This is a genomic window from Stenotrophomonas sp. (assembly GCF_050737075.1).
In the GTDB taxonomy this organism is placed as follows: Bacteria; Pseudomonadota; Gammaproteobacteria; order Xanthomonadales; family Xanthomonadaceae; genus Stenotrophomonas.
The window spans coordinates 1-57,671 of the sequence record NZ_JBOHXV010000002.1 but is presented as its reverse complement, the minus strand read 5'-3'; the positions used below and the strand labels follow the sequence as shown (position 1 = coordinate 57,671).

Genomic DNA, 57,671 nt, shown 5'->3' with positions numbered 1-57,671 from the left:
GCAGCCGGTCTTCGGCCGTTGCGTCGGCGCGTGCCGCCGCCGCGAGAAGGCGTTCCGACAGTCCGGTGGTCTGGTCCAGCTGCCCGGTCGCCCGCAGGGCCACGCCCAGGCAGCCCACCGCGCCGATCTCGATGGACGTGGACAGCGACGGCGTCGCCAGCAGGGTGCGTGCCATCTGCAGCGCGGCCCGCGGCTCACTGGTCAGCAGCGCGTGGCACTGTTCAACCTGTTCCATCTTCGGCCCGCGGTCGAGCGGGCGTTGCGCCAGTGCGGGCAACGCGGTCAGCGAACACAGGCAGACAAGCGCTGACAGTCCGCGCCGGACGAGCGACAACGTAATCATGGAGGCAACGACTTCCCCGGTCGGGTGCAGACTGATGACGGCGTGGCCGGTCCGGCGCCGGAGAGCCACGGCGGCGGTGCCCGGGGCACGCGCTGCTAATATACCCGGGTTGCCGCCGCGCGCCGGCCTCACCCGCCGGATCCCGTCCCGCATGCCTGTCCTGCCCCCCTCCGCCCCCGACGCCGCCGATTGCCCGCTGGGTCTGGGCCGCCGCACCGACGCCATGCTGCGCGGCCTGCTGGTGATGGTGGGGCTCTACCATCCGCTGCTGGCCCTGTGGATCGCGCTGCGCCCCGGGCTGGGGCTGGACATGATGGTGCCGGCCATGGCGGCCGCGCACGCACTGCTCTGCCTGCTGTGCCTGATCGAGCACCGCGCCGGCCGCCCCCTGCATGCGGCCATGACCTTCCTGTTGGGTGAATTGCTGCTGCTGGTGCTGGCCTACGGCTACTGGGGGCTGGCCGCGCAGCTGCGGGTGCAGATGGTGCAGCTGGTGCCGGTGCTGCTGGTGGCGGCGGTGCTTGGCAGCCGCCCGCTACGCTGGAGCACGGCCTGGCTGTGCGGGTTGATGGCGCTGGGTGCCTGGGGCGATGCGTCCGGGGCGCTGTTCCGCCCCGAGCGCGTGCTGCATGCCACGACCGATCTGGCGATCTCCGCGGCGGGCGCCGTGATGACCGCCTGGCTGCTCCACCACAGCGTGACCGGCCTGCGCGAAAGCCTGTCGGTGGCGCAGCAGCGCAGCCAGGAACTGGCGCGCAAACGCGACGAACTGCAGGTGGAAATGCAGGAGCGCGAGCGCTCGCGCGACCAGCTGGTGCACGCCATGAAGATGGACAACGTGGGCCGGCTGGCCAGCGGCATCGCGCACGACTTCAACCACCTGCTGGCGCTGATCCAAGGCTACGTGGCCAAGGCGCGGCGCAGCGAGGCCGACGAACTGCAGAGCGCGCTGCAGGGCGCGGACTCGGCAACGCGACGGGCCAGTGCGGTCAGCCGCCGCCTGCTGGATTTCAGCCGGCTGGAGGCCAGCCGGCCGCAGCTGCTGGACGCGGCGGCCACCGTGGCCGGCATGGCGCCGATGCTGCAGCAGGTCTTCGACGACGGGGTGTCGTTCGAGGTGGATACCGGCGAAGTGCATTGCCTGATCCATTTCGACCCGGCGCAGCTGGAGTCGATCCTGCTCAGCCTGGCCGTCAATGCCAACCAGGCCATGCCGGATGGCGGCCGGTTCACGCTGCGGCTGCAGCAGCCGGAGCGCGACGGCGAGGTCATCCTGCAGGTGGAGGACACCGGCCACGGCATGAGCGAGGCGGTGCGCGCGCGCTGCCTGGAGCCGTTCTTCACCACCAAGCCGGTCGGGCAGGGCACCGGTCTGGGGCTGGCGGTGACGGCCAGCCTGGTCGCCGCCGCCGGCGGAACGGTGCAGGTGCACAGCCGCCCCGGCGATGGCACCCGCCTGCAGATCCACCTGCCGTCGCGCCCGATGGCGCGGGCACCGGCCTGAGCGCGGCCGGGCCGGTGCGGGCCGAGCGGCTACACTGCGGGCTGATCTTGGGGAAAACTGCCCGTGGTTCCTAGCTGGATCCTGCTGCTGGTGTCGGTGGCCTACGCCGCGCTGCTGTTCGGCGTGGCCTGGTGGGGCGACCGCCGGCCGATGTACCCGAACCGCCCGTGGCTGCGCCCGGTGGTCTACAGCCTCGCGCTGGCCGTGTACTGCTCGTCGTGGACCTTCTACGGCGCGGTCGGCACGGCGGTGCGCAACGGCATCGGCTACCTGCCCATCTACCTCGGCCCGCTGCTGCTGCTCCTGTTCGGCTGGCGCATCATCGAGCGGCTGGCGCTGATCGCGCGCAGCCAGAACGTGGTCTCCATCGCCGACTTCATCTCCTCGCGCTTCGGCCGCTCCCGGCGCCTGGCCGCGCTGGTGGCGGTGATCGCGCTGATCGGCATCATTCCCTACCTGGCGCTGCAGTACAAAGCGGTGGCGATGAGCCTGCAGGTGCTGACCGGCAACGTCGGCCCCACCGGCTATTTCAGCGACCCGGCGCTGTACGTCGCGCTGCTGATGGCGCTGTTCGCCACGTTGTTCGGTACCCGCCAGGTGGATGCCACCGAACACCACCACGGCATGATGCTGGCCATCGCGCTGGAATCGGTGATCAAGCTGATCGCGATGGTGGCGCTGGGCCTGTTCGCCTACCTGTGGCTGTCCGACCGTGGCGAGACCGTGGTGCGCAGTGCGCGCACGCTGTTCACCGGCCTGCCGCCGGTGGGCTTCATCTCGCAGACGCTGCTCAGCTTCCTGGCGATCGTGTGCCTGCCGCGCCAGTTCCATGTGGCGGTGGTCGAATGCGGCGACGTGCGCGACGTGCGCCGCGCGCGCTGGATGTTCGGCGGCTACCTGATCGTGATCTCGGCGATGGTGATTCCCATCGCCACCGCCGGCGTGACCCTGTTCGGCACCGGCGGCAGCATCGCCGACGACAGCATGGTGCTGGCGCTGCCATTGGCCGAAGGCCGCACGTTGCTGGCGCTGGTGGCCTACGTCGGCGGCTTCTCGGCGGCCACCGGCATGGTGATCGTGTCCTCCATCGCGCTGGCCACCATGGTCAGCAACGACCTGGTGATGCCGGTGCTGCTGCGCCGCAGTGGCGACCACCAGGAGGCCGCCGACGTCGCCTCGCGGGTGCTGTGGATCCGCCGCATGGCGATCCTGCTGCTGGCGCTGGCGGCCTACACCTACTACCGCGGCAGCAGCAACGACAGCACGCTGGCCTCGTACGGGTTGATGGCCTTCGCCGCCGTGGCGCAGTTCGCGCCCGGCCTGATCGGCGGCCTGTACTGGCGCGGGGCCAGCCGCAAGGGCGTGGAAGCCGGCATCCTGCTCGGCTTCGGCACCTGGATCTACACCCTGCTGCTGCCCGCGTTGACCCATGCCGGCTGGATGGACGCGGCGTGGTTGACCGAAGGCCCCTTCGGGATCGAGTGGCTGCAGCCGCAGCGCCTTTTCGGCATGCGTGGCTGGGACCCGCTCACGCATGGCACGTTCTGGTCGCTGCTGATCAATGCCGCCGCCATGCTGCTGGTGTCGGTGCGCTGGCGGCCCGGCGTGGACGAACGCCTGCGTGCCGCGCCGTTCCTGGACCCGTACGCCGCGCGCCCGTCGGTGGCCGGTGCGTGGCCTGGCCATGTGCATGTCGGCGACCTGCTGGCGCTGGCGTCGCGAGTGGTGGGCGACCGCCACGCGCGCCGTTCGTTCTTCGAACAGGCGCAGTCGATGGGGCACGAACTGCAGGCATCGGCCGCCGCCGACCGCGCCTGGGTGCAGTTCACCGAACGCCTGCTGGCCGCGTCGATCGGTGCGGCGTCCGCGCGCCTGCTGCTCACCAGCCTGCTGCGGGGCTCGGGCATGGACCTGGGCGAAGTGGTCGCGGTGCTGGACGAAGCGGGGCAGGAGCTGCGCTTCAACCGCGAGATCCTGTCCACCACGCTGGAGAACATCAGCGCCGGGGTCAGCGTGGTCGATCCGGAAATGCGCCTGACCGCCTGGAACCGCCGCTACCAGCAGATGTTCGGCTACCCCGACGGCATGCTGTATGTCGGCCGGCCGGTGGCGGACCTGATCCGCTACAACGCCGAGCGCGGCGAACTGGGCGAGGGCGATATCGACCTGCAGATCAACCGCCGCATCGGTTACATGCGCGCCGGCTCACCGCACATCTTCGAGCGCACCCGCAGCGATGGCCGGGTGATCGAGATGCGCGGGCAGGCGCTGCCGGGCGGTGGGTATGTGACCAGCTACAACGACATCACCGACTACAAGCATGCCGAGACCGCGCTGCTGGAGGCCAACGAGACGCTGGAACAACGCGTGGCCGAACGCTCGCACGCCGCCGAGGCGGCGCAGCAGTCCAAGACGCGCTTCCTCGCCGCCATCAGCCATGACGTGCTGCAGCCGCTGAACGCGGCGCGGCTGTTCGCCTCGGCACTGCGCGACAGCCACCACGACAACGACGAGCAGCGCCACCTGGCCGAACGCGTGGACGCCTCGCTGCGTGCGGCCGAAGAGCTGCTCGACGGCCTGCTGGACGTGTCGCGGTTGGACGCGGGTGGCCTGCACCCGGTGATCGGCGACTTCGACGTGAGCCTGCTGATGCGCGAGCTTGCCGCGCAGTACTCGCCCGTAGCGGCCGGCCGCGGCCTGCGCCTGGACCTGTTCGCCCGCCCGGCATGGGTACGCAGCGACCGCCGCCTGCTGCGCCGGGTGCTGCAGAACTTCCTGGCCAACGCGCTGCGCTATACCCGCCAGGGCCGCATCGTACTGGCGGTGCGCCACCGCCGCGACGAGATCGAGCTGCAGGTGTGGGACACCGGGCCCGGCATTCCCGAGCACCACATGCAGCAGATCTTCGACGAGTTCCATCGCTACCAGCAGCCGTTCGACTGGGGCGAACAGGGCCTCGGCCTGGGCCTGTCGATCTGCCAGCGCATCTCGCGCCTGCTCGACCATCGGCTCAACGCACGCAGCCGGGTAGGCAGTGGCAGCATGTTCTCGATCCTGCTGCCGCGCGCGGCGGTGCCCGAGTTGCCGGCGGCGACCGCGGCCAATGCCACGCCCGAGTGGGCCAACCGCTCCGATTCGCTGGCCGGCATGCGGGTGCTGTGCGTGGACAACGACCAGGAGATTCTCGACGGCATGCGCGCGCTGCTGGGCCGCTGGCAGGTGGAGGTCATCACGGCCAGCACCGTGGACCAGGCGCTGGAGGTGGTGGATGCGCAGCCGGACGTGATGCTGGTGGACTACCACCTGCATGACCGCATGGACGGACTGGACACGCTGGTGGCGCTGCGCGAGCGCGCAGGCCGTGAGATCCCCGGCGCGCTGCTGACCGCCGATGGACGCGACGAGCTCAAGCGCATGGCGCGCGAGCGGGGCTACCGGTTGCTGACCAAGCCGATCAAGCCGGCCTCGCTGCGCGCGTTCCTGGCGGCGTATTCCAGCCTGCCGGGCTGAAGCCGACAGGGGCACCGCACGGGACGGGCCTTGCGCGGGCGCGTGCGCGCTCCCGGGCGTGATGCGCATCCGAAACGGCGACCAGGCGCTGCGTATGCTGCCGGCCACGCGCGACGCGCTTTGAGCCGCATCGGTCATGCCCAACATTCCCGCCTTTGCCTCCGCTGCACCGGCTGCGCCCCCCTCGATGGCGTCGGCGCTGCCCGCTGCGGCGGCTGCCTCCCCCGCCGCACCCTGGCTGCGCTCGGTGCTGAATGTAACGCCGCATTCCGCGCTGGCCGTGCCGGTCGCCGCTGGGCTGGGTGCGGGCGTGGGCGCCGCGCTGGCGCTGGCGTTCCAGGGCATCGGCAACCTGCTGCCGGGCACCGGCGTGGGTGCACTGCTGGGCACCGGCTGGCTGTGTGCGCTGCGCGGGTTCGTGCAGTCCGAACAATCGCTGCAGATGCATCAGGCGCGCGTCGACGCCCTGAAGGATTACCCCGCCGCGCACGAGCTGCTGAAGATGGCAGATACCTGCCTGCATGACGTAGCGGCAGTAAAACGTTTGTCCGATCGCGTGGAGCGCGATGTGCGTGCCATGTGCGTTCGTTTCCAACAGCACTGCGACGAGCAGGGGCTCAAGGTCGCGCCACTGATGGAGCAGGTGCTGCGCCACTTCTTCCTGTTGCACTGTAGCGACCGCGGTATTCTGGTGGTCAGCCGTGGCAGTACGCAGGAGTGCTACCTGGTGGCCGCGCATGCGCAGGACCAGGAGCCCATCCGCGCGGCGCTGAATCGCAAGGGCGCGTCGCCCAGTGCCGTGCTGCGCAACCTGCGCTGTCCGTTCATCCGTGCGGACCTGGTGAACGAGCATGTGCACGGGGCCACCTCGTTTCAGATGGAGCGCGATGACGTGGAATACATCCCCGCCGTGGCTTCGCCTGCACGCCACGCGGCCCATTCGCCGGCCCCCGACGTGCCGGCAGCGGCGACGCAGCCGCGCCGACGCTTTCCCCGCCTGCACGGCGCCATCCCGGCGGCCACCCGCGCAGCTGCCGGGCCCGGTGCCGCACCGCCAACGCCGCCGGCGCCACGCAGCATCGTGTGGGGACAGATCCTCACCGACCAGATCGGCCAGCTGCCCGTGTCCGGGCGCACGCTGACCAAGCTTGCCGCGATCACCGAGGACCTGCAGGCCGGCCGCGTGTGCGGCAAGCCGGTGACGCTGCATGGCGTGCATTACAGCGCGAGCGATATCCAGCTCGAGGGTCTGAACGGCCGCAACCTCTGGCGTCTGCTGCACCGACGCACGCCGGCAGGACATGAGCTGGTCGGTATCGTGGACTACCACGAGCCCCGCCGCGGTGGCAGCAGGACGCGCTGGTGGGAGCCCTGAGCGGCGCTTACGCCGCGCCGTGCAGGTGCTCGAACAGGATGGTCGCACCGATGATGATCAGGATGACGCCACCCACGATCTCGGCACGCTTGCCGACCATGCCACCGATCACCCGGCCCAGCATGATGCCGGCGGTGACCATGACCAGGGTGCACAGGCCGATCACCAGCGCCATCACGCCGATATTCACGTCGAGGAAGGCCAGGCCGATGCCGACCGCCATCGCATCGATGCTGGTGGCAAAGCCGGTGACGGCCAACCGCCAGAAGCCGTGGTGCTTGTCGGCGTCTTCCGCCTCGCCGCCCTCATCGGGGCGCACGCCGTTGATGATCATGTGCACGCCAAGCGCGCCGAGCAGGCCGAACGCGATCCAGTGGTCGAAGGCCTCCACGTAGGAGGAGGCCGCGCGGCCGAGCAACCAGCCGATGACCGGTGTGAGCGCCTCGATGACGCCAAAGATAAGGCCTGCACGCAGGGCGTCGACGAAACGGGGTTTGCGCATGGCGGCGCCTTTGCCGATCGCCGCAGCGAAGGCATCGGTGGACATGGCAAAGCCGATGAGGAGCATCGAAATGGGGGACATGGATAGGCACGGCAGGTTGGGCGATGTCGGACAACGGACCGCGCTCGCGCCCAACCTGTCGTTGCGCACGCGGACCGCTGGTCTCGCCAACCATCATGGCTGCCCGCACCACGGCGCACTGGCCGAGTATGTTGATACGGGCGTTTCCCTTCAGCAGGAAACAGGCTACTCCCCAAGGGGACGCGAAGCTTAGCACCGGCGATGCGGTTTACCGCCAAAATCAGCGAATTGCGCAGGGAATGCTGGGATGTATAGCGCAGGCTATAACGCCAACGGCGTTATGCCCTGCGCGGGTAGCGCCGGGCTCTGCCCGGCAGCGTTTCAATGCAGCGGGGCAGAGCCCCGCTCTACGTCGGTACGCGCAGCGGGGCAGAGCCCCGCTCTACGCCGTAGCGCCGGGCTCTGCCCGGCAGCTAGTCTTCTTCCGGCGGCAACACCAGCGGCTCGTCATCCAGCGTCAGCTTGCCCGCCATCAGCACCGCCTGCGTCCGGTTGGTCACGCCCAGCTTGCGCAGGATCGCGGTCACGTGGGCCTTGATCGTCGCCTCGGACACATTGAGGTCATACGCGATCTGCTTGTTGAGCCGCCCGGCACCGAGCATCTGCAGCACGCGGAACTGCTGCGGGGTGAGCTCGCGCAGGCGCTGACCCACCTCGCGCTCCTCGCGGCCGGTGGGCGGCACGTTGTGCGCCTCCGGCGGGGCCCAGGTCTCGCCGTCCAGGATCGTCGCCAGCGCATGGCCGATGGTGTCCGAGTCGGCCGACTTGGGAATGAACCCGAACGCGCCGTGGTCCAGCGCACGCCGCATGACGGTGGGTTCTTCGCGCGCGGACACCACCACCACCGGCAGCTGAGGGTGTAGGGCACGCATGTGCACCAGCGCGTTGAAGCCCTGCGCGCCCGGCATGTTGAGGTCCATCAGGACCAGGTCGGCGTCAGCATGCTGGTCGGCCAGCTGGTACAGCGCTTCCACGCTGTCGGCCTCGAACAGCAGCACGCCAGGCATCACCCGCTGTACCGCGCCGCGTAGTGCTTCGCGGAACAGGGGATGGTCATCGGCAATCAGCAGGGTAGGCATCGGAGTCGTGGGGGTAGAAGGGATCATCGGGCACCGCAGTCATTGCGCAGGAATGGAATCCGATGGCCGCCAACGCCCTCCCACGCTGGCGGCCACGAGGCGCATTCCTGCGCCGTCCCGGCGAACTATTTGACTTTACGCTCTTCCACCAGCGACGCCACCACCGACGGATCGGCCAGGGTCGAGGTGTCGCCCAGCTGGTCGGCCGCGTTCTCGGCGATCTTGCGCAGGATGCGGCGCATGATCTTGCCCGAGCGCGTCTTCGGCAGGCCCGGCGCCCACTGCAGGTGGTCCGGCGAGGCGATGGGGCCGATTTCCTTGCGCACCCACGCCACCAGTTCCTTCTGCAGTTCGTCGCTCGGCGTCTCGTCTGCCACCAGGGTCACATAGGCGTAGATGCCCTGGCCCTTGATGTCGTGCGGGAAGCCGACGACGGCCGCTTCGGCCACCTTCGGGTGCGAGACCAGCGCGCTTTCCACTTCCGCCGTACCGATGCGGTGGCCGGACACATTGATCACGTCGTCGACGCGGCCGGTGATCCAGTAATAGCCATCCTCGTCGCGACGGCAGCCGTCACCGGTGAAGTAGCTGCCCGGGTAGGTGCGGAAGTAGGTGTCGATGAAGCGCTGGTGGTCGCCGTAGACGGTGCGCATCTGGCCCGGCCACGAATCGCGGATGATCAGGTTGCCTTCGGTGGCACCGTCCTTGATCTCGCCGTCGGCATTGACCAGCGCCGGCTGCACGCCGAAGAAGGGCAGGGTGGCCGAACCGGGCTTGAGATCGGTGGCACCGGGCAGCGGCGAAATGAGAATGCCGCCGGTCTCGGTCTGCCACCAGGTGTCCACGATGGGGCAGCGGCCGTCGCCGACCACGTCGTAATACCAGCGCCAGGCTTCCGGATTGATCGGCTCGCCGACGCTGCCGAGCAGGCGCAGCGACGCCCGCGAGGTGCGCTTGACCGGCGCTTCGCCCTCGCGCATCAGCGCGCGGATCGCGGTGGGTGCGGTGTAGAAGACGCTCACCTGGTGCTTGTCGATCACCTCCCAGAACCGCGAGGTGTTCGGGAAGCTCGGCACGCCCTCGAACATCAGCGAGGTGGCACCGTTGGCCAGCGGGCCGTACACGATGTAGCTGTGGCCGGTGACCCAGCCGACGTCGGCAGTGCACCAGTAGATGTCGTCCTCGCGCAGGTCGAACACTGCTTCATGGGTGTAGGCCGCATACAGCAGGTAGCCGCCGGTGGTATGCAGCACACCCTTCGGCTTGCCGGTGGAACCGGAGGTGTAGAGGATGAACAGCGGATCCTCGGCGTTCATCCGCTCCGGCTCGCACTGCGCCGGCTGCGGGTCCACCACGTCATGGAACCAGCGGTCGCGCGGGGCCTGCATGTCCACCGCGCCGCCGGTGTGGCGCACCACCAGCACGGTTTCCACCGTGGTGGTGCCGGGCAGCTTCAGCGCGGCGTCCACATTGGCCTTCAGCGGAATCTTGCGGCCACCGCGCAGGCCTTCGTCGGCGGTGATGATCAGCTTGCTGCCGCAGTCGATCACGCGGTCGGCAATCGAGTTCGGCGCGAAGCCACCGAACACCACCGAGTGGATCGCACCGATGCGCGCGCAGGCCAGCATGGCCACGGCGGCATCGACAATCATCGGCAGATAGATGGTGACCCGGTCGCCCTTCTTGACGCCCAGGTTGCGCAGCGCGTTGCCGAGCCGGCAGGTGCGCTCATACAGCTCGCGGTAGGTGACGCCCTGCGCGGGCGCGTCCGGGCTGTCCGGTTCGAACAGCAGGGCGACCTTGTCGCCGCGCTTCTCGAGCTGGCGGTCCAGGCAGTTCACGCTGGCGTTGAGTTCGCCGTCCTCGAACCACTTGATGCGGAAATCGTCGAGCTGGTAGCTGACGTTGCGGATCGTGGACGGCTTCTTGTACCAGTCCAGCCGCTCGGCGGCCTTGCCCCAGAACGCGTCGGGGTTGTCCACCGATTCGCGGTAGAGCTGCTGGTAAGTGTTCTTGTCAATGCGCGCCTTGGCGGCAACGTCCGCCTTGACGGGGTAAAGATCGGCCATGGCACCCTCACTTGCACTAGGACTGGGTTGTGCGATCGCAGCATAACCCGCGATTCATCCCCCTCAGTTTGCCGCATCCACCGGGTCGCGCGGTATCGGGATGGTTAGACCATGGTCGTACCGGCCGCAGTTTGCGTACGACTAACAGTCGGTACCCACTCAGTTGCCTTCGGCACCTGCTGCCCGCCTGCGGCGTTCAGGTACCCGCGCCGGCGGTGCGGCTACTACCAATGGCCAATAGCGGGGTGCGTCAGCCTGCCGCACGCTCGGCTCGACCGTGACCCCACACGCGGCGATCACTTTGCCACCCGGGAGAGAGGGCAACATGAGTACCCGTATGTTGAAGACCATGCGCAAGCCGTTGGCGACCTGCCTGTTGGTCGCGCTGGTGGCGCCAGGCATGGCGTTTGCAGACACCGCCAAAGAGAAGCAGCTGGAAGCCCGCGTCGCCGAACTGGAGCGCCAGGTCCAGCTGCTGTTGTCCACCACGCAACAGCAACAGAGCCAGATCAGCCAGGCGCAGACCGACGTGACCGCGGTGAAGACGGTGCAGGCGCAGCAGCCTGCCCTCGCCGCCGTGCCGGCCGGCAAGCAGCCGATCCAGGTCACCACCATCACCCCGGGCGCCGCGCCGGGCACGACGGTCAAGATCGGTGGCTTCATCAAGGCCGACTTCCTGCTTACCCAGACCGGCGATGGCCAGCTGGCCGACGACGCCACCGGCCGCGCGCTGTACCTGCCGGGCCAGACCCCAGTGGCCGGTGCCGGCGGCAGCGGCGAGCGTTCTGATGTGGACTTCAATGCCCACGCCAAGTTCTCGCGCTTCAACCTGGGCATCGACAACGTGTCGGACAAGGGCAACAAGTCCGGTGCGTTCTTCGAGATGGACTTCTTCGGCAACTCGCTGGGCAACCAGACCGCCACCAACACCTATGGCGTCACCCTGCGCCACGCGTACATGTACTGGAACAACTGGATGGCCGGCCAGACCTGGTCGAACTTCATGGACGCCGCGTCGCTGCCGGAGGCGGTCGACTTCGTCGGTCCCACCGACGGCGTGCTGTTCGTCCGCCAGGCGCAGGTCCGATACACCCAGGGCGGCTTCAGCGTCGCGCTGGAAAACCCGGAAACCACCGTGCTCACTGGCACCCGCAACCCGGTCACCGGGGCGTGGACCAACGTGGCCAGCAACAGCGACCGCGGCTCGCTGCCTGACCTGACCCTGCGTTACGGCTGGAAGGGCGACTGGGGCACCTTCGGCGTCGGCGGTATCGTGCGCCAGCTCAAGGTCGACAACCAGACCACCGGTGCCGATGCGGACAAGATCGGCGGCGGCCTCACCCTCGGCGGCAAGTGGGTGATGGGCAGCAGCGACCAGCTGCACTACCAGATCAGCGGTGGTGAAGGCATCGCGCGTTACGTGGGTCTGGGCGTCACCGCAGATACAGCCTACGACGTGGCCCGCGACGAACTCAACCCGACCGGCGTGCTGGCCGGCTATGTCGGCTGGCGCCACGCCTTCAGCCCGAAGCTGCGCACCAACCTGATCTACGCGCGCAGCGACTACGACAACGACAGCGTGCTCGGGCCGCTGGTGACCAAGAGCGTGCAGAGCATCCGCGGCAACATCTTCTACACGCCGATGCCCAAGGTCGATATCGGCGCGGAGTACATGTACGGCGTGCGCGAGATCGAGGACGGCCGCAAGGGCGACATCAACCGCGTGCAGTTCACCACGAAATACAGCTTCTAACCGGAGTGCCGACCAACGGTCGGCACCTACCAGATTGCGTCACCAATGATTGCTTCGGAGGGGAAGCGTCCCATGTCAACAACACCTGTACCTGCAAAAGCAGAACTCACCCAGGGGCACAAGAAGGTCATCTTCGCGTCCAGCCTGGGTACCGTCTTCGAGTGGTATGACTTCTTCCTGTATGGCTCGCTCGCGGCCATCATCGCCAAGCAGTTCTTCAGCGGGGTCAATGAAACCACGGGCATGATCTTCGCCCTGCTGGCGTTCGCAGCCGGCTTCTTCGTGCGCCCGTTCGGCGCGGCCTTCTTCGGCAGCCTCGGCGACCGTATTGGCCGCAAGTACACCTTCCTGGTCACGATCCTGATCATGGGCATCTCGACCTTCCTGGTCGGCGTGCTGCCCAACTACGCGTCGATCGGTTTCGCCGCCCCGGTGATCCTGATCGTCCTGCGCCTGGCCCAGGGCCTGGCCATGGGCGGTGAATACGGTGGCGCTGCGACGTACGTTGCCGAACATGCACCGGCCGACAAGCGCGGCCTGTACACCAGCTTCATCCAGTGCACGGCCACGCTGGGCCTGTTCATGTCGCTGCTGATCATCCTCGCCTGCCGCTACTTCTTGGGCAACGAGGCGTTCGAAGCCTGGGGCTGGCGCATTCCGTTCCTGGTGTCCATCGTCCTGCTCGGCATCTCGGTGTGGATCCGCCTGCAGCTGAGCGAGTCGCCGCTGTTCCAGCAGATGAAGGCCGAAGGCAAGGGCTCCAAGACCCCGTTCCGTGACAGCCTCAAGGACGGCAACCTGAAGCTGATGCTGCTGGTCCTGCTCGGCGCCGCGGCCGGCCAGGCCGTGGTGTGGTACGGCGGCCAGTTCTATGCGCTGTTCTTCCTGAGCAGCATGCTCAAGGTCGACGCCACCACCTCCTACCTGCTCATCGCCGGTGCACTGGCCCTGGGTACGCCGTTCTTCATCTTCTTCGGCTGGCTGTCCGACCGCATCGGTCGCAAGAAGATCATCCTGGCCGGCTGCCTGCTGGCGGCAGTGACCTACATCCCGGTGTTCAAGGGCCTGACCCACTTCGCCAACCCGGCCATCGAAGAGGCCCGCAGCAGCTCGCCGGCGTTGGTCAATGCCGATCCGAACACCTGCTCGTTCCAGTTCGATCCGGTGGGTCTGCGCAAGTTCACCAGCTCGTGCGACGTGGCCACCGCCGCGCTGACCAAGGCGGGCGTGCCGTATGACGTGAAGCCGGCACCGGCCGGTTCGCTGGCGGTCGTCAACGTGGGTTCGGCCAACGTTGCCTCGTACGAGGCCGCCGGCCTGACCAAGGAAGAAGGCAAGGCCAAGGCCGACGCGTTCGGTGCTGAGCTGAAGACCGCACTGACCAGCGCCGGGTACCCGGCCAAGGCCGACAACGCCCGCATCAACATCATCGGCACCATTGCGATGCTGTGGATCCTGGTGCTGTACGTGACCATGGTGTACGGCCCGATCGCCGCCTACCTGGTCGAGCTGTTCCCGACCCGCATCCGCTACACCTCGATGTCGTTGCCGTACCACATCGGCAACGGCTGGTTCGGTGGCTTCCTGCCGGCGATTTCGTTCGCGCTGGTGGCCGGCACCGGCAACCTGTACTACGGCCTGTGGTACCCGATCATCATCGCGCTGATGACGGTCGTGGTCGGCGGCCTGTTCCTGCATGAAACCAAGGGTGTGGACATCACCAAGTAACCGGTGATGGCGTGAACCCGAAGGGCCGTGGCATTGCCACGGCCCTTTTCATTCCAGCGCCAGGGAAGCTGTCCCGGGTAGGGTCGCATCCCAATCGACTGCCGATACCCTCGCAACGCGCGATGGCGGCATGACCCGCGAACGGAGGACGCGCCGTGCCCCCAGCGTCACGTGGCCTGCGGCTATAGTCGCGCCATGAGCGATCCCCACACCGATCCCGCCGCACTCCCCGCGATCCTGCACACCCTGCGCACTGCCTGGCAGGCCAACCGGCCGTCGCTGGAGCAGCGCCGCAGCGACCTGCAGCGCCTGCGTGCCGCACTCAAGCCGCGCCTGCCGCAGATGGCCGAGGCCATCGCCGCCGATTTCGGCCACCGCGCTATCTATGAGTCGCTGATCGCCGACGGCATGACCGTGCTCAACGAGATCGACCACCTGCTGGGCCAGTTGCGCGGCTGGATGCGCCCCCGCCGGGTGTCGGTGGGCTGGCGGTTCTGGCCGGCACGGGCGCAGACCCGGCCGGTGCCACTGGGCGTAGTCGGGGTGATCTCGCCGTGGAACTACCCGGTCAACCTGGCGCTGATTCCGCTTGCGACCGCGATCGCGGCCGGCAACCACGTCATCCTCAAGCCGTCCGAACACACCCCGCGCACCAGCGCCTTCCTGCACGACCTGCTGGGCGAGGTGTTCCCGGCCGACCGGGTGGCGGTGGTGCAGGGCGATGGCGAACTGGCCAGCGCGCTGTCCGGCTCGCCGCTGGACCACCTGGTGTTCACCGGCTCCACCGCGACCGGCCGCAAGGTGATGGCTGCCGCCGCCCAGCACCTGACCCCGCTCACGCTGGAACTGGGGGGCAAGTCGCCGGCCATCGTCTGCAGCGACTACCCGTTGGACAAGGCCGCCGCGCGGCTGGCCACCGGCAAGTGGTTCAACGCCGGGCAGACCTGCATCGCGCCCGACTACGTGCTCATCGACGGGCGCCGCCAGCGCGAGCTGGTACAGCAGCTGCAGACCCAGGTGCGCGAGCGCTACGGCGATTTCAGCACCGCCGACGATTACACCCGCATCATCCACGAGGGCCAGTACCAGCGCCTGATCGGCTACCTCACTCAGGCGCGCGAACGCGGCGTGCCGGTGATCGAACTGGCCAGCATCGATCCCGAGCGCGCGCGCCGCGAGCGGCTGATCGTGCCGACCATCGTGCTCGACCCCCCGGCCGACCTTGACCTGATGCAGGAAGAAATCTTCGGGCCAATCCTGCCGGTCTGCGCCTACCCCGATCTGGAGGGCGCACTGCAAGCGGTGCAGGGACGCGACCGCCCGCTGGCGCTGTACGTCTTCAGCCAGCAGCGCGACGTCGTGGAACGCGTCCTCGGCACCATCGTGGCCGGTGGCGTCACCGTCAACGACACCCTGCTGCACTTCGCCATCAACGGCCTGCCATTTGGCGGCGTCGGCCCCAGCGGCATGGGTGCGTACCACGGCCGCGCCGGGTTCGACGCCATGAGCAAACAGCTGCCGATCCTCTGGCAGTCACGCTGGGCGGCCAGCGACCTGCTCAAGCCGCCGTACTCAAAAATCGCCGGCCTGTTGAAGGCGATGATTCGGTGAAGCGATATCAGTGGCGGGTTACGGTAACGCCGGCAGCGGAATGTCCGAGGCCGGCATGTTGATTTCATAGCGGGTACTTCGGCCGCCACCAGGAAGGCGACGCAGGCAGCCTTTCTCCAGCAGGTCGGCCAGATGGCGGGTAGCCGTCGCTTTGGAAACCTTGGCGACAGCCTGGTACTGCGCTGCATTGATTCCGTCCCTGAAGCCGCGCTCGCCGCCATCCAACAGGCGATTGAGCACTTTGGTCTGCTCCGGCGACAGCGACTGATCGCGATGCAGCTGCCAGAAGCGTGCCTTGGCCAGCACGCGGTCGATGCGGTGCAGTGCCTGGAGCAGGCTGTCGTGCAGGGTACGCAGAAACCACAGCAGCCACGCCGTGATATCGAGCCCGTCCTTCTGGCTGGCTTCCAGGATCCGGTAGTAGCCGGCGCGGTCCGCCAGGATGCTGGCGGACATGGCGTGGAAACGGATCGCCTGCGGTTGTGCCTGGGCCAAGGCAAGGTCGGTCAGTGCGCGGGTCAGGCGGCCGTTGCCATCGTCGAACGGGTGCAGGGTAACGAACCAGAAATGCGCGATGCCGGCACGCAGCAGCGGGTCCAGTGTGACGTCCTGGCGTGAGCTGGCGAACCAGGCAAGGAACGCATCGAGTTGCGCTTCCAGTCGTTCGCGGGGAGGTGCCTCGAAGTGAACGTTCGGACGATCGAGGCGGCCGGAGACCACCTGCATCGGTTCTTCCCCGCGCAGCGCGCCGACGCGGATGCGGAGTGGAAGCACTGTGTCGTGGGCGGCAAACAGCCATCGGTGCCACTGCAGCAGCCGCGGCAGATCCAACGCGGCATCGGCCTGCCCTGTGGCGTCGACCATCAGATCGGCCAGTCCCTCGCTGCGTGGCGTCGGGCGCCGGGGCGCGTCATCGGCCATGCCGAGATGGCGTGCCAGGGAAGATCGCACGGAACCCACATCCAGCTGCTCGCCCTCGATCGCCGAAGACGTGACAATGTTGGACAGTAGCGTATCGAGCGCGTCCTCGGCCTGCAGGTCGCCGGCCACGGCACCGGCCATGCCCAGCAGCTGTCCGTACGCCTGCTGACAGTCGCGCAGCGGCTGGGCCACGGCGTCGCTCTGCCAGCGGAAGTGTGGCCAATCGGGGTGTTGCCAGATCCAGCGGGGGGCAGTCATGGGCTTGCCTCGAGCAGGGATGAGCCGAATAAGCCCGCTAATCGGCTCATTTGATGAGCCGATTATGACCCCTAATCGGCTCATGCGCCAGCGCGGCCCACTCCGGGCGGTCAGTCGCCCAGTACGCCGCTCACGCCCATGTACACGCCCGTGCCGTCGCCACTCTTGGAGAAGCCGCCTTCCAGGCTCCAACGGCCGGTTCCGGCGGTGTAGCGGGTGCTGATGCCCACCGCGCCCTGCGTCTTGTAGCCTGCCGCGCCAACCGCGTAGGTGGTTTTGCCCGGCACATACGGCGCCTGGCGCGCGGCCAGCGCGGTGGCAACACCGGCCTGCATGCTGCGCTCCATGCCGTCCATGCGATGCGAGAGGCTGGCGTTGCTGAACTTGTTTTCGCGGTTCATCGTCCAGTCGTACATCTGGCTGCCGTTGATCGCGTCGGTGCTGCCGGCGGCGACGCGGCCGCTGGCCACATTGCTCATGGTCACCGGCGTGCCCTGGCCCAACGTGACCTGGTTGTAGTTGGTGCTGCCATCGGCATTCTGGTCATAACGCACCGACTGCTTCAGCTGCGCCATGTTCACCGCGTCGGTGTCCTGCGTACCGGCGGCAACGTTGGCCACCTGGCGCTCGTTGCCCTGCGAGCCCACCGACACCGCGTTGTCCCGATCGGCCACCGATCCATTGCCCAGTGCCACCGCGTTGTTGCCGACCGCCTTGCTGTTGTTGCCCAGCGCGGTGCTGTTCTCGCCCGAAGCCGCCGAGGCGTTGCCCACCGCGAGCGCATCGCTACCCGCCGTTGAGGCCACCTTCCGGGCGCCATCGTCGACATTGGCGCTGACCAGGCCGCTGTCGCTGAAGCCGCCGCTGGTGATGGCGCTCTCCAGGTGCGTGACACGGTGATCCAGGTTGCCGACATCGTTGCTGACGTTGGTGATCTGGTTCGTGATGTTGGCCAGATTCCCGCCCATGCCATCCACGCCGTTCTTCAGGCTGGCGATGTCGCTGCTGTTCTGGCTGGTGCGGCCGTCCAGATTGCCGATGGCATCGCCGACAGTGTTCACCGTCGTACCGCCCACGGAATAGCTGGGCGCCGAGATCGTGCCATTGGTGTTCACCACCGAACCACCGCCCAAATTGTTTGCGATGGACTGGCTCACGCCATACAGCTGCGAACCGTTGATCGCCTGCAGGCTGGACGCGTTGACCGCGCCGACCGCCACGCCTTCCAGCACCCGCGCACCGGCGGAGCCGTTGAAGTTCACCGTCGCGCCGTCCTTGCCCTTGGCAACGGTAATCACGCGGCTGTCTTCATCCTGCTGCACCAGCCCGATCTCGCCGTTGGCCAGGCTCTCGCTGAGGTTGGTGATGGCCGTGGTGTTGGTGGTGGTGCGCGCATCGATGTTGGTGATGGCGTCCCCTACGTTGTGCACGGTGGTGCCGCCGGTACCATCAGCATCCTTGTCCACCCGATAGCTCGGGCCGGTGATGCTGCCATCGGCATTGACCGAGGCATCGCCGCCCAGGCCGGCCACGACGCCCTTGAGCTGCGCGACGTTCACCGCGTCTGCATCTGCACCGCCTGCCTTCACGCCGGTCAGGGTGCGCACGCCTTCGCTGCCGGTGAAGTCCACCGTGGTACCGGCCTTGGCCTGGGCCACCGTGATCAGCTTGCTGGTCGCATCCTGGCGCACCAGGCCGACGTCGCCGTTGTCGAGGCTGTTGGTGATCGCCGTTTCCACGGTAGTGACGCGGTTGTCGAGATTGGTGATGGCCGTGGTATGGCTGTTGATCGTCGTGGTATTGCCTTCCACGGTCGTCTGCAGAGCACCGATGTTGGTGGTGTTACCTGCCACGGTCGTCTGCAGGCTGCCGATGCTGGTGGAATTTCCTTCCACGGTGGTCTGCAGCGTGCTGAGGTTGGTGGTGTTGCCCGCCACGCGGGTATCCAGCTGGCTGATCGCATTGCCGACGCCGGATGCCGTCGTGGCGTTGCCATCGGCACCGGTCAGGGTGTAGACCGGCGTGCTGATCGTGCCGTCGGTGTTCACCACCGAACCGCCGCCCAGGCTGGTCGCCACCGACTGGCTCAAGCCATGCAGCTGGGCACCGTTGACTGCCTGCAGGCTGGACGCGTTGACCGCGCCGGCGGCCACGCCTTCCAGCACACGTGCGCCTTCGTTGCCGGTGAAGTCCACCACCGTGCCGTCCTTGTCGGAGGCCACCGTGATCCGCTTGCTGGTCGCGTCCTGTTTCACCAGGCCCACGTCGCCATCAGCAAGGCTCTGCGTCAGGTTGGTGATGCTGGTGGTATGGCCTTCCACGGTCGTCTGCAGGGTATTGATGCTGGTGGTGTTCCCTGCCACGGTCGTCTGCAAGGTGCTGATACTGTTTTCAGCCGTACCCAGGCGGGCATTGGTCGCGAACAGCTGCGAACCATTCACCGCGTCGGTGCTGAGCGCGGACAGCGAACCTGCGGTCACGCCGGTCACCGTGCGGCTACCCGCCGTGCCCGCCACGCTTACGGCGGCCCCATCGGTATCCTTGCCGACCGTCAGGCTCGCACCTGCCGCAGACTGCTGCACCAGGCCGGCCTTGCCGGTCTTCAGGTTGTTGATGTCGCCGGTGTTGGTGGTGATGTTGGTGGCGTTGGTCGTGGCGCGGCCATCCAGGCCGGTGATCGCCGAACCGACGTTGTTGTACGTCGTTCCGCCGACCGAATAGCTCGGTGCGCCGAGCGTGCCGTCCGCGCCGTAGCTCGCGCCACCGCCCAGTGCCGCCGCCGTGCTGGTGCCGATGTTCGCGGACTTCGCGGCTTCGGACTGCAACTGGCTCACATTCACCGCGTCCGTCGCCGCCGAACCCGCCGCAACGTTGGTCAAGCGCCGTTCCGCGCCCGCCGCGCCGACCGACACTTCGCCGTTCGCCACCGAAGCCATGCCAGCCAAGGCGCTCGAGCCCGGGTTGTAGCCCGCCGCCGCCAGATCGGCGGTGGTGGTGGAGCCGGCACCCAGCGCCACCGAATTCTCTGCCGAGGCCCAGCTGCTGCCGCCAACCGAAATCGCATTGGTCGCCGTGGCACGGCTGTCGGTGCCGATCGCGATCGAATCCGTGCCCGTGGCCTGGGTGTTGTCGGTGGTGTTCTGCTGGGCGTCGAGATTGAGCGTCGCGGTGCGGGCCGAACCCAGCGCGATCGCGCGGGTGCCGCTGGCCGTGGCCGAGGTACCGATGGCGTTGGCGTCGGTGCCGTTCGCGGTGGAGGCGGCACCGATTGCGTTGGCGCGCTCCACGGTAGCCGCCGAGAACGAGCCGATCGCCAGCGACTGCGTGCCGCCGGCATAGGCTGCGGTGCCCGCAGCAAGGGCATTGCGACCGGCCGCAGTGCTGTACACGCCCAGCGCCGCACCGCCGATGGCCGATGCGCTGGCATAGCCGCCCAACGCCGTGCCACCGGCACCGGTGACGCTGGAATTGGCACCCAGCGCCACATTCGATGCGGTCTGCGTAACACCGTCTACGATGTTCACACCCAGGCCATCGGTGCGGCGATTGCCGCGGCCGGCGATGTTCCACGTCGCCACACCCGCTGCTTCCGTACCCACCCGGCTCTGGAAGCCGATTGCGACGCTGTTGTTGCCCCAAGCGAGGCTTTCGGCGCCGTAGGCAGTCGCGCCGGTGTTCATTGCCGTGGCGCGTGCGCCCGAAGCGGTCGCATGAATGCCGTCGGCGACGCTGGACTGACCCAGCGACAAGGCGCCGGCGCTCGTGGCTGCGCTGGAGGCGCCGATGGCGATGGACGCGTTGCCGTCGGAATAGCTGCTCGTGCCCATGGCGATGGCGTTGCTGCTCACCGCCTGCGTGCTGGTGCCGATGGCGATGGTGTCCGTGCCGGACGCGTTGGTGTTGTCGGTGGTGTTCTGCTGCGTATCGGCATTGACCGTCGTGGTCTTGGCCGAACCCAGCGCGATCGCGCGGGTGCCGCTGGCGGTGGCCGAGGTGCCGATGGCGTTGGCGTCCACGCCAGATGCGGTGGAATTGGTACCGACCGCGATGGCACGGTCCACGGTCGCTGCAGAGAACGTGCCGATCGCCATCGACTGCAGGCCAGCGGCATACGCAGCCGAACCCTGCGCGATGGTGTTGCGGCCGGTCGCGTTGCTGAAGGCGCCCACGGCGAGCGATCCCACGCCAGCGGCGCTCGAATAGCTGCCCAGTGCGGTGCCGGCGTTGGCGCCGGAGTTGGCGCCAGCACCCACGGCGACGCTGGCAGCGCTGGCCATACCCGTGGTGATGTTCACGCCCAAGCCATCGGTGCGGCGGTTACCCAGGCTGCCGATACCCCACGCACTGCCCGTTGAGAGGGCGTTGAAGCCGATCGCCGTGTTGGCGGCGCCGTTGGCGGTGCTGCCGGCACCGTAGGCCGTTGCACCGGCAGTGGTTGCGCTCGAGCCCGCGCCAGCGGCCGTCGCGTCGGTCGCGGTCGCGCTGGCGTTGGCGGTCTGCGTGCCGTTCTGCGCCTGGATCGGCGTGGCAATCGTCGCAGCGCCTGCAGAGCTCAACAGCAGCAGGCTGCCGCCCAGAATCACCAGCAGCGACACCGCTTTCGCGCCGGCATTGCCCACCTTGCCGCCGCTCGAACGCGCGAGTTCGGAGGCAACCACCAGTTGGCCGAGTTTCCTGTTCCAAACCTTGCTGAATATCTTGTTCATGATGTGTGCGCCCTGCCGGCGATCAAACGATGGGGGTATCGAGCAGGGCGCATTCTGTTGAAATCCCCCCGGCCGGGGCATCAGACACATCTGATTTACGTACAAGGACTTGCATGGACTGGATTCATCCACGAACCGTTTGGAAATCTTCGTGGCGCAGCAGCCTGGCGCTTGCTTCGCGCACCAACCTTGTTAAGGTTGCCGGGCGAAGACGTGCACGCCGATGCAGTGCGCGGGCGCGGCCAAAATGCCGTCGCGCACGAATGAATATCAAATTAAATCAATAGTTTATAAAAATAATGAAAATCGCTTCCTGGAACGTCAACTCCCTCAACGTGCGCCTGCCGCATCTGGAACAGTGGCTCACGGCGTTCGCGCCGGACGTGGTCGGCATCCAGGAAACCAAGATGGAGGACCACAAGTTCCCTGACGCGGTGCTGGCCGGGCTGGGCTACCGCAGCGTGTTCGCCGGGCAGAAGACCTACAACGGCGTGGCGCTGCTGTCGCGTGAGCCGGCCCAGGATGTGCAGATCGGCATTCCCGGGTTCGAGGACGAACAGAAGCGGGTGATTGCCGGCACCGTCAACGGCGTGCGCATCATCAACCTGTATGTGGTCAACGGCCAGGACGTGGGCACCGACAAATACGCCTACAAGCTGCGCTGGCTCGACGCCGTGCACGAGTGGGTGGCGTCGGAACTGGCGAAGTATCCCGAGCTGGTGGTGATGGGCGACTTCAACATCGCCCCGGACGCGCGCGACGTGCACGATCCGCTGGTCTGGAATGAAAACCACATTCTGACCTCGACCGCCGAGCGCGGCGCGCTGAACAAGCTGCTGCAGTTGGGCCTGCACGACGCGTTCCGCCTGCACAGCGAGGAAGAGGGCATCTTCAGCTGGTGGGATTACCGCGCGGCCGGTTTCCGCCGCAACCTGGGCCTGCGCATCGACCTGACCCTGGTGTCCGACGCGCTCAAAGCGCGCCCGCTGGCGTCGGGCATCGACCGCGAACCGCGCACCTGGGACCGGCCCAGCGACCACGCCCCGGCGTGGGTACAGCTGGGGTGAGATCGCCGGACAACCACACCGAAGTGCGATGCCCCCTTAGTAAGGGGGCTGCCGCGGAGCGGCGGGGGTGTGGGTGATGGTGAGAAGGGACCCACGGTTTGCAGCGCAAACCGTGGGCGCGCCAGCGCGAATGCGTTGGTGCATTCCTCAGCGGATGCTTTTGCGGGTAAAGAGATTCACGATGGCCAGCAGGATCACCGCGCCGATCAACGAGAACAGGAACGTGCGGATGGTGATCGCTTCGTTGATGCCACCGCCGAACAGCCAGCCGGCCAGCAGTGCGCCGATGATGCCGACCACGATGTTCAGAATGATGCCCTGCTGCGCGTCACGCCGCATGATGATGCTGGCCAGCCAGCCCACGATGCCGCCGACGATCAACCAGATGATGATGCCCATGGTAGTGATTCCCTGTGGTGTGCGGATACGACCGCGCCAGTTGACGGCAGCCCCCGTGAAGTCGTCGTGCAGTGGTCTTGTCAGGGTGTTCGCATGAGCCTGCCGGCAATCCCGGACGGTCCGTGGCGGTTCGGCCCGGTCAGCGTGTGGCGGCTGCCGCACGTCCACGGCACCCGCGGCGAGCCGCAGGCACGGGTGCTGCTGGCCGAGCAGCTGGGCGGCCACCCCGACACCCTGCCGCTGCGGCGCGACCCGCGCGGCCGCCCGGAGCTGCATGGCCCGCTGGCCCATGTCGGCACCGGCTGGAGCCACAGCCACGGCCTGTTGCTGGTGGGCCTGGGCGAAGGGGTCCGGCTGGGCGTGGACCTGGAGCCGCTGCGCCCGCGGCCGCGCATGGTCGAAATCATCGAGCGCTTCTTCCACCCCGACGAAGTTCGCTGGCTGCACGGCCTGGACGAGACCGCCCGCAACCACTGGTTCTTCCGCGTCTGGTGCGCCAAGGAAGCCATCCTCAAGGCGCAGGGGCAGGGCATCTCCTTCGGCCTGCATCGCCTGCAGCTGGCGCCTGACCCCGACGGCGCCCTGCACCTGGCCTGGTGCGACCCCGAACTGGGCCCGGCCCCGCGCTGGCACCTGCACGAATGGCAGGCGGCGGCCGATTTCCGCGCCGCGCTGGCCTGGCACCCCCTGTAAGCGCACCGAATCTGCGCAGTCGTGGCGGCGCCACCCTGCGATAATGGGCGCATGACCGAACACAAACTTCCGGCCGGCGTGGCCGAATCGCTTGAGCAAGGCCTTGCGGCCATGGGCCTGGACGCCGCCCTGGCGCCGCCCCTGCTGACCTACCTGACCCTGCTGGACCGCTGGAACCGGACCTACAACCTCACCGCCATCCGCGACCCGATGGAGATGGTGACCCGCCACCTGCTGGATTCGCTGGCGATGCAGCCGCACCTGGAGCGCGGCAGCCTGGCCGACCTGGGAACCGGTCCGGGGCTGCCCGGCATTCCGCTGGCGATCGCCCGGCCGGAACTGCAGGTCACGCTGGTCGAGAGCAATGGCAAGAAGGCGCGCTTCATGCGCGAAGCCGTGCGCCAGCTTGGGCTGGGCAACGCCCGCGTCGCCGAGTCGCGGGCCGAGGCCTTGGCCGAACCGGGTGCCTACGACCACCTGACCGCGCGCGCCATGGACACCCTGGCCGGCATCATCGCCGTCGGCGGCCATCTGCTGCGGCCGGGCGGCCGCCTGCTGGCCATGAAGGGCGTCTACCCGCATGACGAGATTGCCCAGCTGCCGGCTGGCTGGCGGGTCGAACAGGTCCTGCCGCTGCACGTTCCCGGGCTCACCGGTGAGCGTCACCTGGTCGTGGTGGCGGGGCCCTGAGCGCCCTTCAAGCCGCCCGGGGAGGCCTGCGGCAATCCGTCGCCGCGCATCTCACAGTGCATGACACGCCTCATATACGCATAATGCCCAGTCCCACTCCCTGCCGATGAGGCTCACCCGCATGGCTCGCATCATCGCCATCGCCAACCAGAAAGGTGGCGTCGGCAAGACCACGACGGCCGTCAATCTGGCCGCTGCCCTGGCGGCTGCGCCCAAGCGCGTGCTGCTTGTCGACCTCGATTCCCAGGGCAATGCGACCATGGGCAGCGGTGTGGACAAGCGCGAAGTTGCCGCCTCCACCTGCGACCTGCTGCTCGGCGAGAGCACCGCGGTCGAGGTACGGGTGACCACCCCGGAAGGCTTCGACCTGCTGCCGGGCAACATCGACCTGACCGCCGCCGAGATCCAGCTGATGGACCAGGGCGAGCGCGAGCAGCGGCTCAAGCGCGCGCTGGCCCCGATCCGCGATGAATACGACTTCATCCTGATCGACTGCCCGCCGGCGCTGTCGCTGCTCACCCTGAACGCGTTGGCCGCCGCCGATTCGGTGATCGTGCCCATGCAGTGCGAGTACTACGCGCTGGAAGGCCTGAGCGCGCTGGTGGAAACCATCGATGCGCTGCGCGCCAACCTCAATCCCAGCCTGGAGATCGAGGGCGTGCTGCGCACCATGTTCGACGTGCGCAACAACCTTGCCAACGCCGTGTCGGCCGAACTGACCGACCACTTCGGCGACCGCGTGTTCCGCACCATCGTGCCGCGCAACGTGCGCCTGGCCGAAGCGCCCAGCCATGGGCAGAGCATCGTGGGTTACGACCGCGCCTCGCGCGGCGGCGTCGCCTACCTCGGCCTGGCCGGCGAGATCATCCGCCGCCACCACCAACGCAAGACGGCCGACAAGGCCATGGAGACCGCCTGATGAGCACCAAGCCCGCCCCCGGCAAGAAACGCGGCCTTGGCCGTGGCCTCGATGCCCTGCTGGGGCCGAAGGGAGCGGTGACACAGGTGCAGGCCGCCGCGGTGGTCGAACCGCTGCCGGGTGAAGTACTGCGCAAGCTGCCGGTCCAGCACCTGCAGCCGGGCAAGTACCAGCCCCGCCGCGACATGGACGAGACCAAGCTCGCCGAGCTGGCCGAGTCGATCAAGGCGCAGGGCGTGATCCAGCCCATCCTGGTCCGCCAGCTGGGCACCGACAGCTTCGAGATCGTGGCCGGCGAACGCCGCTGGCGCGCCTCGCAGCTGGCCGGCCTGGACGAAGTGCCGGTGGTGGTGCGCGAGCTGGAAGACCGCACCGTCATCGCGATGGCGCTGATCGAGAACATCCAGCGCGAAGACCTCAACCCGCTGGAAGAAGCCGAGGCGCTGCAGCGCCTGATCAGCGAGTTCGCCCTGACCCATGCCGAGGCCGCGCAGGCCGTGGGCCGCTCGCGTGCGGCCGTGTCCAACCTGCTGCGCCTGCTGGAACTGCCGGTGGCGATCCGCCTGCTGCTGGAAACGCGTCGCCTGGAAATGGGCCACGCCCGCGCGCTGCTGACCCTGGCCCCGGAACTGGCCAGCAAGCTGGCGCAGGAAGCGGCGGACCAGGGCTGGTCGGTCCGCGAAGTGGAACACCGCGCGCAGCAGTTCGCTGCCGGCAAGGTGCCCGGTTCGCTGCGCAAGAAGCCCAGCGCCAGCGCGCCCCAGGCCGATATCGCCTCGCTGGAAACCGAGCTGTCCGAATCGCTGGGCGCCCGCGTGGCGATCAACCACGGTCGTGGCGGCAAGGGCAAGCTCATCATCCATTACACCGACCTGGACACGCTGGACGGCGTGCTCGAACGACTCCGCGTACAGAAGGGCTGAGTCCCCCACTGCGCAAGAGGAATCCACTCACCTGATGAACCCCACCAAGGTCGACCGCAACCATCTGTTGCGTCTGACCGACCTGCCGAATGTCGGGCCGGCCTGTGAGAAAGATCTGCGTCTGATCGGCATCCGCGTGCCCGCGCATGTGCGCGGTCGTGATGCCTACGACATGTACGCGCAGCTGTGCATGCGTACCGGGGTGCTGCACGACCCGTGCGTCATCGACGTGTTCCTGTCGATCGTGCGTTTCATGCAGGGCGAGGCCCCGCGGCCGTGGTGGGATTTCAGCAAGGAACGCAAGGCCACGCTGGCCAAGGACGCGCCGCTCAGCCTGTAGCACAATGGGGCATCGAAACGTTTCGGATGCCCTTCCATGACCATTCTTGTGACCGGCGCCGCCGGCTTCATCGGCGCCAATACCGTCCGCGCCCTGCGCGATGCGGGCGAAGCCGTGGTCGGGCTGGACAACTACAACGCCTACTACGATCCGCAGATCAAGCGTGACCGCGTGGCCGCGCTGTGCCCGGGCGCCGACATCCGCGTGCTGGACCTCACCGACCGCGACGGCCTGGCCGCGCTGTTCGACGAGGTGGCGCCCACCCGCGTCATCCACCTGGCCGCCCAGGCCGGCGTGCGCTATTCGCTGGAAAACCCGCATGCCTATGTCGACAGCAACCTCACCGGGTTCGTGAACATCCTGGAGCTGTGCCGGCACCGGGGCGTGGAACACCTGGTGTATGCCTCCAGCAGTTCGGTGTACGGCGATTCGGCCACCCCGCCGTTCTCGGAAGACCAGCGCATCGACAAGCCGCGTTCGCTTTACGCAGCGACCAAGGCCGCCAACGAGCTGATGGCCTACACCTATTCCCAGCTCTACGGCCTGCATGCCACCGGCCTGCGCTTCTTCACCGTCTACGGTCCGTGGGGCCGGCCGGACATGGCGCCGCTGCTGTTCTCGCGCGCGGTGCTGGCCGGACGCCCGATCGAGGTGTTCAACGAAGGCCGGATGCAGCGCGACTTCACACATGTTTCCGACATCGTGGCCGGTATCCTCGGCGCGCTGGCGCACCCGTCCAGCGAGGATGTACCGCACCGTGTCTTCAACCTGGGCAACCACACGCCGATCGAGCTCGAGCATTTCATCGGGGTCATCGAAGCCGCTGCCGGACGCCCGGCGCAGAAGGTCTACAAGCCGATGCAGCCCGGCGACATGGTCCGCACCATGGCCGACACCACCCGCGCGCACGACGCTTTCGGCTACGAGCCGGCCACCCCGATCGAGCAGGGGCTGCCCCCCGTGGTGGCGTGGTGCCGCGATTATTTCGGGGATCGCGCCTGACTCACACCGGCTGGTTCATCTTCGGATAACCTTGGACGCGGAAAATGCGCGGTCTTTTACATCCCTGGCCTTTCGCAGAGCCCGATCATGAGCCAACCCCAGTTGTCGGTCGTCGTTCCGGTATTCAATGAACGCGACAACGTCAAACCCCTGATCGACGAGATCACCGCTGCCCTGCGCGGCCAGCTGGACTTCGAGATCGTCTACATCGACGACCATTCGAGCGACGACACCCTCGCCGTGCTGCAGGGGCTGAAGACCAGCAATCCCGAACTGCGGGTGTTGCACCATGTGAGCCAGAGCGGGCAGAGCACCGCCGTGCGCACCGGGGTGAAACATGCCCGCGCGCCGTGGATCGCCACGCTCGACGGCGACGGCCAGAACGACCCGGCCGACATTCCCAAGCTGCTGGCCGCGCGCGCCGCCGCCGCTGCGCAGGTGAAGCTGTTCGCCGGCTGGCGGGTCAACCGCCAGGACAGCGGCAGCAAGCGCTGGGCCAGCAAGTGGGCCAACGCGATCCGCGCCCGCATGCTGCGCGACGACACCCCCGATACCGGCTGCGGCATCAAGCTGTTCGAACGCGAGGCGTTCCTGGACCTGCCGTATTTCGACCACATGCACCGCTACCTGCCGGCGCTGATGCAGCGTGCGGGCTGGGCGACGGTGAGCGTGCCGGTCAATCATCGGCACCGCACCGCCGGCGTGTCCAAGTACAACAACCTGGGCCGTGCGCTGGTGGGCATCCGCGACCTGCGCGGCGTGGCCTGGCTGATCACGCGCAGCAAGCGCACCGCCGTGGAAGAACGCTGATGGAGCTGCACTGGCTCGACCAACCGCTGACCTGGCTGTTCTGGTCCGGCCTGCATGTGACCGGCTGGAAGTTGATCGGCTACACCGGTGCGCTGATGTTCGGTGGCCGCTGGCTGGTCCAGTTCGTCGCCTCCCGGCGCGCCGGCAAGCCGGTGATCCCGCGCCTGTTCTGGTACATGAGCGTGGTCGGCAGCCTGATGACGCTGAGCTACTTCCTGTTTTCGGCCAAGCAGGACTCGGTGGGCGTGCTGCAGAACCTGTTTCCGGCGTTCACCGCGCTGTACAGCCTGAAGCTGGATATCCAGCATCGGGGATGGAAGCGGGACAAGGCGCAGCATTGATCGGTCTACCGGGTAGAGCCGACTGGGTAGAGCCGACTATTAGTCGGCCGCCTTTCGCGCAGGCGTACGGCGAGGCCAGAGGAGCAGCCGACTAACAGTCGGCTCTACCGCGCGCCTTTGGCGCTTGGGTCTCGACCGTTGGCCGATCCCCCGGTCCTGCCCGCGGCGCGGGCAGGACCTTTGATCCATGCGCCCACCCCGTGTGCGGTGCCATGATCGGGGTTTGCCCTCCATCGGGAACCGCTGATCGTGAAATCGCCGCTCGTCACCGCTCTGCTGCTTGCCTTGGCCCTTCCTGCAGGTGCCGCGTTCGCCGCCCCTCCGGCCGCGCCGGCCGCCGCCCCCGCCAGCCTGGCCGTTGAAAGCGCCGCCGATGCGCAGTTCCGCGACATCTACGAGAAGGAATGGAAGTGGCGCCAGGACGGCGGTGGTGAAGCCAGCGAAGACGGCGACGGCCCGGCCAACGCCACCCGCATGCCCGATGTCGGCGCCGCCGCCCAACAGGCGCGGCTGAAGGTATGGGACGACGTGCTGGCCCAGCTCGACAAGATCGACCCGAAGACGCTGTCGGCCGACAACCAGATCAACTACGCCATCTACCACGACCAGGTCTTCAACCTGGCCGCCGAGGTGCGCCTGCGCGGCTATGAAATGCCGTTCAATGCAGACTCGTCGTTCTGGTCGAACCTCTCGTTCATGGCCCGCCGCGAGATGAAGACGGCGCAGGACTACCGCAACTACATCGCGCGCCTCAACGACGTACCGCGCTACTTCGACCAGCAGACCGACAACATGCGTGCCGGCCTCAAGCGCGGCTTCAGCGTGCCGCGCGCCGTGCTGGATGGCCGCGAGGTCTCCATCGCCACCGTGTCCGAGCTCAAGGACCCGACCGCATCGCCGCTGTATGCCCCGTTCAAGAAGCTGCCGTCCAGCATCCCGGCCGCGCAGCAGGCCGAGCTGCAGGCGCAGGCCCGGCAGGCCATCAGTGGCAGCGTGGTACCGGCCTTCGCCAAGCTGCGCACCTTCTTCGTCAGCGAATACGTGCCGCAGGCGCGCACCACCCTGGCGGCCGAAGCCCTGCCCGACGGCGAGGCGTACTACAAGCAGCAGATCCACGAATACACCACGCTCGATCTCACTCCGCAGCAGATCCACGAGATCGGGCTGAAGGAAGTGGCGCGCATCCAGAAGGAAATGAACGGCATCATCAAGCAGGTCCAGTTCAAGGGCAGCTTCGCCGACTTCCTGGTGTTCCTGCGCACCGACCCGCAGTTCTACGCCAAGACCCCCGACGAGCTGCTGTACCGCGCGGCGTGGATCTCCAAGCGCGTGGACGGCGTCGTCGGCAAGTACATGACCCTGCCGCGTGCACGCTTCACCATCGTGCCGGTACCGCCGGACATCGCGCCGTTCTGGACCGCCGGCCGCGGCGGCATGGGCACCTACTGGCTCAACACCTACAACCTGCCGGCGCGCCCGCTGTACAACCTGCCGGCACTGACCCTGCACGAGTCCGACCCCGGCCATGCCCTGCAGGGCGCGCTGGCGGCCGAGCAGGGCGAGCAGCCCGAGTTCCGCCGTACCGCCTACATCTCCGCCTATGGCGAGGGCTGGGGCCTGTACTGCGAGAAGCTGGGTGTGGAGATGGGCATCTATGAAACCCCGTACGAGGATTTCGGCCGCCTCACCTACGAGATGTGGCGCGCCGCGCGCCTGGTGATCGACACCGGCGTGCACCACAAGGGCTGGACCCGCGAACAGGCCATCGCCTACCTGCGCGACCACACCGCACTGAGCGAGCATGAGGTCACCACCGAGGTCGACCGCTACATCTCCTGGCCGGGCCAGGCGCTGAGCTACAAGCTGGGTGAGATCGCGATCGTGCGGCTGCGCGCCGAGGCCGAACAGGCGCTCGGTGACCGCTTCGACGTCAAGGCCTTCCACGACGCCGTGCTCAAGCAGGGTTCGGTACCGCTGCCGGTCCTGGACGCACAGATCCGCGCCTACATCGCTGCGAATCGCGCCCCTTGAGTCGGTAATGGCCGGTTGCCGGTGTGCGCCAGTGCACGCATCGGTAACCGGCGCCGGTCGCACGTTCAAAACTGCAGCATGCATCGCAGCGCTGCAGCAGCGGTTGACTAGTCTGGCCCGGGTGCGCCGCGTGGCGCGCGTTCCCCACACGGAGCCTGACCATGCTGGATGCCCTGCGCGATCTGTGGACACATCGCACACCCCGCCTCACCGAGACCCCGCGAGGCAAGGATGATCGGTGCCGCCTGCTGGCGATGAACAATGCAGCCGCTGTCTCCGGCCGTGCTGAACTCCCATTGTCCGCCGTTCGGGCCGACCCGTTGCAGCCCTTCGCCGTCACCCCGGTGCAGGGCCGATGCCTGGCGGACATGCTGCGCCAGGGCCGTCGCGCCCTCGATCCGGATTACGCGGTGTATGTGCCGGGCGCGGACAAACCCACACCGGGGCAGGACGCGCTGGGCGCCTTCTACGATGCCCGCAGCCGGCTCATGCAGGCGGTTGCCCGGGGCGGAGCGGCCGACGCCGCACCCGTTCAACCGGCGTGGCCCCCCATCGATGCCTGCCGTACGCGCAAGCAGCTCCTGAAGACTCTGCTTGCGGCGTCTCCAGGCCTGGTCGTCGCTGCAACGCCGGCGTCGCGTGCGAGCAAGCGCCTGCTGATCGAGAAGATGCCGCTGCTGTTCAACCTCGGGGTCAGAACGCTCTACGTGCAGCCGCTGCAGCACGATCTCCACCAGGCGGATCTCGATCTTCTGCATGCGACCGGCACGCTGCCGCCAGCGCTGGGGAGTTTCCTGGATGAACTGGACGGGTGGCAGATGACCGACCGTGCCGCCAACGCGACCTACCGCGAGGTGGTCGCCGCCGCCAGCCGTGCCGGCCTGCGCATCGTTGCACTGGACCTCATGGCCAGTGCCCACCTGAAGGGTGTCGAGAGCGGCGTCGGCACACCGGCATCGCCGGTAGAAACGCGTGCACGGGTGGGGAGCCATGTCGCGGTCAAGCGCATCGAGCACGACCAGGGGCAGCGGGCGGGGGCGCCGGGTCCATCGGGCTGGGTCGCCCTCGTCGACACCACGCACGCGGGCACGTTCAACGGCATCGCGGGAATCGCAGCACGCCTGGGTATTCCCAGCCTGAGGGTGGAGGATGTCCACGACGCCAACGCGCCGCGATTGGAGGCCGGCATCGACCCGGGCCTGAGCGTGCCGGCGCCCACGCTGCGCGCGCAGGGCCACCTTCGCTGCGACTACCTGCTCAACGTCCGCTCGCCAACGTGAACCGCCGGCCGCGCTGCGATTGTGTAACGGGCGGATCGGCCGCTACCCTGCGGCCCATGATGTCCCGTCTGCGCCGCCGCCTGCCGTTGCCGCTCCGCCTGCTGATGCTGGCGGTGATGCTGCTGGGCACGGCCGGTGGCGCCTTGGCGGCGGCCCTCGGCGACCTGCACGCGTTGTCGCACGCGGAGACGGCGACCGCGCCGCATCCGGCGTCGCATGCCGAACCGGTCGCGTCCATTGACGTGCAGATGGACGCCTCCATCGACGCCGATGACGACGGCACCCGCCTGCTGCATGCGCTGGTCCACTGCGGGCATTGCCACGGCCACGGTGGCGTGCTGCCGCTGGCGGCATCGGCCTGGACCCTGCCCGGCGCGCCGGCCCACATCGTGCCGGTCGGCATGACCGCACAGCTGCTTGCCCAGCCCCCCGAGAGCCTGCTGCGCCCCCCGATAGCGGTCTGATGCCGCGCGGCCGCGTGCCGCGACCGACATTCTGAACCGCTTTCTGGAGATTCCCATGTGGATGCGCCTGGCAGCCTTGGCTGCCGTAGCGTTCGTGCCGTGCGCGTATGCGCAGGGCACTGCGCCTGTTTCACCGTTGCCCGTTGCTTCACCCGCCGCCCCGCCGGCGTCGTCAGCCCCGCTCACCCTGGACGACGCCTTCGCGCGCGTGGCCAGGTTCCACCCGGACCTGCGCGTGGTCGACGCCCAACGCCCGATCTGGGAAGCGCGCCGTGACGCAGCCGTGCTGCGCCCGCCCGTGACGCTCGGCGTAGAGCTGGAAAACGCGCTGGGCAGTGGGGGCAGCCGCGGCTTCGATGCCGCCGAGCTGACCGTCAGCCTGGCGGGTGTGCTGGAACGCGGGGGCAAGCTCGATGCCCGCCGCGTGCTCGCACAGGCCAACCTGGATGCACTGGCGCCGCAGCGCGAAACCGCGCGCCTGGACCTGCTGGCCGAGGTGGCGCGGCGCTACCTGGGCGTTACCGAGGCGCGCGCGCAGCTGTCCATTGCCGACGCGGACATCGAACAGCGTCGCCGCGCCGTTGCCGCCGCACGCCTGCGGCTGCAGGCCGGCGCCTCGCCCGAATCGGTGCTGATGACCGCGCAGGCCATGCTCGCCCAGGCCGAGGTCGACCGCGCCCGCGCGCAGCAGATGGATCGTTCCGCCCGCGTTGCGCTGGCGGCGTTGTGGCGTGAGCGCGAGCCGGGCTTCGACGTGGTCAGCGGCGATCCGATGCAGCTGCCTGCGCTGCAGGACTTCGGCGTGCTCGCCGACACCCTGCAACGCACGCCCGAGCTGGCCGTGCTGGCCGGCGAGCGCCGCGTGCGCGAAGCCCAGCTGCAGCTCGCACGCACCCAGGCGCGGCCGGACATCAGCTGGCAGGCGGGCGTGCGCAACAGCCGCGACAGTGGCGATACCTCGCTGGTGGCCGGCTTCAGCCTGCCGCTCGGCAGCGTGTCACGTGCCGGGCCGGAGATCCGCGCGGCCGAGGCCGAGCTGGCGCTCAACGGCGTGGAACGCGAGGCGCGCGCGCTGCAGCTCTACGCCACGCTGGCCGAGGCGCATGGCCGCTATGAAACCGCGCGGTTGGAAGTCACGCGCATGGCGCGCGATGTGCTTCCAAAGCTTCAGCGCGCCGAGAACGCCGCCGAGAAGGCCTGGCGCGCCGGTGCCATCAGCTACATGGAATGGGCCCAGCTGCAGGCCATGCGCATGGACGCACGTCGGCGCCAGCTGGACGCGGCCATCGCCGCGCAGACCGCCCTCATCGAACTTCAACGCCTGACCGGGCAAGGCCTGCTGGCCAGTACCGACGGCAGCACCCCTACCGATACTCCTGCCGTGTCCACGGAGGACCGCCCATGACCCGTTCCCTTGCACGCGCCGTCCCGCTCACCGCACTGCTGCTGTGCCTGCTCGCCCTGACCGGCTGTGGCAAGGACGCACCGGCCCCGGCCAGCGGCACCGCCGGCGCCGACGCCGATGCGGGCCACGGTGAGCCCGGCCACGCCGACGAAGGCGACGACCACGCCGAAGCGCCCGAGAGCACCACCATTCCCGCCGCGATGGCGGAACAATCGGGTATCCGCGTCGCCGCCGTGGCGGCGGGCACCATTGCCGACGAACACGATGTGCAGGGCCTGCTGACCCCGGTCGATGGCCGCGTGGCGCAGGTGATGGCGCGTTTCCCCGGCCCGATCCGCTCGTTGCGTGCCAACGTGGGCGACCGCGTGCGCGCCGGCCAGGTGCTGGCGAGCATCGAGAGCAACCTCAGCCTGACCACCTACACCGTCAGCGCGCCGATCGGCGGCGTGGTGCTGGCCCGCCAGGCGCAGGTCGGCGGCGTGGCGGGCGAGGGCACCGCACTGTTCGAGATCGGTGACCTCTCCACGCTGTGGGTGGACCTGCACATCTTCGGCAACGACACCCAGCACATCACCGCCGGCGTGCCGGTCACCGTGTCGCGCATGACCGACGGGGTCACCCAGAGCACCACGCTGGAACGCGTGCTGCCCGGCACCGCGACCGCCAGCCAGAGCACCGTCGCCCGCGCCACGCTGCGCAACGACGATGGCCTGTGGCGGCCGGGCGCCGCCGTGAAGGCGCGCATCGTGGTCGCCACCCGGCCGGCGGCGCAGGTGGTGCCACTGAGTGCGCTGCAGACGCTGGACGGCAAGGACGTGGTGTTCGTGCGCAGCGGTGATACCTACACCGCGCGCCCGGTTCGCCTCGGCGCACGCGACGCCCAGCAGGTTGAAGTCCTGCAAGGTGTGGCCGTGGGCGCAAGCGTGGTCACCGAACAGAGCTACGTGGTGAAGGCCGACATCGGCAAGGCAGGGGCGTCGCATGAGCATTGAGCGCGCCCCGATGCTTGAGCGCATCATTGCCGCCTCCATCGCCCACCGCTGGCTGATGATGAGCCTCACCGTGGTGCTGGTCGCCGTGGGTGCGTGGAGTTTCACCAAGCTGCCCATCGATGCCACCCCGGACATCACCAATGTCCAGGTGCAGATCAACACCGCCGCTCCGGGGTACTCGCCGCTGGAGGCCGAGCAGCGCGTCACCTATCCGGTGGAAACGGTGATGGCCGGCCTGCCCCGCATGGAGCAGGCACGCTCGCTGTCGCGCTACGGGTTGTCGCAGGTCACCGTCGTGTTCGAAGACGGCACCGACATCTACTTCGCGCGGCAGCAGGTGGCCGAACGCCTACAGCAGGTGAAATCGCAAATTCCGGCCGGGCTCGACCCACAGCTGGGGCCCATCGCCACCGGGCTGGGCGAGATCTTCATGTACACCATCGACGCCGATCCTGCGGCGCGCAAACCCGATGGCAGCGCATACACCGCCACCGACCTGCGCACCCTGCAGGACTGGGTGATCCGCCCGCAGCTGCGCAACGTGCCGGGCGTGACCGAGGTCAACACCATCGGTGGTTTCCAGCGCCAGGTGCACATCACCCCGGAACCTGCACGGCTGCGCGCGCTGGGCTTCACGCTGGAAGACGTGGCGGAGGCGGTGGAGACCAACAACCAGAACGTCGGTGCCGGCTACATCGAGCGCAACGGCCAGCAGTTCCTGGTGCGCATTCCCGGCCAGGTTGCCAACCTGGAGGAGATCGGCAACATCGTGCTGGCCCGCCGCGAAGGCGTGCCAATCCACGTGCATGACGTGGCAGAGGTCGCCGACGGTCCGGAACTGCGCAGCGGCGCGGCCACCCAGAACGGCCATGAAGTGGTGATGGGCACGGTGGTGATGCTGATCGGCGCCAACAGCCGCGAGGTGGCGCAGGCCGCTGCGGCACGGCTCGAACAGGCCCAGCGCAGCCTGCCGCCCGGCGTTACCGTCACCGCCAGCTACGACCGCACCAGCCTGGTGGACCGCACCATCCAGACGGTGGCCAAGAACCTGGTGGAAGGCGCGCTGCTGGTGATCGTGGTGCTGTTCCTGCTGCTGGGCAACTTCCGTGCCGCGCTGATCACCGCGGCGGTGATCCCGCTGGCCATGCTGTTCACCCTCACCGGCATGGCGCGCGGTGGCGTGTCGGCCAACCTGATGAGCCTCGGTGCGCTGGACTTCGGCCTGATCGTCGATGGCGCGGTGATCATCATCGAGAACTGCCTGCGTCGCTTCGGCGAACGCCAGCACGCGCTCGGCCGCGACATGACCCGGCAGGAGCGCTTCGCCGAAACCGCCAGCGCTACCGCCGAGGTGATCCGCCCCAGCCTGTTCGGGCTTGGCATCATCACCGCGGTGTACCTGCCCATCTTCGCGCTGACCGGCGTGGAAGGAAAAATGTTCCATCCCATGGCCATCACCGTGGTGCTGGCACTGAGCGGTGCGATGGTGCTGGCACTGACCTTCGTACCGGCCGCGATCGCGCTGTTCCTGGGCGGCCGCGTGCAGGAGAAGGAGAACCGGGTCATGGCCTGGGTGCGCCGGCGTTACGAACCGCTGCTGGCGTTCTCGCTGCGGCGCGGGCGCTGGATGGTGGCCGGCGCGCTGGTGCTGGTGGTCGGCTGCGGGCTGCTGGCCACGCGGCTGGGCAGCGAATTCGTGCCCAACCTGGACGAGGGTGACGTCGCCATGCATGCCATGCGCGTTCCCGGCACCAGCCTCACCCAGTCCATCCAGATGCAGACGCTGATCGAGAACCGGCTGGTGCAGTTCCCGGAAGTCAGCAAGGTGTTCTCCAAGATCGGCACCCCGGAAGTCGCCTCCGATCCGATGCCGCCGTCGGTGGCCGACACCTTCATCATGATGAAACCGCGCAAAGACTGGCCGGACCCGCGCAAACCGCGCGCGGCGCTGCTGGCCGAACTGGAAGCGGCGGTGGAGCAGTTGCCGGGCAACAACTACGAGTTCACCCAGCCAATCCAGATGCGCACCAACGAACTCATCTCCGGTGTGCGCGCCGACGTGGCGGTGATGCTGTTCGGCGATGATCTCGACACGCTGCTGACGGTAGGCAAGCGCATCGCCAGCGTGGCCGGCGGCGTGCCCGGTGCGGCGGACGTTCGGGTGGAGGAAACCAGCGGCCTGCCGCTGCTCACCGTCACCCCCAACCGCAGTGCATTGGCCGGCTTTGGGCTCAACCCCGGTCAGGTGCAGTCCACGGTGGCCACGGCCGTGGGCGGGCAGGTGGCCGGCCAGCTGTTCGAGGGCGACCGCCGCTTCGACATCGTGGTGCGCCTGCCCGAGGCACTACGCCAGGACCCGGCTGCGCTGGCCGATCTGCCGGTGTCGCTGGCGCCGGCCCTGGCCGGGGACGCCGACGAATCCAGCCAGGTCGGCGGCGGGACCAGCGGCACCGCGCGCACCGTGCCGCTGCGCGAGCTGGCCACGCTGGCCAACAGCGAGGGGCCGAACCAGATCAACCGCGAGAACGGCAAGCGCCGCATCGTGGTCACTGCCAACGTGCGCGACCGTGACCTGGGCAGTTTCGTCAGCGAACTGCAGCAGACCATCAACCGCGATGTGCAGGTGCCCAATGGCTACTGGATCGAGTACGGCGGCAGTTTCGAGCAGCTGATCTCGGCCAGCCAGCGCCTGGCCATCGTGGTGCCGGTCACCCTGGTCCTGATCTTCGCACTGCTGTTCTGGGCGTTCGGGTCGGTCAAGGACGCGGCCATCGTGTTCAGCGGCGTGCCGCTGGCGCTCACCGGTGGCGTGCTCGCGCTGGCCCTGCGTGGCATTCCGTTGTCGATCTCCGCCGGTGTCGGCTTCATCGCGCTGTCGGGCGTGGCGGTGCTCAACGGGCTGGTGATGATCAGCTTCGTGCGCAGCCTGCGCGAGAGCGGCATGCCGCTGGCCGATGCCGTGCGCGAGGGCGCACTGGGCCGCCTGCGCCCGGTGCTGATGACCGCGCTGGTGGCCTCGCTCGGCTTCGTACCGATGGCCTTCAACGTGGGTGCCGGCTCGGAAGTACAGCGCCCGCTGGCCACCGTTGTCATCGGCGGCATCGTCTCCTCAACGCTGCTCACCCTGCTGGTACTGCCGGTGTTGTACCGGTGGCTGCACCGTAAGCAGGGTTGATGGCGACGGACGTCTGAAATGAACAAAACCGCCTTATGGCGGTTTTGTTCGTCCCAAGACAGTTGGCCAACCTAATGACGATGCCAAGGGCGGAGTCGTGCGCCAATTGAATCGGCAAACGGCTGACCGGTCAACGCTGTGCGTCGCATCTGGCCTTGGCCGTGGGAGATTGCATCTGTTGGATCAGGCTAACGGCGGTACCCACCCCATTTTCCGTCGCCATTGCCCGGCCCAACGCCGATGCGCGCGCCCGCGTGTCCGCGTGCTCGGGCACGGCAATTGCACGACCCAGTGTCTGAGCGTCCAGGCGTTTCGGCGACAGCGGCTCGGCAGCTACGCCCATTTCCTGCAACCGCGCCGCCCAGAAGAACTGATCCGCCGCAAACGGCATCACCAATGAAGGCACACCCGCGCGGCACGCCGAATGGGTCGTGCCGCTGCCGCCGTGGTGGATCACGATCGAACAGCGCGGGAACAGCGCTTCATGCGGGGTAGGGCCGACGACAAAGACGTCTGCGGGCAGCGGACCGTCGGGAAGGCCCGCCCAGCCAGGGAACAGCAGCACCCGGCGCGGTGCCAACGCATGCAGCAGTGCTGGCAGCACGCTGTTGCGATCAAACCCGGTCATGCTTCCAAAGCCCACGTAAACCGGCGGCGGGCCAGCATCGAGAAAGTCCTGCAACTCCGGTGTCGGCTGCCAGGGCGCATCGGGTGCACGCCACTGACCGCACACGTGATGATTCGCCGGCCAATCCGCAGGCGGCGGCACCAGGCTCGGCGAGATGCCATACAACATCGGAAGATCGCGCCACAGTGAACGCCGCGCCGGCATGCCGAGCGCCCGTCGGGCGTCGTTGATCGGCGCACGGAACGTGCGCCACACCGCCTGGTTGACCAGCCCATAGCTGAGCCGGTTGAGCATGCCGGGCAGGCGCAGGCGTGGCAGGAAGGGGGAGGCGAACGCACGGGTAGGGGTGAGCGGAATCATTCCGGTGCCGATCGCGGGCACGCCGTGATGTTCGGCCACCGTCATGCCCACGAACGCGGCCAGCCCGCCGGTCAGCACGGCATCGCACCCTGCAGCGGCCGCATCGGCCTGGCGTATCCACGCCGGCACATGCCGCTGCGCCATCCGCGCCAGTCCCCGCGACGCGGCCGCCATGTTGTTGCCACGCGACACCAGCGCCACCACCTCGTCATGGATGTCGCCCTCGAGCGCTGCATGCGGAACGCCCAGCGCACGCGCGCTGCCCAGCGTGCCCCCCTCGGCCAGCAGCATCACCTCATGGCCGGCGGCCTGCAGCCCGTGGCACAGCATCACCAGCGGCCGGGTGTCGCCTTCGGTTCCATAGGTCACTGCCATCAGCCGCATTACCGTGCTCCCGCGAAGTTCGACCAGTATCGCCAGCGGCTGCGACCGCTGCGTGGAGGCGCCGGCCCATTCAGGAAGCACTGTCGTCCGAGCCTGTGGACAACTTGCGCCGCTGGGCCGACTCCTGCATAATGCGCGGCTCGCTGTGTCCGGATTTGTCCGGATTGGTGGCCGGGAACACGTCATCCGGTCTGCCCTCGACAGCGTAACCCTTTGATTCTCATGACGTGTGGCGGGAAACCGTCGAGGCCGCCGTCGCCCGGGCTATGGGCTGACACATACTTTTATCGAGGTGCGCAATGTCCCGCGTATGCCAAGTTTCCGGCAAGCGAGTGCAGACGGGTAACAACGTCTCGCACGCCAACAACAAGACCCGTCGTCGTTTCCTGCCCAACCTGCACGAGCGTCGCTTCTGGGTTGCCAGCGAAAACCGCTGGGTCAAGCTTCGTGTTTCCGCGCATGCACTGCGCACCATCGACAAGAACGGCATCGAGTCCGTTCTGGCTGAGCTGCGTGCGCGCGGCGAAAAGGTCTGAGGAGTAGACGATCATGGCAGGCAAGCGCGATAAGGTCCGTATGATTTCGACCGCCGGTACCGGTCACTTCTACACGACCGACAAGAACAAGAAGAACACCCCCGGGAAGATGGAATTCTCGAAGTACGATCCGGTCGTGCGCAAGCACGTCCCGTACAAGGAAGGCAAGATCAAGTAATCCGCCCGCGGATTGTTTGATGCCAACGAAGAACCCGCCTCACGGCGGGTTTTTTCGTTTCCACGGCCGTGCACATCGGCCATGGCAGAATGCCGGCACACCCCCGAACGGGCGCACCGATGCTGTTTGAATGGCTGCTGGGCTCATGGCTGCTGCTGCTGGACTGGCTGATCCGGCTGGCCGCGCTGTTCTGGATTCCCAGCCGCACCACGCCCGGTGCCGCGCGCAGTTGGTTGCTGCTGGTTGGCTTCGTGCCCCTGCTGGGGCTGCCGCTGTACCTGCTGTTTGGCCACCCCTGGCTGTCGCGCCAGCGCGTGCAGCGCCAAGCGGAGGCCTCGCAGCTGATCCGCGAGGAACAGGCGCTGCAGCCGCCGTTGCGCTGGAACCCGGTGCCCGACACCGCGACCGCCGAAATGGTGCCGCTGATCGAGCGCCAGGGCGATTTCATGCCCGTGCACGGCAATGCCGTGGAGTTGCTGGCCGATTACGACGCGTCGCTGCAGGCGCTGCTGGAGGATATCGACCAGGCCCGCGACCGCGTCCACCTGCTGTACTACCTGATGTTCGACGATGCGGTGGGCGAGGCCGTCGTGCAGGCCCTGCAGCGCGCCGCCGCGCGCGGCGTGCATTGCCGTGTGCTGCTCGACGCGGTGGGCGCCAAGCGCGGCCTGCGCCGCTATCGCCACCGCCTGCAGGCGCTGGGCGTGGACGTGCGCGCGATGCTGCCCGGCGGGTTGCGCTGGCGGCGCAGCGGGCGCATGGACCTGCGCAACCATCGCAAGATCGCGGTGATCGACAACCGGGTGGGCTACATCGGCTCGCAGAACCTGGCCCAGCCCGAATTCGTGCCCGGTTACCCCAACCGCGAACTGGTGGCGCGGGTGCGCGGCCCGGCGGTAGCGCACCTGGAGGCGGTGTTCGCCAGCGACTGGTACATGGAAACCGGGCAGCGCCTGGAAGTGGTGACCGTCGAGCCGGTCTGCGCGGACGACGTGCCCACCCAGCTGCTGCCCAGCGGCCCGGCCTATCCCTTCAGCAACGCGCGCGATGCGGTGAACGCGTTGATCCACCTGGCCCGCCGTCGCATCGTGCTGGTCACCCCGTACTTCGTGCCCGACGAGGCCACGCTCAGTGCGCTGCGCATCGCCGCGCTGTCCGGCGTGCAGGTGCAGCTGATCCTGTCGGCCAGCAACAACCAGCGGCTCACCGCGTGGGCGCAGGAGGCGTACTACGACGAGCTGCTGCGTGCGGGTGTGCGCATCGCGCTGTACGAGCCGCATTTCCTGCACGCCAAGCACCTCACCGTGGACGAGGACATCGCGCTGGTGGGCTCGATCAACCTGGACATCCGCTCGTTCGCGCTCAACGCCGAAATCGGCATGCTCTGCTACGACCGGGGGCTGGTACGACAGCTGATCCAGATTGAAGACGATTACCTGCGGCAGTCGCGCCAGCTGGACCTGAAGGCATGGCGGCAGCGTGCCACGTGGCGGCGCAGCCGCGAAGGCATCGCCCGCCTGGCCGATGCGCTGATGTAGCGCACAGGGCGCTGCGGAGCCATGTTCTACAATGCCGGCATGACCACATCCGAATCCACGTTCCCGGCGGACCTGGCCATCATCGGCGGCGGCGCCGCCGGTGTGCTGGTCGCGCTGAATGCACTGCGCAGCGCCACCTCGGCCGTGCAGATCGTCCTGTTCGAACCGGCCTCCACGCTGGCCCAGGGCATCGCCTACGCCACGCCCTGGCCGGAGCACCTGCTCAACGTGCCGGCCGGCAAGATGAGCGGCCTGCCGGAACTGCCGGGTGATTTCGTGGACTACCTGCTGCAGGCGGACGCGCTGCCGGGCGTGCCGCGCGACGTGGTGGCGGACACCTTTGTTGCGCGCCGCCATTACGCGGATTACCTGCAACAGCGGCTTGCCGAGGCCCAGGCGCACAGCGCCGCAGCACTGCACGTCGTGCATGAACCGGTCATGGCGCTGCAGCCCGGCGCGTCGCTGCAGCAGCTACGGTTGGCCGACGGCACGCAGTGGCAGGCGCGGCAAGTGGTGCTGGCGTGCGGCAACAGCATGCGCCCGCTGCCGGCACCGGGTGCCGACGCATTGCCGCCGGGCCGCGTGGTCGACGCATGGGACTACGACGGCGTACGCATGCTCGCGGGCGACGGCGACCTGGCCATCATCGGGTCGGGGCTGAGCATGGCCGACAGCGTGGTCGCGCTGGCCACGGCCGGTCACCGCGGCCGCATCCACGTGCTGTCGCGGCATGCGCTGCTGCCGTTGCCACACGCGCACGCCGGCAGTGCCGAGTTCGATCCGCAGCCGCTGCTGGACATGCCGCTGCGTGCGCGCATGCGCGCGCTGCGCGGGCACGTGCGCGACGCGGCCGCGCAGTGCCTGCCGTGGCAGAGCGTGATGGATCGCATCCGCCCGCTGGGGCAGGCGCTGTGGCAAAGCCTGGACGGCGCCGACCAGCGCCGCTTCCTGCGCCATGTGGTGCGTTACTGGGACGTGCACCGCCACCGCATCGCAGAAACCGTGCATGCGCAGGTGGCGGCACTGGAGCAGTCGGGCCAACTGCAACGCCATCGCGCGCGGCTGGACGCGCTGCTCGTGCTCGACGGCACCCTGCAACTGCACGCGCACGGGCCGCAGGGCGGCATGCAGCCGGTGAACGTGGGCGCGGTGATCAACGCCACCGGCGTGGAAACCCGCGCGCTGGCCATGCGCAACCCATTGCTGCAGCAGCTGCTGGCCGACGGCCACGCGCGCCCCGGCCCGCATGGACTGGGCCTGGACAGCGACGCCGCCGGCCGCGTGCGCGACGCGCAGGGCCAACCTCAGCCGGGCCTGCAGCTGGTCGGCAGCCTGCGCATCGGCACCCTGTGGGAAAGCCTGGCCATTCCCGAGCTGCGCGTGCAGGCCCAGCAGGCGGCGGCCGGCGCGCTGCCCACGGTGCAGGCATAAGGCCGGCTAATGCCTGCACTTCGTAGTTCGCGTTGGTAGGGCCATCTTCGCGGCCGTAGGCTCCTGTCATGACCACGGAGACACCGATGCCTATTTCCCGCGCGACGCTGGCCCTTCATTTCCACCGCGTGTGCGCGCTGAGCGCCGCACTGCTGCTCGCCGCGTGCCAGTCCGCGAGCCCCGGTGCCGCGGTGGTCCCGGCAGCGCCCGCCAGCGCCACCGATGCCGTGGCCGCGTGCCCGGCGAACGCTACGGCGATGGACGGCTGGAACGATCGCGCCCCGCCGCGCCGCATCTTCGGCAACACCTGGTATGTGGGCACCTGCGGGCTGTCGGCGGTGCTGGTGACGTCGGACCAGGGGCATGTGCTGATCGACGGCGCCACCGAGCCTGCCGGCCCCCTGATCCTGGCCAACATCCGCGCGCTGGGGTTCGATCCCCACGATGTGAAGGTCCTGCTCAACTCGCATGAGCATTACGACCACGCCGCCGGCCTGGCCTACCTGCAGCGCATGACCGGCGCGCCGCTGCTCGCACGCGGGCCGGCAGCGGCCACCCTGCGCACGGGCAGGAGCGACCGCAGCGACCCACAGCAGCTCGAGCTGCTGGAAGGGTTCCCCGCCGTGGCCAAGGTGCGGGTCATCGACGACGGCGCCATCGTCCGCGTCGGCCCGCTGGCGCTGACGGCGCATGCCACGCCGGGCCACACCCCGGGCGGCACCAGCTGGACCTGGCGTTCCTGCGAGGCCGATCGCTGCTACGACTTGGCCTACACCGACAGCATCAGCGCCATTTCGGACGCCGAGTACCGCTATGCCGACCACCCCGACGCTGTGGCCGCGTTCCGCCGCGGCCTGGACACGCTGGCTGCGCTACCGTGCGATATCCAGATCTCCCCCCATCCGGCGGCCAGCGACCTGTTCGCCCGCCTGCGCGGAGACGCAGGCAAACCCCTGGTGGATCCCGGGCGATGCCAGCGCTATGCGCAGACCGGCCGGGCCAATCTGGACGCCCGGCTGGCCGATGAAGCAGCCGGCCGCAAACCCTGACGCAGCGACGGCGCGGAGGGCGTAAAATGGGCGCATGGATGTCTCCCACTTGCTCGACGGGCTCAACCCCGCCCAGCGCGAAGCTGTGTCCGCCCCGCCCGGCCACCATCTGGTGCTTGCCGGTGCCGGTTCCGGCAAGACCCGCGTACTTATCCACCGCATCGCCTGGCTGAATGAAGTCTGCGGCGTGCCGACCCATGGCATTTTTGCGGTGACCTTCACCAACAAGGCTGCCGGCGAGATGCGTCACCGCATCGACCTGCAGCTGGCGCACGGCAGCCGTGGCGCGTGGATCGGCACCTTCCACGGCCTGGCCCATCGTCTGCTGCGCCTGCACTACCAGGACGCCAAGCTGCCCGACAGCTTCCAGGTGCTGGACTCCGACGACCAGCTGCGCCTGGTCAAGCGCGTGGTCCAGCAGCTGGAGATCGACGACAGCAAGCATCCGCCCAAGCAGATCGCCTGGTGGATCAACGAGCAGAAGGACGAGGGCCGCCGCCCGCAGCACATCCAGCCCGAGCCGCATGACGCGTGGCTGGAAACCATGCGCCAGGCGTACGCGGCCTACCAGGAGCGCTGCGACCGCGCCGGCCTGGTCGACTTCGCCGAACTGCTGCTGCGCGCGCATGAACTGCTGCGCGACAACCCCGCGCTGCTGGCCCACTACCGCTCGCGCTTCCGCGAGATCCTGGTGGACGAGTTCCAGGACACCAACGCCATCCAGTACGCCTTCGTGCGCGTGCTGGCGGGCGACAGCGGCCACGTGTTCGTGGTCGGCGACGACGACCAGGCCATCTATGGCTGGCGCGGCGCCAAGGTCGAGAACGTACAGCGCTTCCTGAAGGACTTCCCGGGCGCGCAGACCGTGCGCCTGGAGCAGAACTACCGCTCCAGCGCCAACATCCTGGGCGCGGCCAATGCGGTGATCTCGCACAACCCCGACCGGATCGGCAAGGAACTGTGGACCGACAGCGGCGACGGTGAGCAGATCGATCTGTACGCGGCCTACAACGAGATGGACGAGGCGCGTTACGTGGTTGAACGCACGCGCCAGTGGGTGCGTGACGGCGGCAGCTACGGCGACGCGGCGGTGCTTTACCGCAGCAACGCGCAGTCGCGTGCCTTCGAAGAGGCGCTGATTTCCGAACAGGTGCCGTACCGCGTGTACGGCGGCATGCGCTTCTTCGAGCGTGCCGAAATCAAGGACGCGCTGGCCTACCTGCGGCTGATGACCAACCGCAACGATGACGCCGCGTTCGAGCGCGCGGTCAACACGCCTACCCGTGGCATCGGCGACCGCACGCTGGACGAAGTGCGCCGGCTGGCGCGCACCCAGGCGATCTCGCTGTGGGAAGCCACCATGCTGACCACCCAAGGCAATGAACTGGCGGCCCGCGCCCGCAACGCGTTGGCCGGCTTCCTGACCCTGGTCAACCAGCTGCACGCCGAAGCCGGTGACATGAGCCTGGCCGAGCGCATCGATCACGTGCTGGTGCGTTCGGGGCTGCGCGAGCACTGGTCGAAGGAAAGCCGCAACGCACTCGATTCCGAGTCGCGCGCGGACAACCTGGACGAACTGGTCTCGGTGGCCTCGCGCTTCACCCGCCGCGAGGACGACATCGAAGAGACCGGCGAGACCATGAGCGAGCTGGTCGCGTTCCTCTCCTACGCCTCGCTGGAGGCCGGCGAAGGCCAGGCCCAGGCGGGCGAGGAGGGCGTGCAGCTGATGACCCTGCATTCGGCCAAGGGCCTGGAGTTCCCGCTGGTGTTCCTGGCCGGCATGGAAGATGGCCTGTTCCCCAGCGCACGTTCGCTGGAGGAAAGCGGTCGCTTGGAGGAAGAGCGCCGCCTGGCCTACGTAGGCATCACCCGCGCGCGCCAGAAACTGGTGCTGAGCTACGCCGAGTCGCGCCGCATCCACGGCCAGGAAAACTACAACGTGCCCTCGCGGTTCCTGCGCGAGATTCCGCGGGAACTGCTCAACGAAGTCCGCCCGAAGGTGCAGGTATCGCGCACCGCCTCGCTCGGCGCGAACCGCGTGATGGGCCACGCCGCGATCGAGGCGCCGCCGTTGAAGCTGGGCGCGATGGTGACCCATGCGCGCTTCGGCGAAGGCATGGTCACCGATTACGAGGGCAGTGGCGCGCATGCGCGCGTGCAGGTGGAGTTCGCCGAGGCCGGCAGCAAGTGGCTGGTCATGGCCTACGCCAACCTGACGGTGCTCTGACGGCGCGTGTCAGGGATGACCCGCCACGTGCTCTTCGTCTGCAGCCAGAACCGCCTGCGCAGCCCCACGGCCGAGCAGATGTTCGCCGACTGGCCAGGCGTGGAAACCGCCTCGGCCGGTGTGTTGGCGGATGCGGATGTGCCGGTCAGCCCCGAGCTGTTGCAGTGGGCGGACCTGATCTTCGTGATGGAGCGCGCGCACCGCACGCGCTTGTCCAGTCGTTACCGGCCGTGGTTGAACGGAACGCGGGTGATCTGCCTGGATATTCCGGATGACTACGACTTCATGGCCCCGGTGCTGGTGGACCTGCTCAAGAAGAAAGTGACGCCACACCTACCGTAGAGCCACCCCATGGGTGGCTGCGCAATGCCCGACATCGAGCAGCCACCTACCGTCCCCCCCCAATTCTCAGGTAATCCCATGTCTTCCACCCCCGTCGCCATCAACGTCAAACTCAACGCCCGCCTCCAGCCCGAGCACCGCCTGCAGCTGTTCGAAGATCCGCTCGACGCGATGCTGGAAGGCGTCGGCATCGGCGAAATCATGGGCGGCGGCACCGCGCTGACCGAAGAGGGCGAGGTCGAATACGGCGACCTGGAGATCCAGCTGCATGACGGCGCTGCACTGCCGCAGGTGATTGAAATGCTCCAGCAGCTGGGCGCGCCCAAGGGCTCGCTGATCCAGCGCGAGGGCGAGGCCGACCTGCCGTTCGGCATCACCGAAGGCCTTGGGCTGTACCTCAACGGCACCGACCTGCCCGACGAGGTGTACGAACAGTGCGATTCGAACTACGTGTTCGACCAGATCGTGGAGCGCATCGACGGCCACGGTGAAATCTGCAGCTGGTGGCAGGGACCGAGCGAGACCGCGCTGTACCTGTACGGTGCATCGTTCGAGACCCTGCGCGAGCGCATCGCCGACCTGGTGGCGACCTACCCGCTGTGCCAGGGCGCACGCGTGGTGCGGATCGCCTAAGCGGTCGCCGGCCGGTTGTACCGACTGGGTTGTACCGACTGCGTAGAGCCGACTGTTAGTCGGCTCTACGCACGGTCTCCCAATCAAGCCCGAAACGGGCCAGATACTTGCGCAGGCGATCCGCGTCGTTGGTGCTCGCGCGCTGCGTGCGCGACACCGAAAACAGCTCCCGCCCGGCGGCCGATAGATTCTTTGCCGCCACGCAGACGCGCACCACCTCCTCCAGCTGCACGCGGTCGAACCGGTCCAGTGCGGCCACCTCCTCGCCCAGCAGCGCGTCGAGCAGCGACGGTACTTCACCGCCCGACCACTGCGTCCGCAGCCGGCCGATCTCCTCGTCCACGCCTTCGGTCTGGATACGCCCGGCATTGGCGAGCGTGGCCAGGCGCATCATCGACGCGCCCAGATCGCGGAAGTTGCCGCTCCACGCCGCATCCGCGCTGGTGGCGAAGGCCAGATAACGAGCGCGGGCTTCGGCATTGAAGCGCACCTGCTGGTGCTGCTCGCGGGCGAACCGCTCCAGCTCGAAGGCCAGGTTGGGCTCGATGTCCTCGCGCCGCTGCGCCAGGCCGGGCAACTGGTAGGTCCACAGGTTAAGCCGGGCCAGCAGATCCTCGCGGAAGCGCCCCTGGCGTACCGCTTCATGCAGGTCGCGGTTGGTGCCCGCAATCAACTGGAAATCGCTCTCCACTTCGCGGTCGCTGCCTACCGGCAGGAAGCGCTTGTCTTCCAGTGCACGCAGCAGCATGGCCTGCTCGTCCTGCCCAAGTTCGCCGATCTCGTCGAGGAACAGCAGCCCCTGGTGCGCAGAACGCAGCAGGCCGGCGCGGTCGCTCGAAGCGCCGGTGTAAGCGCCCTTGGTGTGGCCGAACAGCGTGCTCATCGCTCCGTCGCCGCGTAGCGTGGCGCAGTTCACTTCCACGAAGCGACCCGGCAACTGGTGCTTGAGCTTCTTCAGATCGAACACGCGCCGGGCCAGATGGCTCTTGCCCGCACCGGTCGGTCCGGTGAGCAGCATCGGCGCGCGTGAGCGGGTGGCCACGATCTCGATCTGCTCGATCATCCGGTTGAACGCGGCGTTGCGGGTGGCGATGCCGCCCTTGAGCAGGTCGCGGTCCTGCAACTGCTGCTGGGCGAAGCGCTGCGCGATGCGGTCATAGCGCGACAGGTCCAGGTCGATCAACGCGTACGTGCCGGGATCGCCCACGGCCTGCTTGCGCGGAGGGGAGGTCTGCAGCAGCCGCCCCGGGAAGTGCCGGCTCTCGGTCAGCAGGAACCAGCAGATCTGGCTGACATGCGTGCCGGTCGTGATGTGGATGTAGTAGTCCTCCTCCTCCGGCGCGAAGGGATACGCGGCCAGGAAGTCATGCAGGCAGGCATAGACCCCTTCGAACTCCCACGGGTCCGCCATGTAGGTGTCGTGCCGGCGGACCTCGGTGGACGGCGCGACGCGTTCCAGGTCCTCGCGCACCAGCGCAGCCAGCTTGCCGAAGCGGCGCTCGTCCAGCAGCAGCTCGATGCGGTCCGGCACGAAGTCCTCATGCATGCCCAGCGCCACGGTCGGCCGCCATTTCTGCCACCGACCCGGGCCCTCACCCGCATCGAGCTGGATGCCGAGCATGCCGAACACCACCTGCCGCTTCTGCATGTATATCTCCGTATAAATAGCGCTCCCAAACTATATCAATCCTGGCGCTCCATGTGGCATTAACTCCCGGGGAAAACTGAATAAATACATATTAATCAATCAGTTGGATGCTAGATCCAAAAGTTGGCACGGCCGTTGCTCTGTATACGGCAAGACACGACGCGGGCTGTTCCCGCCGAGGACCCACACGATGGCCAACAATTCCCTCTTCTCCCGGATGCGCAGCGCGCTGCTGCCGTCGGCAGACGCGCTCAATGACGCCGGCGGTACCGCCTACCGTCGCGACCCGCGCGCCGCGCTGGCGCTGTTCGCGGGTACCGGCTGCCTCAACAACACCTTCTACAGCGATGCCGAGGCGCAGTTGCAGCAGGTGCTGGCATTGAGCGCGCAGGTGGAGCCCGGCTTCGTCGCGCGCACCGCGGTCTATGCCAGGCAGAAGGCGCACATGAAGGACATGCCGGTGCTGCTGCTGGCCACGCTGAGTCTGCGTGACCCGGCGGCATTCGCCCAGGCATTCCCCAAGGTGGTGGACAACGGTCGGCAGCTGCGCACGTTCGTGCAGATCATGCGCAGCGGCCAGGTCGGGCGCCGCTCGCTGGGCTCGCTGCCGAAGCGTCTGGTGCGCCAGTGGCTGCAGCAGGCCTCGGCCGAGACCGTGGTCCGCGCCGCGATCGGCCAGCAGCCGTCGCTGGGCGACATCATCCGGATGGTGCACCCCAAGCCGGCCGATGCCGAGCGTGAGGCGCTGTATGCCTGGGTGGTAGGGCGTCCGTACGAGCCGTCGCGGTTGCCGGCGCTGCTGCAGGCTTATGAGGCCTTCAAGCGCGCGCCGAACGGGCTGCCGCCGGACCTGCCGTTCCAGTACTACAGCGCGTTGCAGCTGGACGTTGCGCAGTGGTCGATGCTGGCCCGCAATGCGTCGTGGCAGACGCTGCGCATGAACCTCAACACGTTCGCCCGGCATGGGGTGTTCGAGGACGAGGCGATGGTGCAGGTGGTGGCCGCCAAGCTGCGCGATCCTGCGCAGATCCGCCGCGCCCGGGTGCTGCCATACCAGTTGATGATGGCCTATCACGCGGCAAGTGAACTGCCATTGCCGATCCTGGAGGCGCTGCAGGACGCGATGGAAATCGCTACCGCCTCGGCACCGGTCCTGCCGGGCCGGGTGGTGGTGGCAGTGGACGTGTCGGGGTCGATGCAGTCGCCGGTGACCGGCTACCGCAAGGGTGCCACCACCGCCGTGCGCTGCGTGGACGTGGCGGCACTGATCGCCGCATGCGTGCTGCGCGGTCAGCCCCAGGCGCAGGTGTTGCCGTTCGACACCGGTGTGCGGCGCGTACCGCTGAACCCACGCGATAGCGTGATGACGCTGGCCCGCCAGCTGGCGATCAACGGTGGTGGTACGGCGGTGAGTGCGCCGCTTCGCTACCTCAACGCCGAACGTGCGCAGGTGGACCTGCTGGTGCTGGTGTCGGACAACGAAAGCTGGTGCGACACCCGCAGTGACGGTGCGACCGACACGATGCGCGAGTGGGCCATGCTCAAGCAGCGTTGCCCGCAGGCGAAGCTGGTCTGCATCGACCTGCAGCCGGTGGCGACCAGCCAGACCGTGCAGCGCGAGGATGTGCTGCACATCGGCGGCTTCAGCGATGCGGTGTTCGACCTGCTCGCGCAGGTCGCCACTGCAAAGGACGAAGGCTCGGGTGGGGTGCAGCGCATCCAGGACATGGCCTTGTAACGCGACAGGGATGTCGCACGGGATCGCCCGGCTGGCAATGGGGCCAGCCGGGCAGGGCCCACGTATTTCGTTTCAATGCCGGCACTGCGAATGCCGGGGGAACTACAGCCTTTCACGCTCCAGGTCGCGGGTTCGAATCCCGCTCGTCGTGGCAACACGGCGGTAGCTCAGGGGTAGAGCAGGACGTTCCCTCACTGTTGTCGCATCGCCGGCACCCGCTTCACGCAGTGAATGCTGCTGGAACTACATGGAGTGCCTTCGGGCTCGGGTTCAAATCCCGGCGTCGCCCACCGCAAGGTGGAAGACGAACGTTCCAGCCCCCTTGTCACTGCCCTTTTTCGCGGCGAATGCCAGTGGAACTACATCTGGTTGCCCTTCGGGGTCGGGTTCAAGTCCCGGCTGCGTTCCGTGTCATGCGGAACGTGGAACGGTTCCGCCCCCTTTTGTCGCCGCACCTTTTCAATGGATAGACAGGATGTTCAACATGACCAACACCACCCACAACCACGACGTCATCCAGGAGCCGGGCGCCGTCCCGATCCGCCTGTGGACGCGCGGCGTGCCGCTGGAAGATGCCGCGCGTGAGCAGCTGCAGAACATCGCGCGCCTGCCGTTCATCCACCGCTGGATCGCGGTGATGCCCGACGTGCACCTCGGCAAGGGTGCTACGGTGGGCTCGGTCGTGCCGACCATCGGCGCGATCGTGCCGGCTGCCGTGGGCGTGGATATCGGCTGCGGCATGATCGCCGCGCGCACCACGCTGATCGCCAGCGACCTGCCCGACAACCTGTCGGCACTGCGCAGCGCGATCGAGCGTGCCGTGCCGCATGGACGCACCGTCGGCCGTGGCCGCGACAAGGGCAGCTGGGACACCCCGCCGGAACTGGCCATTGAGGGCTGGTCGCAGCTGGTGGACGACTTCGCGCTGATCTGCGAACGCCACCCCAAGCTGAAGAACACCAACAACCTCAAGCACCTGGGTACGCTTGGAACGGGCAATCACTTCGTCGAGGTCTGCCTGGACCAGGAGCAGCGCGTGTGGTTCATGCTGCACTCGGGCTCGCGCGGCGTGGGCAATGCGATCGGCACCTACTTCATCGAACTGGCCAAGCAGGAAATGCGCCGCTGGATGATCAACCTGCCCGACCAGGACCTCGCGTACCTGCCGGAGGGCAGCACCCATTACGGCGACTACGTGTTTGCGGTGGACTGGGCGCAGCGCTTCGCACGCATGAACCGCGAGATCATGATGCGCAATGTGGTGGCGGCGGCGCGCACGGTGATCACCAAGCCGTTCGAGGCCGCGGCCGAGGCGGTCAACTGCCACCACAACTACGTGAGCCGCGAGCACCACTTCGGCAAGGACGTCTTCGTGACCCGCAAGGGCGCGGTGAGCGCGCGCAAGGGCGAGCTGGGCATCATCCCGGGCAGCATGGGGGCCAAGAGCTTCATCGTGCGTGGCCTGGGCAATGCGGAAAGCTTCAACAGCTGCAGCCACGGCGCCGGCCGCGTGATGAGCCGTACCCAGGCGCGCAAGCTGATCAGCGTGGACGACCACGCCAAGGCCACCGCGCACGTGGAATGCCGCAAGGACGCCGAGGTGGTCGACGAGTCTCCGGCCGCCTACAAGTCGATCGAAGCGGTGATGGAGGCGCAGCGCGACCTGGTGGAGATCGTCCACACCCTGCGCCAGGTGGTCTGTGTAAAGGGATGAGATTGGCCGCGCGCGGCGTACACTGCGCCGCGCGCGGGGGAAGCAAAAGGACAGAACCATGGACATGATCGAACTGGATGGAACCGAAGGCGGCGGCCAGCTGCTGCGTTCGGCGTTGACGCTCAGCCTGTGCACCGGCAGCGGCTTCAGCATGGGCAATATCCGTGGCCGCCGCCGCCGCCCGGGCCTGATGCGTCAGCACCTCACCGCCGTCAATGCTGCCGCGAGGATCGGCGGTGCTCACGTGCACGGCGCCCAGCTGGGCGCGACCACGCTGCGCTTCGAGCCCGGCGCGGTGCAGGGCGGTGACTACCACTTCGCCACCGGCAGTGCCGGCTCGGCGACGCTGGTACTGCAAACGCTGCTGCCGGCCCTGTGGCAGGCGGCCACGCCCTCAACGCTGCGTCTGGAAGGCGGCACCCACAATCCGCTCGCGCCCAGCGCGGACTTCATCGCCGACGCGTATCTGCCCGCGCTGGCGCGGATGGGCGTGCAGGTCGGTTTCGCGATTGAGCAGCATGGCTTCCACCCTGCCGGCGGCGGCGTGCTCGACGTGCAGGTCACGCCCTGCGCGACGTTGCAGCCCTGCGCGTTCAACGCCCGCGGCGCGCTGGCCTCGGTCGAGGCCAAGGTGTTGATGTCCGGCCTGTCCGGCAGCATCGGCCAGCGTGAGCTGCAGGTGCTGGCCGATCGCCTGGGCGTGGACCCGCATCCGCGCCACGTGCACAGCGTGCGTCCCGCGCTGGGCCCCGGCAACGTGGCGCTGGTGCAGGTGCGCCACGACGCGCATGTGGAAGTCTTCAGCGGCCATGGCGAACGTGGCGTATCGGCCGAACAGGTCGGCGCGCGCCTGGCCGATGAGGTGCAGCGTTACCTGCACGGCGACGGTTGCGTGGCCGAGCACCTGTCCGACCAGCTGCTGCTGCCGATGGCGCTGGCCGGTGCCGGCAGCTTCACCACCGCCACGATCAGCGAGCACCTCGCCAGCAACGCGCGGTTGATCGAGAAGTTCCTGCCGGTCGAGTTCGAGTGGGTACCCGAAGGGCAGGGCTGGCAGGTCCAGGTCAGCCGCTGAGGCACCACGGGGGCCGCGCCTTGCTGGCGCGACCCCGTTCGGTGCCCACAACGAGCCCCGGCGCGATGCGATCCATTACGGGATGATCATGGGGGCGACTGTGGCTGTTCCGGATGACGTTCGGAAGGAACCTGCCCAGACATGGACTGCTTGAAATTGGCCGTCACATCTCCGACCGCCCGTTCCAGGGCAATCTCCCAGTTCTCCCGTGATACCACCTGGTACACGTTGGAACCGTGACCCTTGGCGGTGAACGTTCGGATCTGACCTTCAGCGCGCGAGGTAACGTTGATGGAGATGTCCGCCAACATCCGTTGTGACCATCCAGCGGCCCGCCAGAATTCGAAGGGCAGGCTGACCGAGAATCCCGTCAATGAGGCGTCCACGAAGGTGCAGGAAGATTCGCAGGCGTCTGCGGTCCTGTAACCCATGTTCCGTAGCGCCTGGACCAGGATCTCGCGGGTCTTGTCGGCAACGGTGCCGGATTCAAGGTTGACCAGCATTCCATTGCCTCCGCGTGCGAAGCCTCCGACGTTCTTTGACCTGTCTGCGGGAGCTACAGCCGGCAGCATGTCCGTACGGACGTCCTGCACGGCACCGACAACAACGACGGGGCCCTGCTCCGGACTCACCCGGACATCCGGGACATTGACCCGCACCATCTCTGTTCGCATGCCACAGCCGGAAAGGACCAGCAGCGCTACAGCCGCAACGATTGACTTCATTGTTTCCCCCTGTCCAAGTTTCCATTCACTGGTTTCGCATTATTGCTCGGCAGACGGGTGACCGGAGCAGTGATCCCCAGGCGGCCAGTAGCTGATGCCGGTATCCGTCGCGCCGGGAAGCGGCATCCCCTTCCCGGCGCCACGGCTTCATTCCCGGTCAAACGCGACTCATCCCGGATTTCACACGGTTCGTCGCCTGCCGCTTGTACGCCCCCTGCCACGCGCCCAGAGTCTGGCGCTGTCTGCTGGGAGCACGCACATGAACAAGGGAATCCCGTACCTGTTGTCTGCACTGGTTGCGCTGACGCTGTCGGCGGGCTGGGCGGCGCCGGTGCTGGCCCTGTTCCAGCACGTGGCCACCTGTCTGCAGGACGGCGGCAGCATGGACCTGATGCGGATGCGCTGCGAACCGCCGGTGGCGGTGGCAGATGCTTTGCTGCACGGCTGGGGGTTCTGGCTGATGCTGATCGTCGTGGCCACGGTGGTGGCGCTGGCGACGACCAGAACGGGAACGCGCCCGCGTAGGAACCGGCCGACATCGGGTCTACTTCGGTAAGTTTGCAACCAGTCCGAGCCTTGACGGCCCAGCAACGCTGCTAGTGTGCGTGCCCTGTCACTCAGGGGTGCGACGTTGATCAACACTGCGATGCAGAGGGCTTCCTCACTTCCTTCTCTTGCCGCGCCGAGCGAGTGGGAAGCTGGCGCGGCACGGACCCCGGCCCCGATTCCTGCCACGCTTGAAGTGGATTCGGTACGCAACGCAGCGCGTGACGCTCGCGTGCCGTTGAATTTTGCCGGCGCCACGCTCAGCCCGTGGCAGGGGGCCGGCAGCCAGAAGGCCATGGTGGCCTCGCAGGGAACCGATCGCTGGCGGGTCAAGGCCACGGCCGACGGCGCCAGCAGCGCCATGGAAGTCACTTTGGGCAAGCTGTTCCAGCTCACCGGTCTGCTCGCACCCGATACCGCGCTGGTGGGGGCGCTCGATGGCCTGCCCACCGCCAACCTGCATGTCGGTTCGCGCTATGAACCGCAGTTCCAGGATCTGGGTGATTTCCTGGTCAGCGACGCGGCGGCCGACCTGGTCGGGGCAGACAACGCCTCATCGCGGCCCGACTACGACACGCTGCGGGCAACACATGCCGCCTCCGTGGCCGCCAATACCGCGTTGCTGCGCGACGCGGGCGTGGAATGGTGGGCGCTGGGCGAGGCGGATGCGCGCGTGCACGCAGCCAATGACCAGGCACGGTTCGACGCGCTGGACGCGATGAACCGGATGCTGCCCGCGCCGTTGCGCTGCGAACAGATGCGTCATTTCATCGCATCGCGCTGGCTGGACAACTGGGACCACCTCAACTACCGGATGGAGAACTTCGGTTACACGCTGCGTGATGGCGAGCGGGTTGGCATGTCGCTGGACTTCGGCTCCTGCGGCCCGCTCGGCTTCCGCGATCCGCAGACCGGCGTGATGCTGCCCAAGCCGCTCAGCGGCGAGGTCGCGATCCGGCAACGTCCCGCGTCGCTGTTCCCGATTCCCGAGGCGTTCGCAGCCAATGCCAGCCGCTTCGACGCGATGCAGGGTGACCCGGGCGCGCTGCACGACACCACCGGCTGGCCCTACGGATTCCAGTCCGAGAGCATTGCCGCGCTGTTCCGGCCACCGGCGGCCTCGGACCCGGCCATCGCCGACGCGCTGGCGGAAATGGGCTACCGCCTGGCGGTGCTACCGGCGTCTTCCATCGACGCGGTGATCGAGCGCCACTGGCCGAACCTGGCGCCTACCCCGGCGCAGGCGTGGCCGCAGGCCGCGGCCCTGGCCGGGCAGATGATCGCTCGTCGCGATGCGCTGCTGGCGCGGTTCGACCCGGCGCAGATCCGCGACTGGCTGCACGCCGACCCGGTTCGTGCCGCGCGCGTCCGCCAGGAGATGACCGACGCGATGCAGACGGTGCTCGGCGGCGATGCGGTCGCGTCCCACCAGCAGCACGTCGAGCGATTGCACGAAGCACTGCTGGGTAGCGGCGAACCCATCGCCTCAACGACGGACGAGATCTGCATCAACGGCGTGTGCCGCGAAACCCGCGCGATGCAGCAGTTCGACGACGCGCTGCAGCAGCTGGAACAGGCCTGGGCAAGCGAGTCGCCGCAGGGCGTGGCCGATGCGGTTGCCGCCTTGCTGGCGCCGCCGTTGCACTCCCAACTGCTGCACCATCTGGCGTTGGGCCCCGGCAGGCATCCACATACCCTGGCGGCATTCGACACCAACCATGCGTGGCTGGTGCTGATGGAGAAGCTGGTGGGCATGGGCCAGGCCAACCCCACCGAGGTTGCGCGGCTGCTGCTGACGCCGGTCGAGGCGGGCGCCTACCCGCCTGATGTCGCCGCGTGGTCGGAGAAGCACCCCGAACTGGGCATTGCCTTCATCCAGCTGCTGGAAGGGCTGGTGGCACGCGGCGTACCCGCGCAGCGGCTGCGCGTGGGATTGCTGACCGCCAAGCGCTTCGGCACGGCAAACTACTTTGCCGAACTGCTGGGCAGCCGCGCCTCCGCGGCCTGGATCGAACGCCTGAAGCTGGCGCAGCTCTGGCCCGGCGCGCAGGACCTGCGCGAGGCGAAATCGTGGCGCTCGCGGACCGCCTTCGGCCTGCGCAGCCTGCTGCCGCGCGGCAAGGTCGCGCTTGCCGAGCCGCGTGCCACTCATGCACTGCAGCAGATGGCCCCGGGCCCACTGGTGGCGAAACTGCGCCAGGACCACGGCCCGGAGCGGCTGCTGGCACTGGAAGCAGAACTGCTCAGGCAGGAGGTCCTTGAATCAGTGCGGCTGGTTCACCGCGACGAACTACAGGCACTGACCACCAGCGTTGCCCAGGCCGTGTGGAGTGCGTGGGCCGAGGCCCTGCAGAAGCACGGCTTGCCGCATGCGAGCCCGCCCCGGGATCTGCTGGAAAGCCAGCAGCACGCCGCCCGCAGCCGGTTCGAGCAGGACATGTGGGTGGCGCGCCGGGAGGATGCGGAGGCGCTGATCACCCAGGCCGCGACGGGGTACTGCGAGGCCGTGCGCGCGCAGCCGACACTGACCGCCGCCGCGCGGAAGGCGCTGTTCCGGGGCGGCGTGGACCGCGCCATCGGCGACATCGGTGCGATGGTCGCCGACGCCGCAGGCACGTCCCCGCCCCCGGCGGGCGGCACGACGCTGGGCGCAGAGATCAGGGCGCGCGCACAGTCCCTTGCCCAGGGGGTGCAGGCACAGGTACAGCAGCGCGCGCAGGCGCAGGCCGGGCAGAGTGCCTCGCGCTGGGCGGCCGCCGAGGCCAGCCGGCGGGCGACCGATGCGGTTGCCGCGCGCGCGCAGAGCAGCGCGCTGGCCCACCGCCAGCGCGCCGCCGCATTGCTGGCCTACGAGACGGCCGCGAACAAGGCCCGCCAAGCGGCCCAGTCCCGGGCCACGCAGGAGGCAGCCGAGCGCGCCGCGAGGGTCAGTGCGGCCAGAACCGAGA

General features: G+C 68.0%; 44 protein-coding genes (1 of these 44 running past the window's edge). 34 read left to right on the top strand and 10 right to left on the bottom strand.

Annotated elements, in window-relative coordinates:
* A protein-coding gene (locus ACREPD_RS00960) for a diguanylate cyclase (protein ID WP_431597535.1) crosses the window boundary here: on the bottom strand, positions 1-343 show its start. Its footprint begins 1,538 nt before the window's first position; only the first 343 of its 1,881 coding nucleotides appear in the window; its start codon is at positions 341-343; its stop codon lies off the left edge, out of view.
* A gap of 151 nt (positions 344-494) precedes the next feature.
* Here ACREPD_RS00960 and ACREPD_RS00955 point away from each other — a divergent pair, with 151 nt between their 5' ends.
* From ACREPD_RS00955 to ACREPD_RS00945, 3 genes are all read left to right on the top strand, one after another.
* The gene (locus ACREPD_RS00955) at positions 495-1,847 is read left to right on the top strand and encodes a sensor histidine kinase (RefSeq protein WP_431597534.1); all 1,353 of its coding nucleotides are present in this window, start codon (positions 495-497) and stop codon (positions 1,845-1,847) included.
* Between the two features lie 63 nt (positions 1,848-1,910).
* A complete protein-coding gene (locus ACREPD_RS00950; RefSeq protein WP_431597533.1) occupies positions 1,911-5,357 on the top strand; it encodes a hybrid sensor histidine kinase/response regulator in 3,447 nt (1,148 codons plus the stop codon).
* A 136-nt stretch (positions 5,358-5,493) separates the two neighbouring features.
* Positions 5,494-6,732: a hypothetical protein gene (locus tag ACREPD_RS00945; RefSeq protein ID WP_431597532.1), complete on the top strand. Its 1,239-nt coding sequence runs from the start codon at positions 5,494-5,496 to the stop codon at positions 6,730-6,732.
* Between the two features lie 7 nt (positions 6,733-6,739).
* On the opposite strand, the gene mntP is transcribed toward ACREPD_RS00945, so the two are convergent.
* The 3 genes from mntP to acs form a co-directional block, all read right to left on the bottom strand.
* Entirely contained in the window at positions 6,740-7,315 is a 576-nt protein-coding gene (mntP, locus tag ACREPD_RS00940) for a manganese efflux pump MntP (protein WP_431597531.1), read from the bottom strand.
* Between the two features lie 413 nt (positions 7,316-7,728).
* On the bottom strand, positions 7,729-8,394 hold the full coding sequence (locus ACREPD_RS00935) for a response regulator transcription factor (RefSeq protein WP_421567668.1): 666 nt from the start codon (positions 8,392-8,394) through the stop codon (positions 7,729-7,731).
* 125 nt (positions 8,395-8,519) lie between these two features.
* Positions 8,520-10,463: an acetate--CoA ligase gene (gene acs / locus ACREPD_RS00930; protein WP_431597530.1), complete on the bottom strand. Its 1,944-nt coding sequence runs from the start codon at positions 10,461-10,463 to the stop codon at positions 8,520-8,522.
* 325 nt (positions 10,464-10,788) lie between these two features.
* Between acs and ACREPD_RS00925 the strand changes: the two genes are divergently transcribed.
* The 3 genes from ACREPD_RS00925 to ACREPD_RS00915 all read left to right on the top strand — a co-directional run bounded on the left by ACREPD_RS00925 (position 10,789) and on the right by ACREPD_RS00915 (position 15,555).
* A complete protein-coding gene (locus tag ACREPD_RS00925) occupies positions 10,789-12,216 on the top strand; it encodes a DcaP family trimeric outer membrane transporter (protein WP_431597529.1) in 1,428 nt (475 codons plus the stop codon).
* Positions 12,217-12,288: 72 nt separating this feature from the next.
* Positions 12,289-13,944 carry an MFS transporter gene (locus ACREPD_RS00920; protein WP_431597528.1) on the top strand — a complete coding sequence of 552 codons (1,656 nt, stop codon included), beginning with the start codon at positions 12,289-12,291 and terminating at the stop codon, positions 13,942-13,944.
* A gap of 195 nt (positions 13,945-14,139) precedes the next feature.
* Positions 14,140-15,555: a coniferyl aldehyde dehydrogenase gene (locus tag ACREPD_RS00915; protein WP_431597527.1), complete on the top strand. Its 1,416-nt coding sequence runs from the start codon at positions 14,140-14,142 to the stop codon at positions 15,553-15,555.
* A gap of 18 nt (positions 15,556-15,573) precedes the next feature.
* Here the strand turns inward: ACREPD_RS00915 and ACREPD_RS00910 are convergent, their stop codons facing one another.
* Positions 15,574-16,734, bottom strand: coding sequence for a Fic family protein (locus ACREPD_RS00910; RefSeq protein ID WP_431597526.1), 1,161 nt, complete (start codon positions 16,732-16,734; stop codon positions 15,574-15,576).
* 110 nt (positions 16,735-16,844) lie between these two features.
* On the bottom strand, positions 16,845-21,440 hold the full coding sequence (locus tag ACREPD_RS00905) for an ESPR-type extended signal peptide-containing protein (RefSeq protein WP_431597525.1): 4,596 nt from the start codon (positions 21,438-21,440) through the stop codon (positions 16,845-16,847).
* A 299-nt stretch (positions 21,441-21,739) separates the two neighbouring features.
* Between ACREPD_RS00905 and xth the strand changes: the two genes are divergently transcribed.
* Positions 21,740-22,507 (top strand): exodeoxyribonuclease III, encoded by a 768-nt coding sequence (gene xth / locus ACREPD_RS00900; RefSeq protein ID WP_431597524.1) that lies wholly within the window; start codon positions 21,740-21,742, stop codon positions 22,505-22,507.
* A gap of 147 nt (positions 22,508-22,654) precedes the next feature.
* Here xth and ACREPD_RS00895 read toward each other — a convergent pair whose 3' ends face one another.
* Positions 22,655-22,906, bottom strand: coding sequence for a GlsB/YeaQ/YmgE family stress response membrane protein (locus tag ACREPD_RS00895; RefSeq protein WP_421567675.1), 252 nt, complete (start codon positions 22,904-22,906; stop codon positions 22,655-22,657).
* 93 nt (positions 22,907-22,999) lie between these two features.
* Between ACREPD_RS00895 and ACREPD_RS00890 the strand changes: the two genes are divergently transcribed.
* From ACREPD_RS00890 to ACREPD_RS00825, 14 genes are all read left to right on the top strand, one after another.
* Entirely contained in the window at positions 23,000-23,599 is a 600-nt protein-coding gene (locus ACREPD_RS00890; RefSeq protein WP_431597523.1) for a 4'-phosphopantetheinyl transferase family protein, read from the top strand.
* Positions 23,600-23,650: 51 nt separating this feature from the next.
* Positions 23,651-24,289, top strand: a complete 639-nt coding sequence (rsmG, locus tag ACREPD_RS00885; protein WP_431597522.1) for a 16S rRNA (guanine(527)-N(7))-methyltransferase RsmG — start codon at positions 23,651-23,653, stop codon at positions 24,287-24,289.
* A gap of 121 nt (positions 24,290-24,410) precedes the next feature.
* Positions 24,411-25,208, top strand: coding sequence for a ParA family protein (locus tag ACREPD_RS00880; RefSeq protein ID WP_313347682.1), 798 nt, complete (start codon positions 24,411-24,413; stop codon positions 25,206-25,208).
* Positions 25,208-26,131 (top strand): ParB/RepB/Spo0J family partition protein, encoded by a 924-nt coding sequence (locus tag ACREPD_RS00875; protein ID WP_421567678.1) that lies wholly within the window; start codon positions 25,208-25,210, stop codon positions 26,129-26,131. Before ACREPD_RS00880 ends, ACREPD_RS00875 begins: the two co-directional genes overlap by 1 nt.
* Positions 26,132-26,165: 34 nt before the next feature.
* A complete protein-coding gene (locus ACREPD_RS00870; RefSeq protein WP_421567679.1) occupies positions 26,166-26,471 on the top strand; it encodes a helix-hairpin-helix domain-containing protein in 306 nt (101 codons plus the stop codon).
* Positions 26,472-26,507: 36 nt separating this feature from the next.
* Positions 26,508-27,473, top strand: coding sequence for an NAD-dependent epimerase/dehydratase family protein (locus ACREPD_RS00865; protein WP_431597521.1), 966 nt, complete (start codon positions 26,508-26,510; stop codon positions 27,471-27,473).
* Between the two features lie 87 nt (positions 27,474-27,560).
* The gene (locus tag ACREPD_RS00860; RefSeq protein ID WP_431597520.1) at positions 27,561-28,283 is read left to right on the top strand and encodes a glycosyltransferase family 2 protein; all 723 of its coding nucleotides are present in this window, start codon (positions 27,561-27,563) and stop codon (positions 28,281-28,283) included.
* On the top strand, positions 28,283-28,624 hold the full coding sequence (locus ACREPD_RS00855; protein WP_431597519.1) for a lipid-A-disaccharide synthase N-terminal domain-containing protein: 342 nt from the start codon (positions 28,283-28,285) through the stop codon (positions 28,622-28,624). The genes ACREPD_RS00860 and ACREPD_RS00855 overlap by 1 nt, the downstream gene beginning before the upstream one ends.
* A 249-nt stretch (positions 28,625-28,873) precedes the next feature.
* Positions 28,874-30,655, top strand: coding sequence for a DUF885 domain-containing protein (locus ACREPD_RS00850; RefSeq protein WP_431597518.1), 1,782 nt, complete (start codon positions 28,874-28,876; stop codon positions 30,653-30,655).
* 161 nt (positions 30,656-30,816) lie between these two features.
* A complete protein-coding gene (locus ACREPD_RS00845) occupies positions 30,817-31,935 on the top strand; it encodes a membrane-targeted effector domain-containing toxin (RefSeq protein WP_431597517.1) in 1,119 nt (372 codons plus the stop codon).
* Positions 31,936-31,994: 59 nt separating this feature from the next.
* Positions 31,995-32,399 carry a hypothetical protein gene (locus ACREPD_RS00840; protein ID WP_431597516.1) on the top strand — a complete coding sequence of 135 codons (405 nt, stop codon included), beginning with the start codon at positions 31,995-31,997 and terminating at the stop codon, positions 32,397-32,399.
* A gap of 55 nt (positions 32,400-32,454) precedes the next feature.
* Positions 32,455-33,804, top strand: a complete 1,350-nt coding sequence (locus tag ACREPD_RS00835; protein ID WP_431597515.1) for a TolC family protein — start codon at positions 32,455-32,457, stop codon at positions 33,802-33,804.
* A complete protein-coding gene (locus tag ACREPD_RS00830) occupies positions 33,801-34,796 on the top strand; it encodes an efflux RND transporter periplasmic adaptor subunit (protein WP_431597514.1) in 996 nt (331 codons plus the stop codon). Before ACREPD_RS00835 ends, ACREPD_RS00830 begins: the two co-directional genes overlap by 4 nt.
* A gap of 10 nt (positions 34,797-34,806) precedes the next feature.
* Positions 34,807-37,971: an efflux RND transporter permease subunit gene (locus tag ACREPD_RS00825; RefSeq protein WP_431597554.1), complete on the top strand. Its 3,165-nt coding sequence runs from the start codon at positions 34,807-34,809 to the stop codon at positions 37,969-37,971.
* A gap of 130 nt (positions 37,972-38,101) precedes the next feature.
* Here ACREPD_RS00825 and ACREPD_RS00820 read toward each other — a convergent pair whose 3' ends face one another.
* The gene (locus tag ACREPD_RS00820; RefSeq protein WP_431597513.1) at positions 38,102-39,343 is read right to left on the bottom strand and encodes a glycosyltransferase; all 1,242 of its coding nucleotides are present in this window, start codon (positions 39,341-39,343) and stop codon (positions 38,102-38,104) included.
* 299 nt (positions 39,344-39,642) lie between these two features.
* On the opposite strand from ACREPD_RS00820, the gene rpmB reads away from it, so the two are divergent.
* From rpmB to ACREPD_RS00780, 8 genes are all read left to right on the top strand, one after another.
* Positions 39,643-39,879 (top strand): 50S ribosomal protein L28, encoded by a 237-nt coding sequence (gene rpmB / locus ACREPD_RS00815; protein WP_313347422.1) that lies wholly within the window; start codon positions 39,643-39,645, stop codon positions 39,877-39,879.
* Between the two features lie 10 nt (positions 39,880-39,889).
* Positions 39,890-40,057: a 50S ribosomal protein L33 gene (rpmG, locus tag ACREPD_RS00810; protein ID WP_170272460.1), complete on the top strand. Its 168-nt coding sequence runs from the start codon at positions 39,890-39,892 to the stop codon at positions 40,055-40,057.
* Positions 40,058-40,176: 119 nt separating this feature from the next.
* Positions 40,177-41,595, top strand: coding sequence for a cardiolipin synthase (cls, locus tag ACREPD_RS00805; protein WP_431597512.1), 1,419 nt, complete (start codon positions 40,177-40,179; stop codon positions 41,593-41,595).
* A 21-nt stretch (positions 41,596-41,616) separates the two neighbouring features.
* Entirely contained in the window at positions 41,617-43,026 is a 1,410-nt protein-coding gene (locus ACREPD_RS00800; protein WP_431597511.1) for an FAD/NAD(P)-binding protein, read from the top strand.
* 86 nt (positions 43,027-43,112) lie between these two features.
* Positions 43,113-44,075, top strand: coding sequence for a subclass B3 metallo-beta-lactamase (gene bla / locus ACREPD_RS00795; protein WP_431597510.1), 963 nt, complete (start codon positions 43,113-43,115; stop codon positions 44,073-44,075).
* Between the two features lie 34 nt (positions 44,076-44,109).
* Positions 44,110-46,302, top strand: a complete 2,193-nt coding sequence (gene uvrD / locus ACREPD_RS00790; RefSeq protein WP_431597509.1) for a DNA helicase II — start codon at positions 44,110-44,112, stop codon at positions 46,300-46,302.
* A 15-nt stretch (positions 46,303-46,317) separates the two neighbouring features.
* On the top strand, positions 46,318-46,644 hold the full coding sequence (locus ACREPD_RS00785) for a low molecular weight protein tyrosine phosphatase family protein (RefSeq protein WP_431597508.1): 327 nt from the start codon (positions 46,318-46,320) through the stop codon (positions 46,642-46,644).
* Positions 46,645-46,722: 78 nt separating this feature from the next.
* Positions 46,723-47,277: a hypothetical protein gene (locus ACREPD_RS00780; protein ID WP_431597507.1), complete on the top strand. Its 555-nt coding sequence runs from the start codon at positions 46,723-46,725 to the stop codon at positions 47,275-47,277.
* A gap of 55 nt (positions 47,278-47,332) precedes the next feature.
* On the opposite strand, the gene rtcR is transcribed toward ACREPD_RS00780, so the two are convergent.
* Positions 47,333-48,925 carry an RNA repair transcriptional activator RtcR gene (gene rtcR / locus ACREPD_RS00775; RefSeq protein WP_431597506.1) on the bottom strand — a complete coding sequence of 531 codons (1,593 nt, stop codon included), beginning with the start codon at positions 48,923-48,925 and terminating at the stop codon, positions 47,333-47,335.
* A 190-nt stretch (positions 48,926-49,115) separates the two neighbouring features.
* On the opposite strand from rtcR, the gene ACREPD_RS00770 reads away from it, so the two are divergent.
* From ACREPD_RS00770 to rtcA, 3 genes are all read left to right on the top strand, one after another.
* Positions 49,116-50,663 (top strand): vWA domain-containing protein, encoded by a 1,548-nt coding sequence (locus tag ACREPD_RS00770; RefSeq protein WP_431597505.1) that lies wholly within the window; start codon positions 49,116-49,118, stop codon positions 50,661-50,663.
* A 484-nt stretch (positions 50,664-51,147) separates the two neighbouring features.
* Complete coding sequence (locus tag ACREPD_RS00765) at positions 51,148-52,377, top strand: RtcB family protein (RefSeq protein WP_431597504.1); 1,230 nt, start codon at positions 51,148-51,150, stop codon at positions 52,375-52,377.
* Between the two features lie 58 nt (positions 52,378-52,435).
* On the top strand, positions 52,436-53,452 hold the full coding sequence (gene rtcA / locus ACREPD_RS00760; protein WP_431597503.1) for an RNA 3'-terminal phosphate cyclase: 1,017 nt from the start codon (positions 52,436-52,438) through the stop codon (positions 53,450-53,452).
* Positions 53,453-53,538: 86 nt separating this feature from the next.
* Here rtcA and ACREPD_RS00755 read toward each other — a convergent pair whose 3' ends face one another.
* Complete coding sequence (locus ACREPD_RS00755; protein ID WP_431597502.1) at positions 53,539-54,177, bottom strand: hypothetical protein; 639 nt, start codon at positions 54,175-54,177, stop codon at positions 53,539-53,541.
* A 259-nt stretch (positions 54,178-54,436) separates the two neighbouring features.
* Here ACREPD_RS00755 and ACREPD_RS00750 point away from each other — a divergent pair, with 259 nt between their 5' ends.
* Positions 54,437-54,733, top strand: coding sequence for a hypothetical protein (locus ACREPD_RS00750; RefSeq protein WP_431597501.1), 297 nt, complete (start codon positions 54,437-54,439; stop codon positions 54,731-54,733).
* Positions 54,734-54,823: 90 nt separating this feature from the next.
* Positions 54,824-57,671 (top strand): hypothetical protein (locus ACREPD_RS00745; protein WP_431597500.1); only part of this gene is annotated, 2,848 nt, incomplete at its 3' end.

What these genes read in the sequence shown, in the direction of transcription:
- ACREPD_RS00955 (WP_431597534.1), top strand. Translation starts at nt 495, where the DNA reads ATGCCTGTCCTGCCCCCCTCCGCCCCCGACGCCGCCGATTGCCCGCTG.
- ACREPD_RS00945 (WP_431597532.1), top strand. Translation starts at nt 5,494, where the DNA reads ATGCCCAACATTCCCGCCTTTGCCTCCGCTGCACCGGCTGCGCCCCCC.
- mntP (WP_431597531.1), bottom strand. Translation starts at nt 7,315, where the DNA reads ATGTCCCCCATTTCGATGCTCCTCATCGGCTTTGCCATGTCCACCGAT.
- ACREPD_RS00935 (WP_421567668.1), bottom strand. Translation starts at nt 8,394, where the DNA reads ATGCCTACCCTGCTGATTGCCGATGACCATCCCCTGTTCCGCGAAGCA.
- acs (WP_431597530.1), bottom strand. Translation starts at nt 10,463, where the DNA reads ATGGCCGATCTTTACCCCGTCAAGGCGGACGTTGCCGCCAAGGCGCGC.
- ACREPD_RS00925 (WP_431597529.1), top strand. Translation starts at nt 10,789, where the DNA reads ATGAGTACCCGTATGTTGAAGACCATGCGCAAGCCGTTGGCGACCTGC.
- ACREPD_RS00920 (WP_431597528.1), top strand. Translation starts at nt 12,289, where the DNA reads ATGTCAACAACACCTGTACCTGCAAAAGCAGAACTCACCCAGGGGCAC.
- ACREPD_RS00915 (WP_431597527.1), top strand. Translation starts at nt 14,140, where the DNA reads ATGAGCGATCCCCACACCGATCCCGCCGCACTCCCCGCGATCCTGCAC.
- ACREPD_RS00910 (WP_431597526.1), bottom strand. Translation starts at nt 16,734, where the DNA reads ATGACTGCCCCCCGCTGGATCTGGCAACACCCCGATTGGCCACACTTC.
- ACREPD_RS00905 (WP_431597525.1), bottom strand. Translation starts at nt 21,440, where the DNA reads ATGAACAAGATATTCAGCAAGGTTTGGAACAGGAAACTCGGCCAACTG.
- xth (WP_431597524.1), top strand. Translation starts at nt 21,740, where the DNA reads ATGAAAATCGCTTCCTGGAACGTCAACTCCCTCAACGTGCGCCTGCCG.
- ACREPD_RS00895 (WP_421567675.1), bottom strand. Translation starts at nt 22,906, where the DNA reads ATGGGCATCATCATCTGGTTGATCGTCGGCGGCATCGTGGGCTGGCTG.
- ACREPD_RS00890 (WP_431597523.1), top strand. Translation starts at nt 23,000, where the DNA reads ATGAGCCTGCCGGCAATCCCGGACGGTCCGTGGCGGTTCGGCCCGGTC.
- rsmG (WP_431597522.1), top strand. Translation starts at nt 23,651, where the DNA reads ATGACCGAACACAAACTTCCGGCCGGCGTGGCCGAATCGCTTGAGCAA.
- ACREPD_RS00880 (WP_313347682.1), top strand. Translation starts at nt 24,411, where the DNA reads ATGGCTCGCATCATCGCCATCGCCAACCAGAAAGGTGGCGTCGGCAAG.
- ACREPD_RS00875 (WP_421567678.1), top strand. Translation starts at nt 25,208, where the DNA reads ATGAGCACCAAGCCCGCCCCCGGCAAGAAACGCGGCCTTGGCCGTGGC.
- ACREPD_RS00870 (WP_421567679.1), top strand. Translation starts at nt 26,166, where the DNA reads ATGAACCCCACCAAGGTCGACCGCAACCATCTGTTGCGTCTGACCGAC.
- ACREPD_RS00865 (WP_431597521.1), top strand. Translation starts at nt 26,508, where the DNA reads ATGACCATTCTTGTGACCGGCGCCGCCGGCTTCATCGGCGCCAATACC.
- ACREPD_RS00860 (WP_431597520.1), top strand. Translation starts at nt 27,561, where the DNA reads ATGAGCCAACCCCAGTTGTCGGTCGTCGTTCCGGTATTCAATGAACGC.
- ACREPD_RS00855 (WP_431597519.1), top strand. Translation starts at nt 28,283, where the DNA reads ATGGAGCTGCACTGGCTCGACCAACCGCTGACCTGGCTGTTCTGGTCC.
- ACREPD_RS00845 (WP_431597517.1), top strand. Translation starts at nt 30,817, where the DNA reads ATGCTGGATGCCCTGCGCGATCTGTGGACACATCGCACACCCCGCCTC.
- ACREPD_RS00840 (WP_431597516.1), top strand. Translation starts at nt 31,995, where the DNA reads ATGTCCCGTCTGCGCCGCCGCCTGCCGTTGCCGCTCCGCCTGCTGATG.
- ACREPD_RS00835 (WP_431597515.1), top strand. Translation starts at nt 32,455, where the DNA reads ATGTGGATGCGCCTGGCAGCCTTGGCTGCCGTAGCGTTCGTGCCGTGC.
- ACREPD_RS00830 (WP_431597514.1), top strand. Translation starts at nt 33,801, where the DNA reads ATGACCCGTTCCCTTGCACGCGCCGTCCCGCTCACCGCACTGCTGCTG.
- ACREPD_RS00825 (WP_431597554.1), top strand. Translation starts at nt 34,807, where the DNA reads ATGCTTGAGCGCATCATTGCCGCCTCCATCGCCCACCGCTGGCTGATG.
- ACREPD_RS00820 (WP_431597513.1), bottom strand. Translation starts at nt 39,343, where the DNA reads ATGCGGCTGATGGCAGTGACCTATGGAACCGAAGGCGACACCCGGCCG.
- rpmB (WP_313347422.1), top strand. Translation starts at nt 39,643, where the DNA reads ATGTCCCGCGTATGCCAAGTTTCCGGCAAGCGAGTGCAGACGGGTAAC.
- cls (WP_431597512.1), top strand. Translation starts at nt 40,177, where the DNA reads ATGCTGTTTGAATGGCTGCTGGGCTCATGGCTGCTGCTGCTGGACTGG.
- ACREPD_RS00800 (WP_431597511.1), top strand. Translation starts at nt 41,617, where the DNA reads ATGTTCTACAATGCCGGCATGACCACATCCGAATCCACGTTCCCGGCG.
- bla (WP_431597510.1), top strand. Translation starts at nt 43,113, where the DNA reads ATGCCTATTTCCCGCGCGACGCTGGCCCTTCATTTCCACCGCGTGTGC.
- uvrD (WP_431597509.1), top strand. Translation starts at nt 44,110, where the DNA reads ATGGATGTCTCCCACTTGCTCGACGGGCTCAACCCCGCCCAGCGCGAA.
- ACREPD_RS00785 (WP_431597508.1), top strand. Translation starts at nt 46,318, where the DNA reads ATGACCCGCCACGTGCTCTTCGTCTGCAGCCAGAACCGCCTGCGCAGC.
- ACREPD_RS00780 (WP_431597507.1), top strand. Translation starts at nt 46,723, where the DNA reads ATGTCTTCCACCCCCGTCGCCATCAACGTCAAACTCAACGCCCGCCTC.
- rtcR (WP_431597506.1), bottom strand. Translation starts at nt 48,925, where the DNA reads ATGCAGAAGCGGCAGGTGGTGTTCGGCATGCTCGGCATCCAGCTCGAT.
- ACREPD_RS00770 (WP_431597505.1), top strand. Translation starts at nt 49,116, where the DNA reads ATGGCCAACAATTCCCTCTTCTCCCGGATGCGCAGCGCGCTGCTGCCG.
- ACREPD_RS00765 (WP_431597504.1), top strand. Translation starts at nt 51,148, where the DNA reads ATGACCAACACCACCCACAACCACGACGTCATCCAGGAGCCGGGCGCC.
- rtcA (WP_431597503.1), top strand. Translation starts at nt 52,436, where the DNA reads ATGGACATGATCGAACTGGATGGAACCGAAGGCGGCGGCCAGCTGCTG.
- ACREPD_RS00755 (WP_431597502.1), bottom strand. Translation starts at nt 54,177, where the DNA reads ATGAAGTCAATCGTTGCGGCTGTAGCGCTGCTGGTCCTTTCCGGCTGT.
- ACREPD_RS00750 (WP_431597501.1), top strand. Translation starts at nt 54,437, where the DNA reads ATGAACAAGGGAATCCCGTACCTGTTGTCTGCACTGGTTGCGCTGACG.